44 protein-coding genes are annotated in these 50,694 nt (G+C 37.8%); 28 read left to right on the top strand and 16 right to left on the bottom strand.

Features of this window, described 5'->3' with window-relative positions:
* Positions 1 to 276: 276 nt before the first annotated feature.
* The 14 genes from ltrA to HMPREF9943_RS09850 all read left to right on the top strand — a co-directional run bounded on the left by ltrA (position 277) and on the right by HMPREF9943_RS09850 (position 16,206).
* The gene (ltrA, locus tag HMPREF9943_RS05035; protein ID WP_004802691.1) at positions 277 to 2,136 is read left to right on the top strand and encodes a group II intron reverse transcriptase/maturase; all 1,860 of its coding nucleotides are present in this window, start codon (positions 277 to 279) and stop codon (positions 2,134 to 2,136) included.
* A gap of 104 nt (positions 2,137 to 2,240) precedes the next feature.
* On the top strand, positions 2,241 to 2,387 hold the full coding sequence (locus tag HMPREF9943_RS09860) for a Maff2 family mobile element protein (protein WP_081602229.1): 147 nt from the start codon (positions 2,241 to 2,243) through the stop codon (positions 2,385 to 2,387).
* Between the two features lie 11 nt (positions 2,388 to 2,398).
* Positions 2,399 to 3,268, top strand: a complete 870-nt coding sequence (locus HMPREF9943_RS05030) for a VirB6/TrbL-like conjugal transfer protein, CD1112 family (protein ID WP_004802689.1) — start codon at positions 2,399 to 2,401, stop codon at positions 3,266 to 3,268.
* 18 nt (positions 3,269 to 3,286) lie between these two features.
* The gene (locus HMPREF9943_RS05025; RefSeq protein ID WP_081602228.1) at positions 3,287 to 3,832 is read left to right on the top strand and encodes an MT-A70 family methyltransferase; all 546 of its coding nucleotides are present in this window, start codon (positions 3,287 to 3,289) and stop codon (positions 3,830 to 3,832) included.
* Between the two features lie 16 nt (positions 3,833 to 3,848).
* Positions 3,849 to 4,244: a PrgI family protein gene (locus HMPREF9943_RS05020; protein ID WP_004802685.1), complete on the top strand. Its 396-nt coding sequence runs from the start codon at positions 3,849 to 3,851 to the stop codon at positions 4,242 to 4,244.
* Complete coding sequence (locus HMPREF9943_RS05015) at positions 4,201 to 6,606, top strand: VirB4-like conjugal transfer ATPase, CD1110 family (RefSeq protein ID WP_004802681.1); 2,406 nt, start codon at positions 4,201 to 4,203, stop codon at positions 6,604 to 6,606. The genes HMPREF9943_RS05020 and HMPREF9943_RS05015 overlap by 44 nt, the downstream gene beginning before the upstream one ends.
* Positions 6,603 to 7,520 (top strand): DNA (cytosine-5-)-methyltransferase, encoded by a 918-nt coding sequence (gene dcm, locus HMPREF9943_RS05010; RefSeq protein WP_004802679.1) that lies wholly within the window; start codon positions 6,603 to 6,605, stop codon positions 7,518 to 7,520. Before HMPREF9943_RS05015 ends, dcm begins: the two co-directional genes overlap by 4 nt.
* Positions 7,517 to 9,424 carry a CHAP domain-containing protein gene (locus HMPREF9943_RS05005; RefSeq protein WP_004802677.1) on the top strand — a complete coding sequence of 636 codons (1,908 nt, stop codon included), beginning with the start codon at positions 7,517 to 7,519 and terminating at the stop codon, positions 9,422 to 9,424. The genes dcm and HMPREF9943_RS05005 overlap by 4 nt, the downstream gene beginning before the upstream one ends.
* Before the next feature lie 26 nt (positions 9,425 to 9,450).
* Positions 9,451 to 9,702, top strand: coding sequence for a DUF4315 family protein (locus HMPREF9943_RS05000; RefSeq protein ID WP_004802674.1), 252 nt, complete (start codon positions 9,451 to 9,453; stop codon positions 9,700 to 9,702).
* Positions 9,692 to 10,360, top strand: coding sequence for a DUF4366 domain-containing protein (locus tag HMPREF9943_RS04995; RefSeq protein ID WP_004802673.1), 669 nt, complete (start codon positions 9,692 to 9,694; stop codon positions 10,358 to 10,360). The genes HMPREF9943_RS05000 and HMPREF9943_RS04995 overlap by 11 nt, the downstream gene beginning before the upstream one ends.
* Positions 10,361 to 10,554: 194 nt before the next feature.
* A complete protein-coding gene (locus HMPREF9943_RS04990; RefSeq protein ID WP_004802669.1) occupies positions 10,555 to 12,636 on the top strand; it encodes a DNA topoisomerase 3 in 2,082 nt (693 codons plus the stop codon).
* Between the two features lie 120 nt (positions 12,637 to 12,756).
* Positions 12,757 to 15,636, top strand: a complete 2,880-nt coding sequence (locus HMPREF9943_RS04985; RefSeq protein ID WP_004802668.1) for a YodL domain-containing protein — start codon at positions 12,757 to 12,759, stop codon at positions 15,634 to 15,636.
* 1 nt (position 15,637) lies between these two features.
* Positions 15,638 to 15,844, top strand: coding sequence for a transposon-transfer assisting family protein (locus HMPREF9943_RS04980; RefSeq protein ID WP_004802666.1), 207 nt, complete (start codon positions 15,638 to 15,640; stop codon positions 15,842 to 15,844).
* The gene (locus HMPREF9943_RS09850; RefSeq protein WP_004802663.1) at positions 15,841 to 16,206 is read left to right on the top strand and encodes a cysteine-rich VLP domain-containing protein; all 366 of its coding nucleotides are present in this window, start codon (positions 15,841 to 15,843) and stop codon (positions 16,204 to 16,206) included. Before HMPREF9943_RS04980 ends, HMPREF9943_RS09850 begins: the two co-directional genes overlap by 4 nt.
* Before the next feature lie 188 nt (positions 16,207 to 16,394).
* On the opposite strand, the gene HMPREF9943_RS04975 is transcribed toward HMPREF9943_RS09850, so the two are convergent.
* The 3 genes from HMPREF9943_RS04975 to HMPREF9943_RS04965 all read right to left on the bottom strand — a co-directional run bounded on the left by HMPREF9943_RS04975 (position 16,395) and on the right by HMPREF9943_RS04965 (position 18,475).
* Positions 16,395 to 16,727, bottom strand: coding sequence for a DUF6050 family protein (locus HMPREF9943_RS04975; RefSeq protein WP_004802662.1), 333 nt, complete (start codon positions 16,725 to 16,727; stop codon positions 16,395 to 16,397).
* Between the two features lie 114 nt (positions 16,728 to 16,841).
* Positions 16,842 to 18,185, bottom strand: a complete 1,344-nt coding sequence (locus HMPREF9943_RS04970) for a relaxase/mobilization nuclease domain-containing protein (protein ID WP_004802660.1) — start codon at positions 18,183 to 18,185, stop codon at positions 16,842 to 16,844.
* Positions 18,146 to 18,475, bottom strand: a complete 330-nt coding sequence (locus tag HMPREF9943_RS04965; RefSeq protein ID WP_004802658.1) for a plasmid mobilization protein — start codon at positions 18,473 to 18,475, stop codon at positions 18,146 to 18,148. Before HMPREF9943_RS04965 ends, HMPREF9943_RS04970 begins: the two co-directional genes overlap by 40 nt.
* A 263-nt stretch (positions 18,476 to 18,738) precedes the next feature.
* Here HMPREF9943_RS04965 and HMPREF9943_RS04960 point away from each other — a divergent pair, with 263 nt between their 5' ends.
* The 11 genes from HMPREF9943_RS04960 (at position 18,739) to HMPREF9943_RS04915 (ending at position 29,468) form a co-directional block, all read left to right on the top strand.
* Positions 18,739 to 19,350 carry a TetR/AcrR family transcriptional regulator gene (locus HMPREF9943_RS04960; RefSeq protein ID WP_004802657.1) on the top strand — a complete coding sequence of 204 codons (612 nt, stop codon included), beginning with the start codon at positions 18,739 to 18,741 and terminating at the stop codon, positions 19,348 to 19,350.
* A 127-nt stretch (positions 19,351 to 19,477) separates the two neighbouring features.
* Positions 19,478 to 20,071, top strand: coding sequence for an MptD family putative ECF transporter S component (locus HMPREF9943_RS04955; protein ID WP_004802655.1), 594 nt, complete (start codon positions 19,478 to 19,480; stop codon positions 20,069 to 20,071).
* 2 nt (positions 20,072 to 20,073) lie between these two features.
* Positions 20,074 to 20,760, top strand: coding sequence for an energy-coupling factor transporter transmembrane component T family protein (locus HMPREF9943_RS04950; protein ID WP_004802654.1), 687 nt, complete (start codon positions 20,074 to 20,076; stop codon positions 20,758 to 20,760).
* A gap of 9 nt (positions 20,761 to 20,769) precedes the next feature.
* Positions 20,770 to 22,185, top strand: coding sequence for an ABC transporter ATP-binding protein (locus HMPREF9943_RS04945; protein ID WP_004802652.1), 1,416 nt, complete (start codon positions 20,770 to 20,772; stop codon positions 22,183 to 22,185).
* Between the two features lie 3 nt (positions 22,186 to 22,188).
* Positions 22,189 to 23,895: an ABC transporter ATP-binding protein gene (locus HMPREF9943_RS04940; RefSeq protein ID WP_004802649.1), complete on the top strand. Its 1,707-nt coding sequence runs from the start codon at positions 22,189 to 22,191 to the stop codon at positions 23,893 to 23,895.
* A gap of 1 nt (position 23,896) precedes the next feature.
* A complete protein-coding gene (locus tag HMPREF9943_RS04935; protein ID WP_004802645.1) occupies positions 23,897 to 25,639 on the top strand; it encodes an ABC transporter ATP-binding protein in 1,743 nt (580 codons plus the stop codon).
* A gap of 113 nt (positions 25,640 to 25,752) precedes the next feature.
* Complete coding sequence (locus tag HMPREF9943_RS09845) at positions 25,753 to 25,953, top strand: cysteine-rich KTR domain-containing protein (RefSeq protein WP_081602226.1); 201 nt, start codon at positions 25,753 to 25,755, stop codon at positions 25,951 to 25,953.
* A 455-nt stretch (positions 25,954 to 26,408) separates the two neighbouring features.
* Positions 26,409 to 26,852, top strand: a complete 444-nt coding sequence (locus HMPREF9943_RS04930; RefSeq protein ID WP_004802642.1) for an RNA polymerase sigma factor — start codon at positions 26,409 to 26,411, stop codon at positions 26,850 to 26,852.
* Complete coding sequence (locus HMPREF9943_RS04925; protein ID WP_004802641.1) at positions 26,833 to 27,084, top strand: helix-turn-helix domain-containing protein; 252 nt, start codon at positions 26,833 to 26,835, stop codon at positions 27,082 to 27,084. The genes HMPREF9943_RS04930 and HMPREF9943_RS04925 overlap by 20 nt, the downstream gene beginning before the upstream one ends.
* Before the next feature lie 449 nt (positions 27,085 to 27,533).
* Positions 27,534 to 27,704 carry a transposon-encoded TnpW family protein gene (locus tag HMPREF9943_RS04920; RefSeq protein WP_241431582.1) on the top strand — a complete coding sequence of 57 codons (171 nt, stop codon included), beginning with the start codon at positions 27,534 to 27,536 and terminating at the stop codon, positions 27,702 to 27,704.
* Between the two features lie 90 nt (positions 27,705 to 27,794).
* The gene (locus tag HMPREF9943_RS04915; RefSeq protein WP_004802639.1) at positions 27,795 to 29,468 is read left to right on the top strand and encodes a recombinase family protein; all 1,674 of its coding nucleotides are present in this window, start codon (positions 27,795 to 27,797) and stop codon (positions 29,466 to 29,468) included.
* A 43-nt stretch (positions 29,469 to 29,511) separates the two neighbouring features.
* Here HMPREF9943_RS04915 and HMPREF9943_RS04910 read toward each other — a convergent pair whose 3' ends face one another.
* The 11 genes from HMPREF9943_RS04910 to HMPREF9943_RS04860 form a co-directional block, all read right to left on the bottom strand.
* The gene (locus tag HMPREF9943_RS04910) at positions 29,512 to 29,703 is read right to left on the bottom strand and encodes a recombinase family protein (protein WP_004802635.1); all 192 of its coding nucleotides are present in this window, start codon (positions 29,701 to 29,703) and stop codon (positions 29,512 to 29,514) included.
* 1 nt (position 29,704) lies between these two features.
* Positions 29,705 to 31,387, bottom strand: a complete 1,683-nt coding sequence (locus HMPREF9943_RS04905) for a recombinase family protein (RefSeq protein ID WP_004802633.1) — start codon at positions 31,385 to 31,387, stop codon at positions 29,705 to 29,707.
* A complete protein-coding gene (locus HMPREF9943_RS04900) occupies positions 31,388 to 33,058 on the bottom strand; it encodes a recombinase family protein (protein WP_004802630.1) in 1,671 nt (556 codons plus the stop codon).
* Positions 33,059 to 33,199: 141 nt separating this feature from the next.
* Complete coding sequence (locus tag HMPREF9943_RS04895; protein ID WP_004802629.1) at positions 33,200 to 33,430, bottom strand: DUF6870 family protein; 231 nt, start codon at positions 33,428 to 33,430, stop codon at positions 33,200 to 33,202.
* A gap of 463 nt (positions 33,431 to 33,893) precedes the next feature.
* Complete coding sequence (locus HMPREF9943_RS04890) at positions 33,894 to 34,304, bottom strand: sigma-70 RNA polymerase sigma factor region 4 domain-containing protein (RefSeq protein WP_004802627.1); 411 nt, start codon at positions 34,302 to 34,304, stop codon at positions 33,894 to 33,896.
* A gap of 398 nt (positions 34,305 to 34,702) precedes the next feature.
* Positions 34,703 to 36,427 carry an ABC transporter ATP-binding protein gene (locus HMPREF9943_RS04885; RefSeq protein WP_004802625.1) on the bottom strand — a complete coding sequence of 575 codons (1,725 nt, stop codon included), beginning with the start codon at positions 36,425 to 36,427 and terminating at the stop codon, positions 34,703 to 34,705.
* Complete coding sequence (locus HMPREF9943_RS04880) at positions 36,427 to 38,169, bottom strand: ABC transporter ATP-binding protein (protein WP_004802624.1); 1,743 nt, start codon at positions 38,167 to 38,169, stop codon at positions 36,427 to 36,429. The genes HMPREF9943_RS04885 and HMPREF9943_RS04880 overlap by 1 nt, the downstream gene beginning before the upstream one ends.
* A gap of 16 nt (positions 38,170 to 38,185) precedes the next feature.
* The gene (locus HMPREF9943_RS04875) at positions 38,186 to 38,797 is read right to left on the bottom strand and encodes a TetR/AcrR family transcriptional regulator (protein ID WP_004802621.1); all 612 of its coding nucleotides are present in this window, start codon (positions 38,795 to 38,797) and stop codon (positions 38,186 to 38,188) included.
* A 167-nt stretch (positions 38,798 to 38,964) separates the two neighbouring features.
* Positions 38,965 to 40,449, bottom strand: coding sequence for an ABC transporter ATP-binding protein (locus HMPREF9943_RS04870; RefSeq protein WP_004802618.1), 1,485 nt, complete (start codon positions 40,447 to 40,449; stop codon positions 38,965 to 38,967).
* Positions 40,446 to 41,189, bottom strand: a complete 744-nt coding sequence (locus HMPREF9943_RS04865; protein WP_004802617.1) for an energy-coupling factor transporter transmembrane component T — start codon at positions 41,187 to 41,189, stop codon at positions 40,446 to 40,448. Before HMPREF9943_RS04865 ends, HMPREF9943_RS04870 begins: the two co-directional genes overlap by 4 nt.
* Positions 41,189 to 41,800, bottom strand: coding sequence for an MptD family putative ECF transporter S component (locus HMPREF9943_RS04860; protein WP_004802615.1), 612 nt, complete (start codon positions 41,798 to 41,800; stop codon positions 41,189 to 41,191). The genes HMPREF9943_RS04865 and HMPREF9943_RS04860 overlap by 1 nt, the downstream gene beginning before the upstream one ends.
* Before the next feature lie 264 nt (positions 41,801 to 42,064).
* On the opposite strand from HMPREF9943_RS04860, the gene HMPREF9943_RS04855 reads away from it, so the two are divergent.
* The 3 genes from HMPREF9943_RS04855 to HMPREF9943_RS04845 all read left to right on the top strand — a co-directional run bounded on the left by HMPREF9943_RS04855 (position 42,065) and on the right by HMPREF9943_RS04845 (position 45,020).
* Positions 42,065 to 43,057, top strand: coding sequence for a helix-turn-helix domain-containing protein (locus HMPREF9943_RS04855; RefSeq protein WP_004802614.1), 993 nt, complete (start codon positions 42,065 to 42,067; stop codon positions 43,055 to 43,057).
* A 272-nt stretch (positions 43,058 to 43,329) separates the two neighbouring features.
* On the top strand, positions 43,330 to 43,686 hold the full coding sequence (locus HMPREF9943_RS04850) for a plasmid mobilization protein (protein WP_000013381.1): 357 nt from the start codon (positions 43,330 to 43,332) through the stop codon (positions 43,684 to 43,686).
* Between the two features lie 2 nt (positions 43,687 to 43,688).
* Positions 43,689 to 45,020, top strand: a complete 1,332-nt coding sequence (locus tag HMPREF9943_RS04845) for a relaxase/mobilization nuclease domain-containing protein (RefSeq protein WP_004802606.1) — start codon at positions 43,689 to 43,691, stop codon at positions 45,018 to 45,020.
* A 67-nt stretch (positions 45,021 to 45,087) separates the two neighbouring features.
* Here HMPREF9943_RS04845 and HMPREF9943_RS04840 read toward each other — a convergent pair whose 3' ends face one another.
* Both HMPREF9943_RS04840 and HMPREF9943_RS04835 read right to left on the bottom strand, forming a co-directional pair.
* Positions 45,088 to 45,765, bottom strand: coding sequence for a hypothetical protein (locus HMPREF9943_RS04840; RefSeq protein WP_004832508.1), 678 nt, complete (start codon positions 45,763 to 45,765; stop codon positions 45,088 to 45,090).
* 24 nt (positions 45,766 to 45,789) lie between these two features.
* Positions 45,790 to 50,694, bottom strand: a 4,905-nt coding sequence (locus tag HMPREF9943_RS04835; RefSeq protein ID WP_004802602.1) for a helicase-related protein, incomplete at its 5' end; no start/stop codon positions are given.

The following is a 50,694-nucleotide window of genomic DNA, read 5'->3' as shown; positions in this document are numbered from 1 at the left end:
CTAAACGTATTCAAAGATAAGATTGTCGGAACGTGGTAAGCCGGGAACATGGAAGCAGTCTAATGCTAATGAAGTGTTGAATGGGAAAATGACTGTAAAAACAGCATATAACCATTCTTTATCTCGGGGAAAGTGGTGGCACAGTACCTATGAAGCGAAAATAATAAGTTCGTGGAGGGATAGCCACCAGTCACAGGAAAGTACAAGAACTGAAATTAAGACAAACATAGCTTCGAGTATGACAAAGAAAATCAAATCCGAAAGGAGATGGTGACTGTGTCCACTTCGAAACAAACACTGAAACAAAGCAAAATCCGTTATACGGAATACTATGACTTGCAAAAAGTCCTTGATGATTTATATGAAGATAGTAGTAAGAATAAAATATTTTCAAATTTAATGGAGTTGATAACTTCAAGAGAAAATATAAAACTTGCCTATCGCAGTATCAAAGGGAACAAAGGCAGTCATACAGCCGGAGTAGATGGCAGAACAATAAAACATCTATCAAGGCTAAATGAAGAAAAATACATTTCTCTCATACAAAAACAGTTTCATTGGTATAAACCACGCCCTGTAAAGAGAGTGGAAATGCGAAAGTCTAACGGGAAAATCAGACCTTTAGGAATACCGACTATTGTAGACAGAATTGTACAACAATGTATCTTGCAAATATTAGAGCCGATATGCGAAGCCAAGTTTCATGACAGCTCCTATGGGTTTCGACCTAACAGGAGTACGGAACACGCTATCGCAGAATGTGCAAGACTAATGCAGATACAGCACTTACACTATGTAGTTGATATTGATATACAAGGATTTTTTGATAACGTATATCATGCAAAGCTCATAAGGCAGCTTTGGAATTTGGGAATCCAAGACAAAAAGTTACTTTGTATCATTAAGGAAATGCTGAAAGCAGATATTGTTATGCCCGATAAAGAGGTAATTACACCAACAAAGGGAACACCACAAGGCGGAATATTATCACCGCTACTATCTAATGTAGTCTTGAACGAATTAGATTGGTGGGTTTCTTCTCAATGGCTGACAATACCCACGCATTATCCATATAAACAGAGAACGAACAGTCAAGGAACAGAGATAAAAAGTCATACCTACAGAGCTTTAAGAACAAGCAACCTAAAAGAAATATATATTGTAAGGTATGCTGATGATTTTAAGATATTTTGCCGTAATTACTACGATGCAAAAAGAACTTATCAGGCAGTTACAAAATGGTTGCAAGACAGATTAAAACTAAATGTGAGTGAAGAAAAATCTAAAATAACAAATCTAAAACAAAGGTATTCGGAGTTCTTAGGCTTCAAGCTTAAGGTTAAACCAAAAGGCAAAAAGTTTGTTGTACAGTCGCATATAAATGATAAGGCACTGAAAAAGGCAAAAGAAAATATTTCTAAATGTGTTGCGGATATAAAAAGACCTGCAAATGAAAAGGAACAGTACAAAGCAATAGCTAAGTATAATGCTACTGTTTCAGGCTTGCATAATTATTATCAAATAGCAACAAATGTGAGTTTGGACTTTGCTAAAATAGCCTTTCACATTAAAAAGCAGATGAACAACAGACTGGATATTAAAACCAGTGGAACACTAAACAAAGGATTTATCAAAGAAAAATATGGAAAAAGTAAACAGCTTCGCTTCCTTAATGGACATCCGTTAATTCCAGTTGGATATATCAGGACAAAGGACGCAAAACACAAGAAAAAGGTTGTAAATAAATACACTGTAAAGGGCAGAGCTTTCATTCATAAAAATCTACAAATTGATGTAGATACACTTGTCTGGCTGATGAAGCACCCTGTGCTTGATAAAAGCATAGAATTTGCAGACAACAGAATTTCGCTCTTTGCAGCTCAATATGGCAGATGTGGAGTAACAGGAATAAAACTTACACCAAACGATATACATTGCCATCACAAGATACCGCTTGAACAAGGCGGTACAGACAGTTACAGCAACTTAATTCTTGTTACGGAGGCAGTTCATATACTCATCCATGCAACAAAAGAAGATACAATCCAAAAATATATAAAAGAGCTTGGCTTAACGCTCAAGCAGATTGAGAAATGTAATAAGCTTAGAAAAATGGCAGGATTGCCACTAATTTAGAGAAAAAATAATTTGTTACGAAGTGTGTAAGTCTTAGTTAAAACGTGAAAATCTTTCTTGTGATGGAACGCCGTGTGCGGTGAAAGTCGCATGCACGGTGTGAAGTGGGGGAAAATCCGGAGATAACATCAAAGGATTACCTATCACTATCGGGCGCTAAATCACAGGGAATCAAGCAGCTTATGGCAGGAGGAGGCGTTGCCCTTATCGGTACAACACTTGTTCCGCTTCTTCGCGGACTGTTCGGATAAGGAGGTAACACGTGCAGAGCATACTTGATGCAATCGATGAATGGATCAAGGAAATTTTAATTGGATCCATTCAGGAAAATCTTGAAGCTCTGTTCGGAGATGTCAACGAAAAGGTAGGAACCATAGCGGCAGAGGTAGGCAAGACCCCGCAGGGCTGGAACGGCAGCGTATTTTCCATGATAAAAACCTTGTCGGAAAATGTGATCGTCCCCATTGCGGGGCTTGTCATTACCTATGTTCTTTGCTACGAGCTGATCAGCATGATTATTGATAAAAATAATCTGCACGAGTTGGACACCTTTATGTTTTTTAAGTGGTTTTTCAAGGCGTGGGTAGCGGTATTTATCGTTACCCATACCTTTGATATTACCATGGCGGTATTCGATGTGGCGCAGCACGTTGTATCGGGCGCATCCGGCGTTATCAGCTCGGACACAAGCATTGATGTGGCATCCTCTCTTACCGCACTACAAGGAAAGCTGAAGGATATGGAAATACCGGAGCTTTTACGGCTTTCCATAGAAACCGGACTTGTGAGCATTTCGATGAAAATCATGTCCGTTTTTATTACCGTTGTCATCTACGGCAGAATGATAGAGATCTATTTAGTCTGCTCCGTCGCCCCGATTCCATTTGCCACTATGACAAATAAAGAATGGGGACAGATCGGAAACAACTATCTGAAAAGCTTATTCGCACTCGGTTTTCAGGGCTTTTTAATCATGGTATGCGTCGGAATATATGCTGTCTTGGTAAAGGCTATGACCGTATCGGACAACCTGCATACCGCGATATTTTCTCTTGCGGCATATACCGTGCTGCTTTGCTTTATGCTCTTAAAATCAAGTGCCATTTCAAAATCAATTTTTGGAGCGCATTAGCCCTAATACAAAGGAGGTATCAAAACAATCAGTAAAAAATACAGCATTATCTATGCCGATCCGCCATGGAAATACGAAAGAAGCAAAGTACAGGGCGCGGCGGAAAATCACTATCCCACCATGAGCATAGAGGAGCTTTGTACGCTTCCCGTTTCTGAAATCGCGGAAAAGGACTGCGTACTTTTTTTATGGGCTACTTTCCCGCAGCTTAAAGAAGCCCTGCAGCTAATTAAGGCATGGGGCTTTCAGTATAAGACGGTCGCTTTTGTATGGCTGAAAACAAATAAAAAGGCTGGAACATGGTTTTACGGGCTTGGCTTTTGGACGAGAGGAAATGCGGAAATCTGCCTACTTGCAACGAAAGGTCATCCCAAAAGACAGGCGAAAAATGTTCATCAGCTTATCATAAGCCCCATTGAAGCACACAGCAAAAAGCCGGATATAGCAAGAGAAAAAATCACAGCCCTTATGGGAGATCTCCCTAAAATAGAGCTTTTTGCAAGGAAGGAAAGTCCCGGATGGGATATATGGGGAAACGAAGTAAAAAGCAATATTACGCTTTAACGGAAAGGAGGCTTTTATGGCGTATGTACCCGTACCAAAAGACTTAACAAAGGTTAAAACAAAGGTCGCCTTTAACCTTACAAAAAGGCAGATCCTTTGCTTTACGGCAGCCTTAATTTTAGGGCTGCCTGTTTTCTTTCTCCTAAAGGGAAGCGCAGGAACAAGTCTTGCGGCTTTTTTCATGATTTTAATCATGCTTCCCTTTTTTCTCTTTGCCATGTACGAAAAGCACGGACAGCCCCTTGAGGTAGTCCTAAAGCATATCGTGCAGACAAAGTTTATCCGAAAGAAAGAGCGTCCATACAGGACGAGAAACTATTATACCCTTTTAATAAAGCAGAGAAAACTTGAAAAGGAGGTATTTCATATTGTTAAAGGACAAAACAAAGGAAAAAAACAGCGTAAAAAATAAAAGAAAGCTCACAAGAAGCGAGAAAAAGCAGATTGCAGAACTTATCCGAAAAGCAAAGCCGGAAAAGAAAGCTTCTTCCGCACAGGAGAGCATCCCCTATCTTTCCATGCACCCGGACGGGATATGCAGAGTAACAGAAAACAGATACAGCAAGTGCATTTCCTTTTCCGACATCAATTATCAGCTTGCAGGTGCGGATGAAAAAACCGCCATCTTTGAAAACTGGTGTGACTTTCTGAACTACTTTGATTCTTCTGTGGATGTGCAGCTTTCCTTTATCAATCAGGGAAGCCACGGAGAAGCAAAGAACGCAATCGAAATTCCGGCAAAAGAGGATGCCTTTGACGCCATAAGAAGTGAGTATCAGACAATGCTTTCCGATCAGCTTTCCAAAGGAAACAACGGTCTTGTAAAACTGAAATTCGTAACATTCAGCGTAGAAGCGGAAAATATGAGCGCGGCAAAGGCAAGGCTTAACCGCATTGAAACGGATATGTTAAACAATTTCAAGGTGCTTGGCGTAAGCGCTCATTCCATGAACGGATATGAAAGGCTGGAAATCATGCACGGCATTTTTCACCCGGAGGGAGAACCCTTTTTCTTCTCTTGGGACTATCTTGTGCCGTCAGGATTATCGACAAAGGATTTTATCGCGCCGTCCTCTTTTTACTTCGGAGAAGGCAGAACCTTTCGCATAGGAAAAAAGCTTGGCGCGGTAAGCTTTCTTGAAATCTTAGCCCCGGAATTAAACGACCGCATCCTGTCCGACCTTTTGGATTTGGAAACGGGAATGATTGTAAACCTGCATATCAAAAGCATCGATCAGGCGGAAGCAATCAAAACCATAAAAAGAAAAATCACCGACCTTGACAAGATGAAGATTGACGAGCAGAAAAAAGCAGTACGCTCCGGCTATGACATGGACATCATCCCGTCCGACCTTGCCACATACGGAGGCGAGGCAAAAAATCTCTTACAGGATTTACAGAGCAGAAACGAGAGAATGTTTCTTGTTACTTTTCTTGTGGTGAATATGGCGGATAGCAAAAGAAAGCTGGACAACGATGTTTTTGCCGCCGCAGGAATTGCACAGAAATATAACTGTGCTTTAACCCGCCTTGACTTTCAGCAGGAAGAAGGCCTGATGTCAAGCATCCCGCTTGGAATAAATGAAATTGAAATTCAAAGAGGGCTTACTACCTCAAGCACCGCTGTATTCATTCCCTTTATCACGCAGGAGCTTTTTCAGGGAGGAGAAGCGCTTTACTACGGACTTAACGCTCTTAGTAACAACATGATTTTATGTGACAGAAAGCAGCTGAAAAACCCCAACGGTCTGATTCTTGGAACGCCCGGTTCCGGTAAATCCTTTGCGGCAAAGCGTGAAATTACAAACGCCTTTTTAATCACAGATGATGACATCTATATCTCCGATCCCGAAGCCGAGTATGCCCCTTTGGTAAACAGCCTTTTAGGACAGGTCATCCGCATTTCTCCCACAAGTAAAGAATATATCAATCCGATGGATATAAACTTAAATTACAGCGAGGATGATAACCCTCTTGCCTTAAAATCGGACTTTATCCTTTCCCTTTGTGAGCTTGTAGTCGGAGGAAAGGAAGGACTTGCACCTGTGGAAAAAACGGTCATAGACCGTGCGGTAAGAACGGTTTACAGGGACTTTCTTGCAGACCCTCTGCCGGAAAGGATGCCTGTTTTGGGAGATTTATATGAGGAGCTTTTAAGACAGCCGGAACCGGAGGCGGAAAGAGTTGCGGCAGCCCTTGAGCTTTATGTAACAGGTTCTCTTAATGTATTTAACCACCGAACCAATGTAGAGCTTAATAACCGCCTTGTCTGCTTTGATATAAAGAGCCTTGGAAAGCAGTTAAAAAAGCTTGGAATGCTCATTGTGCAGGATCAGATATGGAACCGCGTTACCATAAACAGAGCAAAAAAGAAAGCAACCCGCTACTACATGGACGAATTTCATCTTCTGCTTCGTGAGGAACAGACCGCCGCATACAGCGTTGAAATCTGGAAGCGTTTCAGAAAATGGTCAGGAATCCCGACAGGGATCACGCAGAATGTCAAGGATCTCTTATCCAGCCGCGAGGTAGAAAATATCTTTGAAAACAGTGACTTTGTGCTGATGCTTAATCAGGCGGTAAGCGACAGAACTATCCTTGCAAAGCAGCTTAATATTTCTCCTCAGCAGATGAAATATGTAACCCATACGGAATCCGGCGAAGGACTTCTCTTTTACGGAAATGTGATTCTGCCATTTGTAGATCATTTCCCGAAAGATACAAAGCTTTACAAGGTTATGACGACAAAGCCGGAGGAAGTGAGCGGCGAATGAAGAAACTAACCCATTTCAGCCTGTTTACCGGAATCGGAGGAATCGACCTTGCGGCGGAAGCCGCAGGCTTTTCTACCCTTTGTCAATGTGAATGGGCGGACTTTCCGAATGCCGTATTAAAAAAGCATTGGCCGGATGTTCCGCGTTTTCAGGATATTACCACAGTTACAAAGGAGGCATTTATTGAAAAAACAGGACAAGACAGTGTTACCCTCATATCCGGGGGCTTCCCATGTCAGCCCTTTTCCGCCATCGGAGCAAAAAAGGGCTTTACAGACCCCCGTTATCTCTGGCCGGAAATGTGCAGAGTTATTAAAGAGCTGCACCCCCATTTCGTGCTTGGCGAAAATGTTGCTAACTTCATCAATATGGGGCTCAACAAAACGATTTTTGACTTGGAGAAAGCGGGATATGCCGTTTGGACATTCGTACTTCCTGCTTGTAGCGTCGGCGCGTGGCATGAACGCAAGCGAACTTTTATCGTGGGGGCAGATGTTTCCTACGCCCCTTGCTTCCGACACGGGAACGCGTCCGAAAGTGCCGCAGGTAGTCCTATCTCCTGCGGGCTCCTTTCGCAGAAAGAAGAAAACGGGGCACTGGTCAGCGAATCTTTCAGAAGCAATCTATTATCTGGAAAAGGATGCAGCACCCAATCTTCGCTTCAATCCGGAGTGGGCGGAGTGGCTGATGGGATTCCCGCGAGCATGGACGGAAATTTCCTCTGGATAACGGAGCCCACGGACATACCGAGGCTTACGGAAGATAAGAAAGACAGAGTAAAGCGCTTAAAGGCTCTTGGTAATGCCGTTGTTCCCGCACAGGTTTACCCGATACTCAAATACATTGCAGATATTGAGCTTGGACGCTGCAAAAGCACTTGCGTCTTTTCAGGAAAGGAAGGTGGTGCAATTTGAAAGAACCTCTAAAACCCCGCGATAAATTCAGGCAAAAAATGAGCCGGGACGGACTTTTAAGAGAAAACATGACAACCGGAGAAACGGAAAACATATCAGCGAAAGCAAAAGAGAATCCACAGCCGGATAATGTGATAAATGAGGATGTTACTTCGGAAAAAATCCCGAAAAGAAAATCCTCAAGGCTTACCTTTACCGAGGAAGAAAGAGCCGTTCCGGAGCTTCAAAGATATATTAAAAAATCCGATCAGGCGGCGGATCGTCTTGATAAGGCAATGGATAAAATCCCAAAGAAAAAGGCTCTTTCCTTTGACCGTGAATTTGATGAAAGATCAGGCAAAGGAAAATCAAGGCTTCACTTTGAAGAAAAGGAAAAGCCTATCGGAAAAGGAAAAGGCAGAAACCCTCTTTCTCCTGCCCTTGATGAAGCCGGCGCCTTTGTGCATAAGAAAATCCATGAAACGGAGCATGACAATGCAGGCATTGAAGCAGCCCACAAAAACGAAAAAGCCGCAGAAACACTTGGAAGATTCAGCGTAAGAAAGGCAAGAGAAAATTACAGAAATCAAAAGCTAAAGCCCTACCGCAAGGCAAGAAAAGCGGAAAAAGCCGCTGAAAAGGCAAATGCAAGGTATTTCTATAAGAAAGCCATGTATGAAAACCCGAATCTGTCATCTGCAAACCCCGTTAGCCGTATGTGGCAGAAAAGGAAGATAAAGAAGAAGTATGCGGCGGAGCTTCGCAAGAAAGGTAAGGACGCGGCAAAGGCGGCAAGGAAATCCGCGGAAAAGACAAAACAGGCAGGCTCATTTGTTATAAGGCATAGACGGGGAGTTGCAATTTTGATAGCTCTGCTTCTCATATTCGTTCTGATTTTTACCGGCTTATCTTCCTGTTCCTCTCTTTTATCGGGAGGCTTTAACGGAATTTTAGGCACAAGCTATACATCCGAGGACAGCGATCTTGTGGCGGTGGAAAATGCCTATGCCGCTATGGAAAATGAACTTCAGGGGAAAATAGATAGTGTAGAAAAGGATTATCCCGGCTATGACGAGTATAAATACGAGCTTGACGGCATCGGGCACAACCCCCATGAGCTTGCTTCCATCCTTACGGCAAAACATCAAAGCTATACCCTTTCCAAAGTGCAAGCGGACTTACAGAAGATTTTCACAAAGCAGTATTCTTTGACATTAAAAGAAGAAATCGAGGTGCGCTACAAAACAGAAACCCATACCGATCCGGACACTGGAGAAACCACGGAGGAAGAAATCCCGTACAACTATTACATTCTTCACGTAAGACTGAAAACAACGCCGCTTTCAGATATTGCAAGAGAAATCCTAAATGAAGAACAGCTTAAAATGTACCGCGTCTATCTTGAAACCAGCGGAAACAAACCTCTTGTATTCGGCGGAGGCTCCCCTGATGGAAGCGCATCGGAGGATTTAAGCGGCGTTCATTTTGTAAACGGCACCCGCCCCGGAAATCCGGAGCTTGTAAATCTTGCAAAAAAGCAGGTCGGAAATGTAGGCGGCTATCCTTATTGGAGCTGGTACGGCTTTAACGGACGTGTGGAATGGTGCGCCTGCTTTGTATCTTGGTGCTACAACAAGGCAGGAAAAAGCGAACCGCGTTTTGCAGGCTGTCAGTCGCAGGGAGTCCCTTGGTTTACCTCTCATGGTCAATGGGGAAACCGAGGTTATAAAAATATCGCACCGGGCGATGCCATTTTCTTTGACTGGGACGGCGACGGTGGCGCGGATCATGTGGGAATTGTTATCGGAACGGACGGAAGCCGAGTTTATACCGTTGAGGGAAATTCGGGTGATGCCTGCAAAATAAAGAGCTATGACTTAAATTCCGGCTATATCAAAGGCTACGGTCTTATGAACTGGGATTAAGCAAAAATGAAAGGAGAAAAACATTTATGACAAACAAGAAAGTCCTGAAAATCGAAAAGGAAATTCAAAAGATCCGTGAGAAAATCACGGAGCAGCAAGGCAAGCTAAAAGAGCTTGAAATGCAGAAAACGGAGGCGGAAAACCTTGAAATCGTGCAGATGGTAAGGTCGCTTCACATGACCCCTGCCGAGCTTTCCGTATTTTTGGCAAAGGGCGTGATCCCTGATGCACCAGCAGATGAAAATGAGTTTATGGAGGATATAGAAAATGAAGAATAAAATTTTGATGAGAATAACGACAGCTCTCTTTGCCGCCCTGATCATTATGGGCGGCTTTTCTATTCCCGCTTATGCAAACGGCGGCGGTGAAGCTACCAATGACAGCAATGTAAAAACAGAGGAAAAGAAAGAAGAAAAAACGCCCCTTACCCCGGACGGCAACATGAGCCTTGTGGATAATGTCAAGGGAGATGCCACAAAGGACAAGGAATTTATCATTGTAAAAAGCAAGGGAGGAAATTACTTCTATATCGTAATCGACCATGCGGCGCAGGGAGAAAACACGGTTCATTTCTTAAATCAGGTGGATGAAAAAGACCTGCTTTCCATTATTGATGAAAAGGACAGCCTGAGTGCAAAGCCGGAGCTTCCAAAGCAGGAGGAGAAGAAAGAGCCGGAGACGGAAAAAGAAAAGCCGGAAGAAAAACCGGAAAAAAAGAACCCTGCCGGAATGATTGTGTTATCTCTTATTCTCATTCTTGGACTTGCAGGCGGTGCTTTCTATTATTTCAAGATTCTAAAGCCGAAGCAGAATGTAAAGGGTACAACAGAGCTTGACGAATTTGATTTTGAGGACTATGAGGACGATTTCACGGATGAAGATAACGAGGACGGCGAGGAAGCTTTAGAAGAAGCAGAGCCGGATGAAACAGTATGACATGGTTTACAGACAGTATCTATGAACGACTTATGACAGAAAAACCGAAATGTGGGCGGCCCGAAAAAGAGCTGCCTGCTTCCTTTTTCTCAAAATGTGAGGGCTGCCCTTACAGGGGAACGTCCCCATGCATCGGGTACTGTATCAGGAAAATAAAAGAAAAAAGCGAACCGGAGCTTTAGAAAGGATCAGATATGAAACTTATTATATGTGAAAAACCGAGTGTCGGAATAGCGATTGCGTCCGCACTTGGAATCGAAACGAAAAAAGACGGATATATGGAAAGCGAGGACTTTCTTGTGTCTTGGTGCATCGGACACCTTGCAGAGCTTTCCGAGCCGTCCTGTTACGGAAAGTGCTATGAAAAGTGGAACCTTGAAGCCTTACCCATCCTGCCTGAAACATGGCAGCTTACTATCTCAAAGGATAAGGAAAAGCAGTTTTCAGTATTAAAGGCACTTCTTTTTAAGAGCGATGTTACCGAGGTGATAAACGCCTGCGACGCCGGACGAGAAGGAGAACTCATTTTCCGCTTTGTTATGGAAAAAGCAGGCTGCAAAAAGCCGGTAAAAAGACTTTGGATTTCTTCAATGGAAGAAAGTGCGATCCGAAAAGGTTTTGAAAGCTTAAAAGACGGAGCGGACTATGACAGCCTTTACAGATCGGCTCTTTGCAGAGCAAAGGCGGACTGGCTTGTCGGAATCAACGCAACCCGCCTCTTTTCCCTTTTATATAGCCATACTCTAAATGTGGGACGCGTGCAGAGCCCGACCCTAAAAATGCTGGTGGATCGAAGCGAGGCGATTATGAGTTTCAAGAAAGAAAAGTATTACCATGTCCGCCTTGCTTTAGGAGATGCGGAAGCCGTCAGCGAAAAATTTTCAGATAAGGAAGCGGCAGAAAAAATAGCAAAGACTTGCAAAGGAAAAACGGCAGTCTGCACTTCTCTTACCTCTGAAAAAAAGGAAGCACTGCCGCCGAAGCTCTTTGATCTTACCGCACTTCAAAAGGAAGCAAACCGCATTTTCGGTTACACCGCAAAGCAGACCCTTGACCTTGCACAAAGCCTTTATGAAAAGAAGCTTCTAACCTATCCGAGAACGGACAGCAATTATCTGACAGACGATATGAAAGAGACGGCGGAGGCGGTTATCCGTACTCTTTTATCAAAGTTTTCCTTTATACAGGGCGTAAAACTTATTCCGGAAATTACAGGACTTCTTAACAGCAAGAAGGTGTCGGATCATCATGCCGTGATTCCTACAATGGAGCTTGGAAAAACGGAACTTTCCATGCTTCCTGAAAGTGAGCGAAACATTCTCTTTCTTGCAGGTGCAAGGCTTCTTATGGCTTGTGCTTCTTCCCATATTTATGAAACGGCGACGGCTACATTTAGCTGCGAAGATTATACCTTTACGGCAAAAGGAAAAACGGTTTTATCTTCCGGCTGGAAAGAAATTGAAGACCTCTTTCTTATGAGCCTGAAAGAAAAGCAGAATAAAGAAGATGAAAAAGAGCTTCCGGCATTTTGTGAGGGAGAAAGCTTTGAAAGCTTTCCTGTAAAGATTACGGAGCATGACACACTTCCCCCAAAGGCATACACGGAAAGTACGCTTCTATCTTCCATGGAGCGCGCAGGAAACAAGGAAACCACAGAGGATGCGGAGCGTAAAGGCTTAGGTACTCCCGCCACCCGTGCAAGTATCATCGAAAAAATCATAAAGGCAGGCTTTGTTACGAGAAAGGGAAAGCAGCTTATCCCGACCAAAGATGGAATAAACCTTATCTCCGTGCTTCCCGAAACGCTTACCTCTCCGCTTCTTACAGCCGAGTGGGAAAACGAGCTTTCAAGGATTGCAAAAGGAGAAGCGGATGCGGACAGCTTTATGAAAAAGATTGAAGCACTTACAAAAGAGCTTATAAAAAATGCGGACGCTGAAAAAGTAAAAGCAAAACTTTTCAAGCAGGAAAAAACCGTAATCGGCTTATGCCCGCGCTGTCAAAATCCCGTTTATGAGGGAAAGAAAAACTATTATTGCAGTAACAGAGATTGCAACTTTTCCATGTGGAAGAATGACCGCTTCTTTGAGGATAGGAAGATCACTTTTACACCAAAGATAGCAGTTGCACTACTCAAAGATAAAACAGTAAAGGTAAAGAATATCTACTCTCACAAAACAGGTAAAACCTATGACGGTAATGTGGTTCTTTCAGATACCAAAGATAAGTATGTGAACTACCGTATTGAGATAGAGAGGAAGAAAGAAGAAGAATAGCAAGCATAGGAAAGGGGTACCCTTTCCGTGAAAAATCTCCGTTTTCCGCAGTTGCGGCAGCGGAGATTTATATTTTCCGGGATAGTCCCAGACCCTTAGAAATCGAAAGGAGAAAAATTTATGCCATATATGGAACAAACGGAAGAAATAAAAGAAGTTACGCCCATTGTCCTGACCTCTGAAAATCAAAAGGACAGATTAAAAGAAATCACGGATCGTTTGGAGCAGGGAATATTAGAAGTTTTTGAAAGCGAAAGGTACAAGGAATATCTTCGCGTCATGTCAAAATTTCATCATTACAGCTTTAACAATACGATGCTGATTGCCCTGCAAAAGCCCGACGCTTCCCTGATTGCAGGCTTTAGCGCGTGGAAAAATACGCACGGAAGAACGGTCAAAAAGGGAGAAAAAGGAATCCGCATTATCGCTCCTGCACCCTTTAAGGTAAAGCAGGAAATGGAGAAGCTTGATCCGAAAACCAATATGCCACTTGTCGGAGCGGACGGAAATGCAATTATCGAAGAAAAGGAAATCACCATCCCTGCCTACAAGGTGGTATCGGTGTTTGATGTATCACAGACGGAGGGAAAAGAGCTACCCTCTATCGGAGTAGATGAGCTGACAGGCGATGTGTCGCAGTATGAGGATTTTTTTACAGCACTGAAAAAGGCTTCTCCCGTTCCGATTGCTCTTGAACATATCGAGGGAAGCGCTCACGGCTACTATCACCTTGCGGAAAAAAGAATTGCGATTGACGATAACATGAGCGAGCTGCAAACCTTAAAGACCGCCATTCACGAAATCGCCCACGCAAAGCTGCACGACATTGACTTAAATGCACCGAAAGAGGAAAAGGAAAATCGCCCGAACCAGCGTACCCGTGAGGTTGAAGCAGAAAGCATCGCCTATACCGTATGCCAGCACTACGGGCTTGATACTTCCGATTATTCTTTCGGGTATGTTGCAGGCTGGAGCAGCGGAAAAGAACTGTCCGAGTTAAAGGGCTCCCTTGAAACCATCCGTCTTGCCGCATCGGAGCTGATCGACAGCATAGACGGGCATTTTAAGGAGCTTCAAAGGGCAAGAGAAAATGAGCTTTCAGAAAAAGAAACAGAATTGCCTTTGCAGGAAGAAAAACAGGAAACAGCTTACCTGCTTGAAAACGGAAACTATCTTTATATTCAAACCTGCGAAACAGGCTATGACTATACTCTGTATCAACCGGACTTTACAGACCTTGACGGTGGGCAGCTTGATAATCCGGAAATCTCTATTGAAAAAGCCCGTGATGAAATCCTAAAAATGCACGAGCTTTCAGGGCAAGGCTTAACGGAACTTTCCATAGATGATTTTGAGAAAATGCAGGAAGAAGCTTCACAGGAAAAGGAATCTGAAATACAGGTAAGGTACTACCCAATCAATGAAGCCGCAGCAAAAAGGGCAAAGGAAATGAACAGCTTTTCCGACTACACGGCGGGAAGTGCAACCCTTGAATACAAAAGCCTTGTGGATCAGGCGGCGGAAATTGCCGAAAATCAGAAAAAGAGAGTTGATCCGTCCTTTCACGGTAAAATCGACGCCCTGCTTGATACCTATTCAAGAAAGCTTGCCGAAAATATGAATAGCGGATTTGCGATTGATGCCCGCGTTCCCTCTGTACTGATTGCGGGAGGCTCTAATTTCCCTGTGCGAAAAAAGGAAAAGCAAAACGCTGCCCGTGATAAGAACTACAAAGAATGGAAAGACATTCAGGGACTTCTTGAAAAAATCAGAAGCACCGGAATGGGCGGAATCAGTGCAGACGATCCGGATGCTGTAAAGAAATTAAATGCAAAGCTTGAAAAGCTGACAAAGGCGCAGGAAACCATGAAGGCGGTCAACGCCTATTACCGAAAGCATAAAACCCTTGAGAGCTGTCCGGACCTTGACAGCGAAGCTACCCAAAAGCTAAAGGCAAGAATGGAAATCAGAGGCGTTCAGGATAAGCCCTATCCGACTTGGGCACTTTCCAATAACAATGCGGAAATCAGAAGAATTAAAGACCGTATTCAAAGCCTTTCCGTAAATAAGGAAGAGCTTTACACAGGCTGGGAGTTTGCAGGAGGAAAAGCCGAAATCAATGTAAAGGATAACCGCCTGCAGCTTTTCTTTGACGATAAACCGGACGGCAAAATCAGAGATGAATTAAAGGCAAACGGTTTTCGCTGGTCGCCGAAAGCTTCTGCGTGGCAAAGACAGCTTAATTCCAATGCAATCTATGCGGCGGATGCTGTCAGCAGCATAAAGCCCCTTTCGGGAGAACGCGTAATAGAGCTTCAAAGAAATTTCAGAAAGGAAGAAAGAAAAGAAGCACAGCCGGAATATATCTATAAGGCACAGGAGGAAGTTGCTGAAAAAGATACCTTTCAGATCTATCAGCTAAAGAGAGGAGAAAATACAAGAGAGCTTCAATTTGAATCCTACGACCGCTTAAAAGAATCGGGGCAGACACTTAATCCGGATCATTATGTCAAGGTTTATGAGGCAGAGCTTACAAAAGGACTTTCTCTTGAAGATATTTACACCCGCTTTAATATTGATCATCCAAAGGATTTTTACGGACATAGCCTTTCCGTTTCCGATGTGGTCGTGCTTCATAAGGACGGAAAGGACAGCGCCCACTATGTTGACCGTTTCGGTTACAAGGATGCAACGGAATTTCTGAAACCGCAAAATTACTTAAAGCATGTGGAGGATATAGTAGAGCAAAACGACAATAATTTTGACGGGATTATCAACAATACTCCGAATGCGCCTACCGTAAGTGAGCTTGAACAAAAGATAAAGGCGGGAGAAGCTATTTCCCTTACCGAGCTTGCAAAGGCGGTTAAGGTGGAAAATCGCAACACTTCTGAACCGGAGAAAAAGCCGTCTATCAGGGAGCAGCTAAAGGAAGCAAAGAAACAGTCTGAACAGAAAAAACATAACACGAAAATAAAAAATCATGAATTGGAGGTATAGCATGAATCCTTTTACAGTTGAAGAAATGAATTTGTTAAGCATTTACAGAGGCGAAACCAAGGAGGAAGTAACGGAGAAGATTGCATTTGCACTTTCCTTTATGGATCCTGATATGCGGGAGCTTGCAAAGCGCACGGTCAAAAAGGTAAACAGCCTGTCCGATCAGGAATTTGCCGCGCTTTCCATTGATTCCGCCGATGAAATATGAGAAAATCAAAACCGCTTTCATCGAAGCAGGTAAAGCGTGTCAATCGCCTTGTAAAAAAAGAATGCTGTAACTTTGATAACGGAAACTGCATTTTACTTGATGATGGAGAAGCCTGCCCTTGCCTGCAGCTTATATCCTGTTCGCTTCTTTGCAGGTGGTTTTCCGATGCCGTGCTTCCTCTTGACAGAGAGCTTTTTGCAGAGCTTTACGCACCGGAGGAAAAACGCCGCTGCACCGTATGCGGAGCGCCATTCGCGTCAAAATCCAACAATGCGAAATATTGCCCTGATTGCAGAAAGAAAATCACAAGAAAGCAAGCGGCAGAGCGTATGAGAAAAAAGCGAAGCCTTGTTACGAAATAGAGGGTGCAAATGCCTTGTATAACCTTACTTTTTAGAAGCATTTCAGCTTATGGCAGGGATTTAACCTCAAATCCTTAAAAATAGGGTTTAACTGCGTAACGCAAGGAACAATTTCAAGAGAAAAACGGACGCGGCAGCCATGTATTTGTGGCCGCTGCGTCCGCTGTTTTTTTATGTCTGAAATTCCGTTATTCTTTTACAAGCCTGTATATCGTAAGTGGAATATACCATGCCGCAACGAGAAGCTGCCAGATAATCACAATACAGCCGATCAGTCCGCCGGCTATGATATTGACAGCAAATATTCCCACCGTTGCAGTAAAGTCATGGTTTATCGGAATCAGCCACAGAAACATTCTTCTGATACCGAAAGGAACGCCGCAAAACAGCCATACATAAAAATAGTTTGTTTCTCCGTTTTGCGTAAAGATGCTTTTTCCCCAATAAAAGAGAAATGCTGTCAGCAGAACAGGCACTATTACTTTATTAAAAAAATCTTTCCATATTTCTCTGCGCGTCATTCTATCAGCTCCTTTTCTTCCGGGAACTGTTTTCTGTCCTCAATATTGTGTATTTCCCGTTTCTTTAGTTAGTCATATCATACCATGAATTTTACCCATCATCCAAAAGAGGAATTATTCAAGGTTCTTTTTATGCTCCTTGCCTGTATTTTCTCTTTGTAAAATCGTATCAACATTCTGTTTGATCTTCTGATATTCCTTGACTTTCTTTTTTAATTTTCCATAGTCGGAATATATGGCATCTTTCTTCTTTTGCAGATCAGAATATTCTTTCTGCAAAGTGGTAAGATTCGGAAGCTTTTTAATGCCTGCATCCTTTAGTGCCTTTCCGGAAGCTTCATAAAGTATCAAAATGCTTTCATGTTTACGCCTGTATGCGTCCTTATCTTTTGCCTTGATATATCCTCTGTAAATATCATTTGTCTTTTGATAGGTTGAGATATTTTTTATCAGAACAGCCATATCGGACAGCTTCTTTTCCGCCTGCTTCAAGTTAGTTGCCGTCTGTTCGCTGTCGAGGACGATTTCATCTATTCGACTGATTAAATCCTCATACTGCTTAATGTTATTTTCCGTAAGGAAATTCATTGTCTTTGCAGCCTGTTTCAGATTATGGATTTTTGCCCAATGCTCATAGCTTGCCGATTGCTGTGCCTTGATATTATTTTCAATATCAATCAGTAGAGATATTCCTTGTTCCTGCTTCAGTGTCTTGACATTATGGCTTCTTATTCCTGCAATGCGTTTTCGGATTGCTTCTTCCGTATAATCAATACCGAGAGTTTTCAGCCTTGTAAATCGCTCCTGTCCGGGTGCACAGCAGGATGTATATTTCCCGCGTTTGATTTCATAACCGGAAGCTTGAAGCTTCTCTAAAAGCTCTTCAAAATCCTTTACCTGAGGAATCAGAAGATCAACCGTTTCTTTCAGCTTTCCTTTCCAGCTTCTACCTTTCTTTGTCGTTTGGTACTCAATATAGCTTTTTCCTTTTCGTCCTTTTTCCGGAGTGATGACCGACAGACCGTTTTTATAGCATAAGCGGTCGCTGATATTTCTAATCCCGTAGTAGCTTCTTTTGTTGGAATTATATTTGTGATAATCCACGAAATTGACGGCACAGAAAATAATGTGATTATGGACGTGCCCTTTATCAATATGGGTGGTTAGGACATATTCATACTGTCCTTTTGTTACGGCATCCGCAAGCTGCTTTCCAATCTCATGGGCTTTTTCAAAGCTGACCTCTCCCGGCTCAAAGGACTGTATCAGGTGATGAGCTAAATTATTTCCTTTATCAAGTGCCTGTGAAAGCGTAAAGGCAAATTCTATATCTGCGGTTTCATAGCTGCATCCGAAAGAAGATACAAGCATTTTGTCATCAGTTTTATCGGGGTTTTGGATATATTCAAGTGCTTTTTTCAGTGTGCTTTTAATAGGCTTAATCTTTGTAACCGCCATATCTCTTTTAAGGCTCCTTTGATTTCCTCTATATCTTCCTGATACACATTTCCCGTAGTATTGGCTCTTTTTGCAATCTGATTGATGTTGACCCCGATTTTTTGAAGTTCCGCCGTCATTTTCTTTATATCGCTGTGATCAATCTGAATGATATATCCGTCTATCGCCATTTTCCGAAGGTACGCTTCCATATTTCTTGTAGGCACCTGTTTCATTCTTTCTTCAATCAAGCTGCGTTCTTTTTCTGTAACACGAAACTTAATTTGCACATTTCTTTTCCTATTATTCATCGGTGAATTTCCTTTCTGCGTTCATAGAGGGTTTGGGACACTTCCCAGCAAGCAAAATCTCTATCGCCGGAACTGCGGAAAATAGAGATTTTTTACGGAAAGGGTACCCCTTTCCTATGCTTGCTGTTCTACTTATCCCTTAATCTCTACAACAACGGAAATTCATTTTTGCCAAAGAATGAAAAAAAATTGCATCTTGACAGAGGTAGTTAGTATATGTTAACTTATAGTAAACGATGTTATCTTAAATGGAGTGTATATGAGTGAGAAATAAAGAAGCTACAATTAAAAGAATATTGCAAAGTGCAAGTGTCGAGTTTAAGAAATATGGGTTTGAACAAGCTTCTGTACGAACTATTGCTAAAAACGCCGGTGTCACCCCCGGTGCAATATATAAGCACTTTGAATCGAAGGAAGATATTTTTAGAGCTATCGTAAATCCCACACTTGAACATTTATATAAAAGAAATAGAGAGTTAACAAATCAAGCAATAAAAGAAATCAAATTAAATGGGTTGGAAGGCTTTGAAAAGAAATCCGGTAATAGCAATGAGGAATTGTTAGGATTTATCTATCAAAATGCTTCCGTGTTTAATCTTTTGTTTAATTGTTCTCAAGGTACGGAGTTTGAATCAATTCGTAATGATTTGGTAAATCTTGAAGTTCAAGGAGCAAAAAAGCTCATTGCAGTTCTTAAAGAAAAAGGTATTGCAGTAAATGAGTTAAAAGATGATGAACTCCATATACTTTACACAATGGTATGTACTCCATTATTTGAAATAATTACACATCAATATACTTATAATGAGTCATTAAATTTTATTGATATGATGGAGGCAGCAATGAATTTTGGATGGGAGAGGATTATTAAATGAAAACATAATTAAACTAAGTAATTAAATGAAGAAACTGTCGAAATCGGGTTAAACCCGATTTTCTGCATTTTTAGAGAAAGTAAACGAATTAAAGAAATTTTTACTAAAGAAAGATGGAGGTACTCAAATGAGTGAAACAAAATTAAGAACAAAAGACTTGGTTAATATCGGTATTTTTTCTGTGCTTTACATGGTGCTGTCAATCATAGTGATGGCTTCTGCAATTTTATCACCCATTATTTGGATTCTGTGGCCTGCAATAACAGGAATAATATGTAATTTTATTTATATGTTATTGGTCGCTAAAGTTCCAAAACCGGGAACAGCATTTATTCTGATAACCATAACAGGGATTATATATTTTGCTACTGGTGAATGCACTTGGGTGATTATTGTAACCTGTATTATTGCAGGTATTTTAGCAGAAATTTCAAGAAAAATTTTTGGTTATAAGAATCCTAAGGGGGAAATCGTATCTTCAGGATGGATTTGTGTTGGACTTATTGGTTCTATACTACCGATGTGGCTATTTCAAGAATCATATATGCAGTCAATCGTTAAAATGGGAATGAATCCAGAATATGTAAACAAATTGCAAACCTTAATTTCAATTCCGACACTTCTTGTAATGATAGCTACTGCATTTATTGGTGGTGTAATTGGTGCATATATCGGGAAAGCTATATTTAAGAAACGCTTTGAGAAAGCTGGAATTATATAAACATGGAAGGTATCGTAAAAGGAATTATAAAATTAAATCCGCTAACCGAAATTATATTTTTAGTTTCGGTTAGCGTTGTTAGCTTTACAAATGACAATCTAACAATAGACATAATCATTCTTTTAATAGTAGCAATAGCAGCATCTCTTTTAGGGTTGGTAAAAACATCAACGAAAGCATTATTGTTATTTGCCTTGTTGCAAGGTATAAAACACATCATATTACCAAGTTTGCCAGACATTATTTCAGCTAATTTTGGTTTGCTGGTTATCCATGCACCAAAACTAATCCCTATTTTTTTAGTTGGTCAAATTCTTGTGAAGACTAATCCCATAAGAAGTATTATGTATGCATTGAAAAGATTGCATCTGCCGGACAGCTTGATAATACCATTAGCGATAAGCATTAGATATTTTCCTACTTTAAGAGAAGAATATAACCTGATCTCAGATGCAGTGAAAATTCGGGGAGTAACGGGATTAAAAAAGATAGAGTTAGGATTAGTTCCGTTGATCGTCACAGCTTCCAATACGGCAGATGAATTAGCACAGGCCATTACGGTTAGAGGTATAGAAAATCCTGCAAGAAAAATATTTGTAGATAATGTGAGTTTTGGACTTTGGGATGGAGTAATAGTTGCATTGTGCATTCTAATGCTCTTTATTGTAAAGCTCAAATTATTTTTATAGAGGTGAACCATGATTAGTATAAATGGGGTTTCATATTCTTATAAGAGAAGTGAAGAAGAACAACTAAATACGACCTCAATGGAGATTGGTAAGGGTGAGGTTATCCTGTTATGTGGAAAAAGCGGGAGTGGAAAAACCACAGTAACAAAATTGATTAACGGACTGATTCCCCACTTTTTAGATGGGAACTTATCAGGAAATATTTATATAAATGGGATAACTACAAGAGAAATGAAGATTTATGAAATCTCGGAGCAAGTAGGATCAATTTTTCAGAATCCAAAAACACAGTTTTTTAATTTAGATTCAGACAGTGAACTCATATTTGGATTAGAAAACATGGGAAAAACACCCGATAAGATTATGGCACAAATTTCTAAGGCCGTATCTGATTTAGAAATTGAAACATTAAAAAACAGAAATGTTTTTAAGATGTCGGGTGGAGAAAAACAATTATTGGCTATTGCATCCGTATATGCTACTAATCCTGAGATTTATGTGTTTGATGAACCATCTGCAAATATTGACGATTATGGAATTGAAAAAATAAGAGAAATGCTTATAAAGTTAAAGTCTAAAGGCAAGACAATTATTATCTCTGAACATAGGTTGTATTATTTAATGGACTTAATTGATAAGGCGATTTATTTACAAGATGGAAAAATAGAGCATAGCTTTTCAAATGTGGAATTTTCTTTGATTGACAATATAACAAGAAAGAAAATGGGACTTAGAACTTTCGTGAGGAAAGAAAATGATGATTTTACAATTCCTGTTAAATATTCTGAATCTGATGATTTTATAATATCAAATTTACGATATGAAAATGAGAAATTAAATATTTTGGACAACATAAATATTTCTGCTAACAAAGGAGATATTATTGCAATAACTGGCAATAATGGTCAAGGAAAGACAACGCTAATGCGAATTTTATGCGGATTATTGAAAGAAAAAGAAGGAGCAATTCGCTATAAAGGTAGGCACGTTAAATATAAAAAGCGAAGAACTCTTTGCTATATGGTTATGCAAGATGTAATTCATCAGTTGTTTTCGGAGTCCGTGCTTGGTGAATTTAGTTTGCTTGATTCAGAAATAGATGAAAAGAAAATAAATGATATTCTAACAAAATTAGAGCTGATTAAATTAAAAAATCGCCATCCTATGTGCTTGTCTGGAGGTCAAATGCAGAGATTGGCCGTGGCAGTCGGAATGTTAGTTGATAGAGAAATTATTATTTTAGATGAACCAACAAGCGGACTTGACTATTTGAATATGTTGGAAATAAGCAAAGTTATTAGAGAATTTTCAAAAGATAAAATAGTGCTCATTGTAACGCATGATAAAGAATTGATTGACAGTGTCTGTAATAAATTACTTGAAATCCGTAATGGCACGGTAAATAAATTTTATGAAAGAAGGTAGGAAATGTTAAAGAAACATAAGAGCAAAGTATTTGCATCTGTTCTGATTGCAATAATCGGAGTCGGCTTCGGAGTAATACCTTATTTTTCTGTTGCATCTATTATCAATAACCTTGTCGATAATAATACTGATATTTACAATTATCTGCCCTATATTTTTGCCATATTGGTAGGCTTTTTAGGCAGTGTATTGTTCCATGAGGTATCTACGATTATCTCTCACAATCTTGCATATAGAATTATTGAGGATAAAAGAAAACTATTAGCTGATAAATTAAGCAGGCTTTCAATGGGAGATGTTGAGAAAAAAAGCAGCGGTCAATGGTCACAGTTTATGGTAGAAACTCTTGATAAAATGGAAAAACCTATTGCCCATGTTATTCCTGAGGTAATTGCTAATATTATTATACCTATTGTATTGATTGTTATTATTTTTGTTCTTGATTGGAGAATAGGAATAGCTAACCTGCTTACTATTCCATTAGGCTTGCTTTTTTCTATGTTAATGATGCGAGGGTACGAGGCAAAGTCCAAAAGATATCAAGAAGCATCTAAAGCTATGAATACTACAATGGTTGAATATGTAAATGGGATTAAGGTAATCAAGGCTTTCAATAAGTCGGCTTCGTCCTTTGGAAAATTCAAAGAAACTGTTAATGAAAATAAGAAAGCAATGCTTGACTGGTATTTGAGTGTTTGTTTTTCGATGACCGCAACGATGGAAACTATCCCGGCAACCATGATCTTTGTTTTGCCGGCTTCTATATATTTTTTTATGAATGGAAGCATAGAAATAGGAACTCTGGTTATTTGTGTACTACTATCTTATGCATCATATAAACCATTGATAAAAGCTATGAGTCACTTGGAAACAATAACAAATATAAAAACCATTTTGGAAGAAATAAACAAGGTGATGAATCTTCCCGACTTGAAAAGAGGGGAAAGAACTAAAAATATATATTCCTATGATGTGGAATTTAGAAATGTAACATTTGCCTATGATGAGTCAAAAAATGTATTAAACGGGATTTCGTTTAAGGCTAATGAGAATGAATTAACCGCAATAGTCGGAGGGTCGGGAGGTGGTAAATCCACCATTGCAAAGCTGCTTGCAGGATTTTGGAATGTAAATAGCGGAGAAATTTTAATTGGAAAAAATGATTTGAATGATATGCCGTTAAAACAAAATATGGAACTTGTAACCTATGTATCTCAAGAGAATTTTCTTTTTAATAAAACGATTTTGGAAAATTTGAAGATAGCTAAGGAAGATGCAAGTATGAGTGAGATTCAGAAGGCGTGTGAAAAAGCAAGCTGCCATGATTTCATCATGAGCCTTCCGAATGGATATGAAACCATTGTTGGAGAAAGTGGTGCAAATCTTTCCGGTGGAGAAAAACAGCGTATCGCTATTGCAAGAAGCTTCTTAAAAAATAGCCCGATTGTATTACTTGATGAAGCAACGGCATATTCTGATCCTGATAATGAATCGGTTATTCAGGAATCTATCAATAATCTTATTGAAAACAAGACTGTAATTATGATAGCTCACAGATTATCTACAATCGTTAATGCGAATAAAATCATCGTTGTAGATAACGGAAGTATTATAGAACAAGGTTCTCATAAAGAATTGCTTGAATTGAATGGCAAATACAAAGAAATGTGGGATATATATACAGAATCTAAAGAAATTGAGGTGATCTAAATTGAGAGAATTGATAAAAACTTTGTATGAAGTTTCGGGCTCATATTCAAATAAAATAACAAGAATGCTCATTTTTGATGTGTTTAAGGGTGTGTTTGAAGGTATTTCTTTAGGTGCAATTTTGTTTTGCTTGACTAAAATTTGCGAAAATGTATTCACAGGTCAGAGCGTTTTAATAAGGGATGTGTATATTGTTTTTGCTATTGCAGCCACAAGTATGGTCGGTAAAATTATATTCGGATATTTAGCTGATAAGAACAAATATATTGCTTCGTACAGTTTAGGTGCTGAAAACAGGCTATATATTGGGGATCGGCTGAAAAATGTGAATATGGGGTATTTCAATACAAATTCTTTGGGAAATGTAGCAGGAGGTCTTTCAACGGTTATAGGAGAACTTGAAACAATCGGTGTTCCGATTATTGAGCAAATACTTGTAGGGACAATACAAACGCTTATAATGGTTATTTTTGTTCTGCCTTATGATTTTATAACTGCTGTAATTATATTACTGACTTTAATTGTTGGGGTTATAGTTAATTTAATTACACAAAAAAAGACTGATCAGCTAACAGAGAAATTATTGGGGCTTAAATTGGATTTAAGTGAAAAAATGCTTGAATATGTCAGAGGAATAGGAGTAACCAAAGCATTTGGGAAAGATAAAAATACAGTTAAGGAATTAAATAAAAGTATTGCAGAAAGTCGTAAAGGGTTCCTATCAGTAGAAAAAATATTAGTTCCGACACAGTTCTTATTCCTATTAGTATTCAAAATAGGTATCTGCGTGATAATTTTGAGTTCTCTCATAAGATATTTTTCAGGAAATATGGAAGCAACCAAGGCTATTATCTTAATTGTTATGAGCTTTGTTGTCTTTTCAGGATTTGAATTGGCGGGAAGCATGCAGAGTATTAAGGGGGTTGCCGTACAAAATCTTAACAGTGTTATAAATTTGAGAAACCTGCCTGTGATTGAAGATGGTAAAAAAACGGAAGTAGATAAAGCAGAAATATCAATGAAGAACATTTCATTTTCGTATGGGAAAGAAAATCTTTTCAACAATTTAAGTATGGTTGTTCCTGATGGAAAAACTACTGCCCTTGTTGGATTTTCAGGAAGTGGTAAAACAACATTGTGCAATTTAATGTCAAGATTTTGGGATGTAAATTCTGGTGAAGTAAAAATTGGGAATCTAAATATAAAGGAATATAAGTACGATGAGTTACTTTCAAATTTTAGCTTTGTTTTCCAAGATGTATACCTTTTTGATGATACCGTGAGAAATAATATCAAATTTGGAAATCCGAACGCAACAGACGAAGAAATGATAGACATTTCAAAAAAAGCTCAGTGCCATGATTTTATCATGAAATTACCACAGGGCTATGACACTGTTTTACAAGAAGGGGGTTCGAATTTGTCCGGCGGAGAGCGTCAGAGACTGTCTATTGCAAGAGCTATGTTAAAACGCAGTAAATTTGTGATTCTTGATGAAGCGACTTCAAGTGTAGATCCGGAAAACGAAAAACAATTATTGATTGCTTTGAAGAATTTATTAAAAGGAAAGACAACAATTATAATCGCTCATAAACTCACTACTGTGAAAAGTGCAGATCAGATAGTAGTTTTGAAAAACGGAGTAATAGAACAAGTAGGAACACATACCGAACTTGCGTCTAAACAAGGTATATATAAAGAATTTCTTGAAACAAGGAAACGATCCGATGAGTGGGCAATTTAATGGGAAATAGTTTTGAAAAGAAAATTTAGTATAAAGCAAGTGTTGGATAACATCCAAGATAACGCGATTACTTGTGATAATAAATCATATTATAGAATAGGCTGTTGTATGAAATGAATTATATAAACGATGAAAGACAATGGTTACTCTGCCCTGTTTGCAAGAATAAAACACGGCTGCAAGTTAGAGAAGATACGGAGTTGAAAAACTTTCCGCTGTTCTGTCCAAAGTGCAAACAGGAAACGCTAATCAATGTAAAACAATTTAATGTATCAGTCATCAAAGAGCCAGATGCAAAGACACAGAGCCGGTGATTCACAGTTTATGAAACTGTAATTGCCGGCTCATTTTATTAAGGAGAAGCCCGCTTATGCAAAAGTTGCAATACACAAGCTATATATGACCGCCGTTTTTATCCTGTTTGAATAAAGAAGCGGAGGCTTAAAATCAATTATAGGTTATGAAAAACGGCGGTATCAAAGGAGGTATCGCCGTGTTCATTCTTCGTTATCTTAAAAGCTTGTTAAAAGGGATATATTCTATTTCCGGGTTTCCGTGCCTTTACGGATGACTGCTTAAATCATATCCATATAGTTATCTTTTCATGTCCGATCCCGGCTGCCCTATGCAGTCGGGATTTTTTGTGCTTGCAAAAACTTTTTTCTAAAAATATTCGCTTTTCTTTGGCAGTTTTGGGCTCTGCGTTGTTGAGGGTTTACGAAAGGGGAAATTCTACCCGCTTTCGCGGCTGCGAAAGGAGGTGAATACCATGAATGAACCTGAAAGAACCGAATGGCAGATACGCTGCGCATTTAACGGCTTCTGCAAGCGGACATTGAAGAACGAAAGTATCAATGCCCATAAGGAGATTAGGAAGCGGCAGGCACACGAAATTAACTTTTCTGATCTGACATCGAAAGAGGAAAACCAGCTTTATACCTGTGAAGATTTCTTTGCGGAGGATAAAGAAGAACAGACCTTTTTCGCAGGCGGAAAAGCATTAGGTGCAAAGCTGATCGCTGATGCGATTCACAGCTTGCCGGAAGAAAAACGCAGAGCCGTTCTACTCTACTACTTCTTTGATATGAGCGATGCGGAAATCGCGGCACTCTATCAGATTCCAAGAAGCACAGTGCAGTATCGGAGAACCAGCTCATTTGAGCTATTAAAACGCTATTTGGAGGAACACGCTTATGACTACCCGGACTGGTAAAACAACCGATGATGAACGCGGCTTGTTGCCTTATCCGGTAATCATAGCCGCAACCAAAGGAGAGCCGCAGGCAATGAATATTGTCTGCCAGCATTACGCAGGCTATATCGCACACCTTTCTATGAGAAAACTCCGTGATGAACGAGGAAATACCTATTACGGCATAGACGAGGATATACGAGATCGCCTTCGCTCAAAGCTCATGCAGGCTGTCCTGATTTTCAAGATTTAAGAATGTAACGATCTGCGTTTCCCTTTCCGCAGATAAGGCAGAAAGAAGCTGCCGCCTGTACTTTGACAAACATACCCGCAAGATAACGGCGGCGTATCATAGGGCAAACCGGACACTTTCCTTTTGTGCTTTAGCTGTGCGGAGAATACGCCATGACACTTCCCTACACGGAAGCCGAGCGAGAAATATTCTACCGCAAAGCAAGCGTAGCACCTTGCAAGCCATGACAGCACAAAATATATAATGATACTCCCTTACAGCCACAGTCCGAGCGTTAGAAGCGTTGCAGGCAATGGGTAGGGCTGGATGAGAACCATGCAGGGGTGAAATTCCCGTGAGGCTAATGCTTATAGCCATCCGATTAAAGCCCATTTTATCAATTAACTCTGAATAATGGACAAACCATTATTCAGAGACTGATTTAACATCAGATGAAAGGGGTTGATCTTTTGAATGAAAAGAAACTTGCCGTCACAAAGACGGAGCATAAGATAGGCAAGACGACCTACATTATATGTTCGTCGTTCAGCGATAAAGCAACGGATAACCTTGATAAAAAAATTGAAAAGCTGATCCGAAAAGATATTGAAGAGAACGCCCGAAATCATGGTGTTCTTTAATATTTAAGCCATGATATAAGCAGCGGTTTATGGTATAATATTATTAGTACACATACCATGCTTGTCTGCTGATAGAAAGGAGGCTACTTTATGATAGCAGACAAGATAACTGCCTTATATTGTCGATTAAGTCAAGAGGATGTACAAACCGGTGAGAGTGAATCCATACAAAATCAAAAATTGATTTTACAGAAGTATGCGGATGAACACCATTTTTTCAATACTCGATTTTTCATTGACGATGGTTTTTCCGGAGTGAGCTTTGAACGCAAGGGACTTCAAGCTATGTTACAAGAGGTAGAAGCCGGAAATGTGTCAACCGTCATCACCAAAGATCTTTCCCGTCTGGGGCGTAACTATTTGAAAACCGGCGAACTGATTGAGATTGTGTTCCCGGAATATGAAGTACGCTATATTGCCATAAATGATGGTGTGGATACTGCAAGAGAGGACAACGAGTTCACTCCTTTGCGGAATTGGTTTAACGAATTTTATGCCCGCGATACCTCAAAGAAAATCCGTGCCGTGAAACAGGCAAAAGCTCAAAAGGGAGAGCGCGTCAACGGAGAAGTACCTTACGGATACGTTGCTGATCCAAATAACCGAAATCATCTCCTGCCCGATCCTGAAACGACACATGTAGTAAAACAAATTTTTGCTATGTATATAAGAGGCGACCGTATCTGCGAAATACAGAATTGGCTGAAAGAAAACAAAATTCTGACCGTCGCCGAACTACGCTATCGGCGTACAGGGAAATGCCGTCACCCGCGCCCGCATCCGACTTGCATCTATAACTGGCCGGATAAGACGCTGTATGATATTCTCTCCCGAAAGGAATATCTGGGACATACTATCACGGGAAAGAGCTATAAGGTGTCATACAAGTCAAAAAAGACAAAGAAAAACCCTGAAGAAAAGCAATATTTTTTCCCAAATACCCATGAAGCATTGATTGACGAAGAAACCTTCGATCTCGCACAAAAGCGGATTGCTACAAAACACCGACCAAACAAAATAAATGAGATTGATTTGTTTTCTGGGCTTCTCTTTTGCGGAGATTGCGGCTACAAGATGTATCTACAACAGGGAGCCGGAACGCCGGAGCGAAAACACGCCTACACTTGCGGTAAATACCGTAACCGTATCAGGACAGGCGAAATTTGCACCACCCACTATATTCGCAAGAGTGTCCTAAAAGAGCTTGTCCTTGCCGACCTGCAAAGGGTATTATCTTATGTCAAAACTCACGAAAAGGAATTTATCCGGCATGCCAATGAATATAACGCAAAGTCCATGCAAAAGGCATTGTCTCGGCAGAAAAAGGATCTGGAAAAAGCAACCGTAAGAATGAACGAGTTGAACATCCTGTTCCGCAAGCTATATGAGGATAACGCTTTGGGGAAACTTTCGGACGAGCAGTTTGTGTTTCTGACTTCCGGTTATGATGAGGAAAAAGAAACATTAACCCGCCGGATTGCGGAGCTGTCACAGGAGATCGATAAGGTTACCGAGCGCAGCGTAGACGTAAGAAAATTTGTTGCCATTGTGCGCAAGTACACGGCAATTCAAGAACTGACTTACGAGAATGTCCATGAATTTATTGACCGCATCCTAATCCACGAGCTGGACAAGGAAACAAATACGCGGAAAATTGAAATCATGTATAGCTTTGTGGGTCGAGTAGAAACGGGCGATCAGCCCACGGAAAGCATCTCCTATTTCAGACAGATAGGAGCAAACGTCAAGAGCTATGCAATTTGACGCAAAAAATAAGCGGGACAACGCACCCCTTGAAAAAGTTACGTTATCCCACTTCAACAAAATTTGTTCCGGTATAGCCATCATCAATATGTTCTCTTATCTTCACTCCAGTAAATTCTTCTCTTGAACTGATATAGTCTTTTAAGATTTCTCTTTGGGAAGTAATGCTGTTACTTTCGTCTTTTAAGTCGTCATCTTCTAAGGAAAGTCTTAAATAAAAATCTACTGTATTCATATCAGCTCCTCCTTGTCTTTCTACCGAGTTTTTCAGTAATCACAGGAGTTTCTTCAAAATTAAATTTGATTTCTATTGTGTTATCTTTCCCTATAAAGATCTTATCAATGATGCTATCTACAAAGTCTTTATCCCATTTCTTTGTTTTACCTTTAAAAAGTGCTGTAAGGTGCTTATGCCTTTCTTCAAGTTCAAATACTTCTTTTTCAAAGATAGCAACTTGTCTTTCTTTTAGGCTTTCGAGTTCTGCTTTCTTTTTACCCAGAAGTCCTTTTTCCCTTTCAAAGTCTTCTTTACTCCACTTGCCCAAAACATATTTTTCATAATACTCACTTTGAAGTCTGCTAAAGCCTAAAATTTTTCTTTCAATTTCAGTTATTTCTTTTTCCTTTTTCTTATCCATCTCTATTTTAAGATTGTCATAAGCATTCAGATAAGCCTTATAACTTTTACTGTTATTTAAAAGAATAGCATCAAAGGCTGCTTTAACAGTTTTTTCAAGAGTAGCCTCTGTAATAGATGTTCCGCATTTTTCTGTTGTAAATTCTCTGAACCGATTACAGCTAAAATAAAATACAGTTTTATTACCGCTTTTTTGCCTGTGTACGCTCATTTTTCTCTTACAAATCCCACAATAGAGTTTTCCTCTAAATACTGTATCATCCTTAGCATTCTTATTTTCTTTTCCACTATTTTTAATGGAATTAGATTTTGAGGAAATTTTCTCCTGTACCTTTTCAAATGTATCAAGCGAGATAATTGCTTCATGGGCATCTTCTGTTATTGTCCAATGTTCTTCGTCAAGCCTTTCTCTCTTTTTACCTTCAAATAAATGCTTTTGATTTCTGCCTTGAATGAGTGTTCCTGTATATACACGATTTTTAAGCACTTGTAATATTGTTGTCGGCATCCACGCTCTTATAAGCTCATTTTCATCAGCTTTAGCTTTTCCAAACTTCCTATAATCAGTTGCTATATATACTTTCTTTTCAAACAGTAACTTTGAAATATCAAGTGTACTAAATCCCTTCAAATACGCATCAAAAATTTCTTTTACGATGGAAGCTGTATTTTCATCAACATATAACCGTCTTACTCCATCTTCATCTTTTCTTGCTGTATAGCCATAAGGAGCCGCACCACAGATGAATCCGCCTTGTTTGATCCTCATCTGATGAGAGCTTGATACTTTCTTTGAAATGTCTTTTGCATAAGTTTCATTTACAATATTCTTCAAGATTACCTCAAGAGATTTATTGGGATCTTCCATGTGAAAGGTATCCAGATTGTCATTAACCGCAATAAATCTTACTCCAAGAAACGGAAATATCTTTTCAATGAAGTTTCCAAGCTCCGTATAATTTCTTCCGAAGCGGGATAGGTCTTTTACAATAATGCAGTTGACTTTTCCCGTCCTTACTTCCCCCATAAGTTTTTCAAAGTCAGGTCTTTCAAATTCTGTCCCTGTCTTTGCGATGTCTTTATATATTCCAACCAATTTATGCCCATCATTTTTCTTTATATAACTTTCACAAAGAGCAATTTGATTTTCAATGGAATCACTCGGCTTTTCTTTTTTATCTCTTGATATTCTTGTGTAAATCGCTGTTTGAAAACTGTTTCCGCTTTCTTTGCTTAACAGAGCTTCTTCCGCTTTTGCCCGCCTGTTCGCTGTCCTTGCCATCTACACCACCTCCTTCATCAGCTCGGAGGATTGCTTTGTGTAGTCGCTTAACTTATCCAGTATATCTGTAGTTTCATCATAGTTAAAATGGATTTCTATCTTTTTTTCTTCCAAAACATAGATTTTATCGACAAGTCTTACAAGAAGCCCTCTTTCTAAGGTGCTTATATTCCTGTACTTTTTAATATCTGACAGGAAGTTTTTGTTTCCCAAACTCTTTTGATAGAGTCTTGAAATTTCTTTATTCTGCTTTTCTAAAATCAGTTCGCTTTCTACGATACGGTTTGTATAAAACTCTCTCATACCGTAAAATTCTTCTTCAGAAATGATTCCTTCTTTTAAGTCCTGATACAGAGCCGATTTTAAAAGTTCAAACTTTGCCTTGCTTTTCTTGGTATATTCCTGTCTTTTATCTATTTTCTGAAAAAGCTCATAAGATACTTCCATTTCTCTTATCTCTTCTGAAATGCTTTCATACTTCCCAAGAGAGTTGATATAATGGCGAATCATCTCAAGTACGCTTAGCTTTAATTCTTCCTGTTTGATTGAATGCCTGCTGCACTCTTTTCCTTTGTTGTACTGGGAGCAGATATAGTAAATAGTGGGAGTTTTCCCTCTCTTATCGACTTTCTTTGTCATTTGAGCATTACAGTCCTTGCAAAATAAAAGACCTGAAAACAAATCCGCTTTCTCCCCAACATTTTTTGCCTTTATATCACATTTCAAAAGTTTTTGGGCAATTTCAAAGTCATAAATATCAATAATAGCTTCATGATTGTCCTCGATTTCAATCCAATCGCTTCTATCCTTGGAAACCACCTTATCCAGCTTATAGTTTATCTTTTCCCGTTTTCCCTGTTGCAGTGTTCCGATATAGATTTCATTGGTTAAAATACGATTAACTGCCGGCGTATCCCATTTGGCAACCGCCTTTGTGCTGAAGCCTGTCTTATACCTTATTCCTTTTGCCTTTTTATGCTCCATCGGTGATGGGATTCCATTATCGTTTAAGTGTTTGGCAATAGAGTAGGAGCTGTACCCTTCAAGCTTCATTGAGAAGATTTTCCGCACCACATATTCCGCTTCTTTATCAATTACTATTTTGTGCTTATCTTCCTTATCTTTTTCATAGCCGTAAGGAGCATAGTTTGATATAAACTGTCCCTGTTTTCTCTTTACCTTGCAGACACTTCTGACCTTTGCGGAAGTATCCCTACAATAATTGTCATTGATGAAGCTTTTAAACGGAATGACCAAGTTCTTTTCCGTTTCACTGGCTGTATAGCTGTCATAATTATCATTTAGGGCAATAAATCTTATATCAAGAGAGGGAAACACTCTTTGCAGGTATCTTCCGCTATCAATATAATCTCTGCCAAATCTGGATAAGTCTTTTACAACAATGCAGTTAATTCTCCCTGTGATGACATCTTCCATCATTTTCTTAAATGCCGGTCTTTCAAAGTTTATCCCTGAATATCCGTCATCGACATATTCTTCTATCAGCTCCATATCCTCATTTTTATCAATGAAGTCATTAATCTGAAGTCTTTGGTTGGAAATGCTGTTGCTTTCCACCTTAAAGCCTTTATCATATTTTTCATCATCTTGTGATAATCTAAGATACATGGCAACTTTGAGAACATCTGTATCTAAATTGTTTTTAGACATAACAAAACCTCCAAACTTTCATATTCTTTTTTAAGGAGAAATATGATAACTTGGAGTCTTTCAGCTCTTATGAAGTTGTATCCCTGTTTGATTCGTATTATACCATAGATTTGTAAAAAAGTCTGCCCCTTTTATCATATTTTAATCAAGAAGCATTGCTTTCTTTTTTAGGTAAGACAAAAAGCAATCCTCCAAACTTCTTCCATTCTCTGCATAGCTACATTTAACAATGACATTTCCGACTTTCATAAAGTACATGGAAAGCGGCTCTGCATTTTTCTTATCTTTTATATTTTCAATATCAGGGACAATTTTCCTGTCTATCTCTTCCGCTGACATGTTTTTATATCTTGCTAATTCTTCTGCATTCATAAAAAACTCCTTTCCCTGTTGTTTTCTTTTTTAAGTTTTATGACATTGGTAGGTGTCTTGGCTGACAACATAGGAATCTCACCTCCGCCCCTTATTCAAGACGAGCCGGCATAAACTGTTGAAGTATCATTATCACTGCCTGTATCAACGAACAGACTGCCACATCTGTTTTTTATGTAATCTTATTTGTCGCTCGCTTCCTTGTTTCCTTGATTTTCTCAGTATTCATTGAACCAAAATATTTTTTAGCAGAAAGGTCTTGGCGTAAGTCATAATTCTCCACAAGCAGATAAAGTCCTACCTTGGTCTATTCAGTTGTCAAAGAACAAAATATTTGAAAGGGATTTTTCTTTCTATTTTCCAATTTGCCTTAACCGGCATTCTCTTCTTCAAGAAAGTAAAAGAGGTCAAACTCCCCTTCACTTTATATAAGGAAAATTTGACCCCTTTGGTTACCGAAATTCTAAATTTCTTCGATAAATTTCTTCAGCTTCTCTAAGATTTTATTTCTTTTCTTAATCAAAGCCGGGTGTGTGATACTTTTTAGCTTTGCTACCGAACGAACGGTTTCGTCCTGAAAGTACAAACGCTCTATAATGTCCCTTTCTTCTGCATTTAACCTTGATATGGCATTTCTGACTGCTTCAATCATCATCTGTGTTTCGGCAATCTTTTCGACATCAACACTTTCATCAATGATGTTCTCTGCAAAATGTCCATCCTGATCCAAGGACGAAAAAAAGAGCAAGTGGTTTTTTCTGTCCACCTGCTCTAAATACTTTTCATGTTCTCTTTCCCGCCAGTAGACTTTGTATATCTCCTCACTGACTTTTACCTTTTGTCCGTTTACATATAGATAAAATTCTTTTTTCATTTCGAAGTCCTCCGTTTCTTTTGACTGACTGTTTTTCAGACAAAAAAAGGAGGACTTCTACATCCGGGCATAAGAAGTCCTCTAAAACGAACACAACTCGTTCTTTTTTGAAATGTATTTAATTGTTTAAGAGAGTATGCGTAAGCACAGACAACTACAAGGATTATAGAAAAAAGGAGTATTTTTATTCCATTTCAATTCTACAAGGTAACTTATACACTTGTTCATCTCCCTTTCCCTCCGTTCATTATAGATAAATATAAGCATCATAAGCACTCCATAAATAAGTGGATAAAGACCAATAACTATCATTGTTATTACTGCCGGAATAGATAACTGAAAGAATAAATCTATCGGTCTTTTGCTATTAATTGTTCTTTCATATTTAACTATTTCTCCTAATACGAATACATTTCAGTCAAATCAGATTTTTCAATCATATTTCTATATAACTGTGATTCATTATAAATTTCATCATGTGTACCATTTGACACAACTTTGCCCTCATCAAGCAAAATTATCTGGTTTACATTTTGAATAGATTTTAATCTATGTGAAATAATGACAACCGTTTTATTCTTTATAAGTTTATTTAATCCTTCTTGAATTTTTGCTTCATTTTCTACATCCAATGAAGCTGCAATTTCGTCAAGAAGAATAATTGGTGCATCTTTCAAAATGGCTCTTGCAATTGAAATTCTCTGTCTTTCACCTCCTGATAATTTTGCCCCATTTTCTCCCACAATTGTTTGTATGCCCTCAGGAAGCCTGTCTGTAATTTCTTGACAACCAGCAATTTTTGCTACTTCTCTTACTTCATCGTCCGTTGCATTCGTATTTCCTATGCGTATATTTTCCATAATAGAAGTGTTAAACAGCACAACATCTTGAAATACGACTGAAATTTTTTTAAATAAGCACTCAGTATCTACTGTTTTAATATCATGACCCCCAATTAAAATCCGACCGCTATCATAATCGTAAAGTCTTGACATCAATTTTAATAATGTTGATTTTCCACAACCTGATGGTCCAATAAGTGCAGTAATTTGGTTCTGTTTTGCTGTAAAAGTAACATTATTGATAACTTTCTTATTTTTCCCTGAATATGAGAAATCCACATTTTGAAAACTAATATCATAATTATCAAAATCTACATTATTTCCAATTTGGACTTTAGTATTTCTTAACTCTTTAATTCTATTAATTCTTGCATCAAGATAAAAAATTTCTCCAAGATACATATAAATACCTTCTAAACCTTCAGAGATTTTAGTTGCTGCAATAATATATCCAACTAAATATAACAAAGGCACCTCATTACTTATAAACATATGGAGTCCAACAACGCTTGTAATACCTATAGATAACTTTGTGATCCATCCAGCCAAGCTTACTGGGAAAGCTTGAACAATTTCTGCACTCATTTGAATTTTTTCAGATTCTTCAAGTTTTTTAGAAATGTTTTCTATTGTATTTTCCTTTAATCCATAACTCTTTATTTCTTGACTCATTTCAATTGATGATTGAAATTCTTCTGAAATCCCTCTTAATTTTTCGTAATGATTTCCTCTCACCTTTATTTGGCTTTTTTTTGATAAATATAAAATACCTGCTGAAATAATCAGTGGAAGTAACACACAAATTCCAAGTTTAAAATCTCCTATTAACATCATCACGCCTATCACAATGAAAAAGTAAACATAGCCAATTGTATGACCTATTGCGTGAGCTAAAGCATGTTCAATTGCCGCAACATCTGCCATAACTGTCTGTGAAAGATCAGAGATATCATGTTTTGAAAAATAATCTAATGGCAATTTTTTTAGTATATCCGCTATTTCGATTCTTAAATTGGCAGATTCTTTATAAGTTTCGTTGTATGTGGTTTTATAATTCATATTTGTTGCCACATAAACAAGTATTATGATTATCCCAATTCCTAAAACATAAGTTTCAAGTCCATGCCCTTTATTTTCTAAAATAGATTGCACAAAAAACATCATTAAAATCATTGGAAGCATATAAATAGCATAATATGCAAATGAAGACCATACGGATTTTTCCAGACCTTTTGCTCCGGCTTCAGTTAATTGAAATTTCTTTTGTAAATATTTTCTCATTACATTACCCTCCAATCATTTGCTTTTTCATACAAGTTTTGAAGTTCTCTATATCTTCCATTTAAATTCATTAGATTTGTATCATTACCTCGCTCAATAACTTTGCCATTTTCAATGAACAATATCTCATCAACATTTCTAATTGAAGATAATCTGTGAGCAATCATAATGGTTGTTTTCCCTTTCATTAAATTTGAAAAAGCTTGTTGAAGTTCATACTCGTTTTCGGGATCTGCGGCAGCTGAAGCTTCATCGAGTATAATAATCTTAGATTTTTTCAAAATAGCTCTTGCAATGGCAACCCTTTGTACTTCACCACCTGATAAATGCACTCCCTTTGAGCCTATAATGGTATTCTCCTTTTCAGGAAATTTTGCCAAAATACTTTCGCACTTTGCCAAATGCAGAGCATTCATAATTTCTTCTCTTGTCGCATTTTGGTCACCCATTTTTACATTTTCATAAATAGAGGTTTTAAATAATTTTGAGTTTTGAAATACAAATGAAATATTTTGAAGTAATGTTTCCTCGCTATATTCTCGTATATCATAACCACCAATTTTTATACTGCCACTATTTAAAGAATAAAAACCTGATATCAATTTCGCTATCGTTGACTTCCCTGACCCAGATGGTCCAACTAAAGCAAAAGTTTTTCCCTCATCTAACTTAAAGCTCAAATTTTCTATAATATATTTTTCATCATATTTAAAGAAAACCCTATCAAACTCAATATCATAATGTTTAAATTCTTTTCTTTCACCATGTTCTAATTTTTCATTCTTCATTCCATCTATCAAATTCTCTAAACGATCTATTACCTGTCCGGCATTAAAGTTATTTTGTGAAGCAAACATAACTTTCATAAATGATGAAAATATAACCCCAGAAAAACAAGTAAAGAAGATTACTTTTGCAAGAATCATCCCAGCTTGTTCTCCTTTTGTTATAAAATACATACTGCAAGGAATACATATCAAATAATAGGTATTAAATAACGTTTGAAATGACACATACGGCTTTCTGCAACTTAAGGAATATTCATAAGTGTTTTTTGAGTATTGGAGAATTGCATCCAATAAACTTTTATAGGAACGAACGGTTATCCCAAAAATCTTCAATACTTGCATTCCTCTAACATATTCAATTATCTCTGAACTCATTTTCTCCAGAGAATTAGAATATGCCATCATAAATTCTTCTCCACCATACATTGATTTGTATTGAAAAATACCTACTACAATTGTTATAGCCAACAAAATACCAAGTCTATAATCAACAGCAAAGGTCATAATAAACATTAAAATTGGCAACATTCCTGCAACAACATTATCAGGAATCAAATGTGCCACTGTAGAATGTGTTTCTCCAGCATTATCGTCAATAATCTTTCTTACTTTCCCTGACGGATTCGTATCAAAGAAAGCAAAAGAAGCATTGATTAGATTTTTTAACCCAGTTTTTCTGATATTTGTTTCTAATCTAAAACCAAGCATATGTGATACCATCAATGCCACAAAGTAAATAACTCCATACGATACCATATAGATTACAATCAATTTACTATCTTTTAGAGCCGCACTATAATCTTTGGTAACTAATAATTCGCAAAACAAATCCCACAAATACCAGTAAGAAGCCATTAAACATATTGTGGAAATAGCAGCTAATAGCATTGAACCATATGCGAATGTTTTTCTTTCAGGAACATACTTAAATAATTTTTTGTATAATTTAAACATTTTTCTTCTCCAAATCTTATATTCTCAGCAAATCTTTCCATCCAGCATAGAAAAATTTTTTAACGTGTTGAATGTAAATATTAGCTTCATTTAAATTCATATTTTGGGAAAGAGGTACTAAAATTCCCTTTATATATGAACTGACTAATATATGAACAAGTTCATACAAAATAAATTCATCTACATCACTTTTATTGTTAGTTCTAATAAATTGCATTGTTGCATCCGTAATTATTTTAGAAATCTCATCAAAATAGAACTCATATTTTGTTCCACCTGATAAATTCAAAATCATTAAAAAATCTTCCTTGTATTCATATATTAATCCAATGAATCCATCTTCATTCTCCCAATTTCTAAAGACACAATTTATTTGTTCTTCTTTGGGTAATTTTTTGTAAGCGCTATGTTCTTTGTCAAGAAATTCTTTGAGTCTATTTGCAGGTTTTTCAACTAAGCTATTAAATAAATCTTCTTTAGTACTAAATCTCTTGTATAACGCTCCAGTAGTTATGCCTGCATTTTTACAAATTACATTTAAAGAGGATTTTTCAAACCCATTCCGTTTAAATTCTTTTTTTGCATTTTCCAACAATCTAGGAGTAATGCTAATATCTTGGTTCGCCATAAAATTCCCCCTTGTACATTGATAATAGTACTATCAATTATGTTATTTTTTTGCAAGAGGCATCTTAGTACCTCTTGCATAAGCAAAATCAAAACAAACAATAAAGTTGCTGATTTATTTTGTCCATTATTTTAAAAAAGAAGCTAAAGCTTAATCCATCATTTCATCTACATGTAAACCTGATTCCAAAATTCTTGAAGTGTCTCCTGTATTGCCATATCATCTATATTTCCAATACATTTTACTTCTCCACATTCAAGAAATAGAATATAATCACAGCATCTTGAAACAAGCTCCGAATCATGCGTAATCACAAATTGCGTTCGTCCCGCCGCCTTCATACGCTTTATAGCATCTGCCACCTCAATCATATGAATATAATCAAGTCCACTAGTCGGTTCATCATATATGAGAAATCTTTTATCAGATGCAAGCGCACTAGCCATTGCAACACGTTGTTTTTGCCCTCCAGACAAAGACATGGGATGAGAGTCTTTAAATTCTTCCAGCCCTAACTCTTTCAGAATTATATTTGTTTTTTTCTCCTGTTCTTCATGGGACAATCCTAACCTCTCCATAGATAATCTGACTTCTTCAAATACACTTTCGGTAAAAAGCTGCTGATTTACATCCTGCATAACAATATAAGTACTTTCGATTCGATTTTTTCTTTTAAAACTTTCTCCATTTAGAAAGATATCCCCTTTCGACCTCTTTTCCAAACCACAGAAAGCACGTCCGAAAGTAGATTTACCTGCTCCATTGTTTCCAACAATGCCGATAATAGACTTTTCCGGAAGGTTTATATAAGGAATAGAAAATGCAGGTTTATCTTCTCCTTTGTAAGTATAACTAAAATCAACGAACTCTATTTTTCCAGCATTATCCGTTTCTCTATTCTCTTTTTGAAATTCAGGCTTACTTCTAAGCCCCATAATTTTTAATTGTTCTTTACTGATTTTCTTAAATTGTTCTATTGTGTAATCATTTATAATTCGTCCATTTTTTATATATATTACACGATCAGCCAAATCCATCAGCCATTCCAAACGATGTTCCGCAATTATCACCGTTTTTCTATCCTGCTTCCATTTTTTAATAATCTTTCGCAACTGTGCGATAATATGTGTGTCTAAATTGGAAGTAGGCTCGTCCATAACGACTATTGGAGGATTAGGTGCTGTAGCGGAGGCACAAGCAACCCTCTGTTTTTCCCCTCCAGATAGAGAAAAAAGACTTTTCCCTAACAATGTAGTAATATCAAGAGCTTCAACAATATTTTCAAAACGTTCAAAAATAAGTTGTTTTTCCATTCCAAGATTTTCACATGTGAATACTACTTCTGTATCTGTTTTAACTGTATAAAACTGGGCTTTGGGATTCTGAAATACTGATCCTACATAATACGCTAACTGATACAGTTCACATTCAGCTACATTGTTTCCACAAACAAAAACTTCACCTGACATTTCCCCTTCATAAAAATGCGGAACTAGACCATTTATCATTCTTGTAAGAGTTGTTTTCCCACAACCAGATTCACCACAAAGCACGACAACTTGACCTTCTGGAATATTTAAACTCACATCCCGCATACCAGCATCTCTCTGCCCATTTTTATATAAAAAACTTGCATTTTTGAATTTAATCATATAGCCACCTTTTGTTTATACATCACAATAAAATAAAGAGTATAAAAGATAATCAAACTGCCGAAAACAAGATAATCTCTCCACTTAAACCCAATATTACTTACATTGGTTCTTTCATTAGGTGCTGCAAGTCCCCTTGTAAGTGCAGAGGCAGCCAAATCATTTCCTATAGATACGATACTTGTTAAAAATGGAACCATCCTAAACTCTAACATCATAAGAGGATTGCGAAAAGAATCTATCCCTCGCAATTTCATAGCATCTCGCACATTGATATATTCTTCTCTAATAGTAGGAAAAAAGCGAAATGTTACTGAAATAGGAACTGTTAGTTTTTTCGTAACGTGCATTCTATCCATAGCTGCAATAAACTCCCCTACAGACGTTGTAGAAAACATAAAATATGCCATCATATATCCCGGAATAATTTCTACGGAAAATGCAATTATCCCCGTAAATAAGATATTAAACCAAGTTGGTAAATACGGTGCAAGAAGGTTGGGAACAAATAGTGCAAAAAGGTACAAAACAAAAAAATATACTACTGCCCGTAACTTCTTTAAAACAACCAAAAAAACAAATGGCAAAAGAGAAAGTATTGTGTGAAAAATTTTTAAATAGCCAATGGGGGAGCCACTAAGCAAAGTAGTTGATACAAGAAGGCACATTAATATCTTTGTACGTGGATCAAGATATAGTTTATCTGCTGTCGCATTTTTCTGATATAATTCAGAAATCATTATATCAACCCACTTCTTTCAAAATGTTTCCTCAAAACTTTACGACCAATCAGCCCGCCAAGAAAACCACCAACAAAGCATGAGACAATTAAAAGAGGGAATAACCACCAGTTACTATGAAACCATCCATAAACAGAATACATAAATGTTTCTCCATAGCTAGCTGCCTTATTCTTTAACCATTCCTGACTCGCTGTGAGCCAATGTACATAATTTCCTGCAATACATATACTCGATACTGCATACGCAAGAACGCAACCCATACTCTTTTGATATTTAGAAACTTTTAAAATAAGTTCCCCAATAGCTCCTGTTATGATTGCCCAAATCAAGAGATCATATCCCATTCCCGTTAAAATCATGGCTATTCCAATTACAGTCTGCAAAATCATTAGCATTCCAAATTTTCTTATTTTTGTAAAATAAAGCATCATTGGAATACCTTCTATAAATGGGACAACAAAAGTGAGAAGTAAAAAACCAATTGGAATCAGTCCCAAAGTGCATGCGACTGCAATAATAATAACCACATAAATCGCTGAAAAAATCCCAGCATTGATTAAATCTTTACCATTTAATCTGTTTGGATTCGAACCTTTCTTATCTGTCATGTAATACATCCTCCTTAATTTTTTATATTTACGCTTGATACTCAAGAAACATCATTTAGTATTTTATCCAATACATATTATTAATTTATAAACTCATTTTACTTGATTTTCCTTGTGGTTCAGCATATAATATATACAAAAAGTTAGACCTAGCTAACTAATATATTTAGTATAATATTCAAAGTTATCCTTTGCAATATCTCCAAATTTTGTTTGGACATTATACTAAAAATTTTGGACATTTTATAAAAAGGAGCGCCGCAAATGTATGCTGATAAATTTTATTCCGGTTTATTTTCTCAACTAAATCTAAATCCTGATAAATCTGGTATCAAACCCAGTGGTGGTTTTACCATGGTGCCAAAAGATAGTACTGGCGAAGGATATCTATGGACATACCCTGTAAATGCATTTTGTTCTATAAATATTTACCATCTTTGTTTTTATAATGAAATGCATTACAGATATTATCACCCTAAAATGTTGGTACTTTCCCAAAGTTCATTTTATGTTGCAAGAGCAATAAAAAAAAATTCTTGTAATCAAAAAAATCAACTTATTGGTTATTACCTTGATAATGGCGAGCATGAATATACAATTCCTGCTGGGATTTGGTTAGACAGTGTTGGAGTTTCAATTTTCCCTGAATATTACGAAGAATACCTTCCAAAAATATTTCATCAAGACTTTTCTTCACTTTCAGAAATAGTCCCTCGAATTGGTACAGACCTATTTATACCAAAAATCTCAACAATACTTGATGATATTGCCACATACACACCAACATCAGAAATCTCGGAATTATTCTATGAGGCTAAAATATTAGAAATAATCGCAGCATTTTTATCTTGGAAAAGCAATGCTGTTCACAATGTTATAGACAAAGAAGATTCAGAAGCACTTCATCGTCTTGGTCACTATTTAGAACAAAACTTTTCCAATCCAACGAACATTCAAATGTATGCACGCATGTGCAATATGAGCAAATCTAAACTGTCGGAAATGTTTCATTCTATATATGGATGCACCATTGTAGAATTTATTATGAACTACAGGATAGATAAAGCAAAAAGATTATTATTAGAAAATGATTTATCTATTCAACAGATTGCTACAACCGTAGGCTATTCTCATCAAAGCAGTTTTACCTATATTTTCAAACAACATGTGGGATGCACGCCACGTGAATATAGAAAAGATAATTCTAATTTTCACAGCATTAGTTCTACAATTTCAACTTCTAAAAACCATTTATGATATTAACAGTTCTGTAACCTCAATCATTATCTGTATTTTGGCAATCTTTATATAGAATAGCCCACGATTATTTGTTATAATATAGTTACAAATTCAAAACTTGCTTAACGCTGTTCTTATACTATTAGTATATGAGCAAGCACAGTAAGTGTACGGACACTTACGGAAAATTGACGAAGCAGCCCTTGGGGATCTGCTTCTTTTTTTATCAATTTTTAGCTTGTTAGGGAGAACCCTAAGACCCCGAAATACATTCAAAGGAGGAACTAACTATGGCAAATAGAATAAGAAACGAAAGACTTGAAATTAAACTAACTGAAGAAGAAAAGGCTCTTTTTGAAGAGAAAAAAAGACTTGCGAAGTGTAGAAACATGAGCCATTTCATCCGCAAATGCGTTTTGGAAAAGGAAATTTATCAAGTGGATTTAGAGCCTTTCAGAGATTTACAAGGCTTACTTTCTAATGCCACAAACAACATCAATCAGATTGCAAAGCGAGTAAATTCGACAGGTGTAATCTACAAAGAGGACATAGGTGATATAAAAAAAGAGATTGAACATTTCTCAAAAGAGCTGTGGCAAATTCATTCACTACTTCTGAAGAGAACATCTGAAACGGAAGGTGAATAATAATGGCTATTACAAAAATACACCCAATAAAATCGACTCTTAATCTTGCTATCGACTACATTGTAAATGGAGATAAAACAGATGAGCAGATTTTAGTCAGCACTCATAAATGCCATCAGGAAACTGCCCATACACAATTTTTAAGGACACGAAATGATGCAGGAACAAAGGGAAATGTTCTTGCAAGGCATCTTATTCAATCCTTTTTACCGGGAGAAACTACGCCTGAAATAGCACACCAGATTGGCATGGAGCTGTGTAAAAAGATATTAAAAAATGAGTATGAATTTGTCTTATCTACTCACATAGACAAAGGACATATTCATAATCACATCATATTCAACAATGTAAATATGGTAACGGGTAGATGCTACCAGTCTAATAAGAAAAGCTATCATCAAATCCGTTATCAGAGCGACAAGCTATGCAAAGAAAACAACCTATCTGTGATTGATGAGTTCTACGAGAGCTATAAGAGAAAGTACAAAACAAAGGGTAAGTCATGGTATGAAAATGAGCAATCTAAGAAAGGTACTTCTTGGAAAAGTAAACTTCAATTTGACATTGATCGTTTGATAAAACAGTCTAAGGATTGGGAAGAATTTTTAAAGAAGATGGCTGATCTTGGCTATGAAATCAAATACGGTAAGCACATTGCTTTTAAGCCAAAAAATAAGGCAAGATTTACAAGGACTAAAACAATCGGAGAAGATTATACCGAAGAAAGATTAAAAGAACGAATTGCAAAAAGAGAGTTTATCAAGACTCCCGCCGTCAAAAAACGCATCGGCAATGTTATTGACATGAACTCCAATGCAAAGGTAAAGGAAAGCAAAGGCTACGAATATTGGGCAACCAAACATAACCTTCATACAATGGCTGAGTCTGTTATTTATATCAGAGAACATGGCATTAAATCCGTTAAACAGCTTGACGAGTATATTCAAAAAGCAGCAGATGAAAGGCAAAATATACAAGAGAAAATCAAGGCTATTGATAAGGAAATGCAGAAGCTTTCCACCACTATGGAGCAAGTTCATACCGTTAAAAAATACAGAGCGTGCTACAAGGAATATACTGCTAATCCGTCTGACAAGGCATTTTTTGAAGAATATAAAGCTCAGATTACCCTATATGAAAATGCTCTCTCAGAGCTTAAAAAATCTTATTCCAAGCTCCCAAATTCAAAGGATATTTTAGCTGAGTTTGATAAATTACAAGAAAAAAAGAATAGCCTTATGCAAGAGTATTCTTCCTCAAAATCCACTATGGACGAGCTTTATAAGATACGAAAAAATTACGGAATTTATATGGATAAGGAGATGGAGAGATAATCTTTATCTCCTTTTTTCGCAAATAAAAAAGAGTCGGTGCAGTCCCAAGACCACACCGACCATAAGTTTATCTCTCAGCTTCTTTTGATGTTTCTTTCTTTTCTTTAGGCTTTTCCTTATCTTCAGCCTGATATTTTTTGATAGCTCCAAGTACAGACTCTTTCTTTTCTTCTTGCCCTTTCATCTGTTCTTTTGCCTTTAACAGTTTTGAAGAAAGTACCCTGATGTTGGTATGTTCTTTACCGTTGTCATCAACAGAAGTTCTGATTTGTCCAAAAAGCTTAACAAAATCTCCCTGCTTAAAGTCCTTTGGAATATCACTCTTTTCTCCGTATGCAGAGCAATTATGATATACTTTATCTCCTTCATCATTTTTTGAAACAACGGAGAAATTCGCCACCTTAAAGGTTTCTCCGTTCTTATTCTCCCTTTCAACTATATCGACCTTTCCTACAATATTTCCAACGATATTGACAAGGTTATCTTTTTCTGTCTGTACATAAGGCAGGTCTTTTATCTGCCCCTGTTCTCTTAATTCTTCAATCATATAGTCAAATTCCTCATGTAGCAAATTAACGGTGTCATTGTCCATATAAGCGTCATATAGCTTGTCCAAAGCACTTTCATCATTGATGCCTTTTTCCATGCTTATAATCGCCTTTACAAAGTCCTTGTGGTTATCATTTACCATATCTTCTATTTGATTTCTCATTGCTTTGTAATCCATGTTTTTATCTCCTTTCATGGCAAAAGGGAGATTGCCCTCCCCTTATCTTAAAATTTCCTGTTCTTTTGTTTTTTGCTTTTCTTCTGTTTTACTTTCATTTTGATAGGCTCTTATCTGATCTAAAATAGACGGCTTATCCTCTGATTTTTGTGTGTTTTCTTCTTTGATATGAAAATTGTCCTCCACATCATAGGTTGACTCAAAATAATCACTGTCCTTAAAGTCATTATCATATCTATCCGGAATACCGTCATTATCGAGGTCTTTTGCAAGTGGATCATAGAAGTTTCCTTCATCATCAATATCGAGTCCCATTGCTGCTCTTAAATCTTCGGAATCAACATAAACTAAATCACTAAAAGAGGACATTTCTATTTCATTTTTCATATTCTTTAGAGCTTCTTTTTCTCTCTTATTTTCGTAATCAAAGCTCTCTGTTTTGATTGGCGTGTCATCAATATACTGAGTCCATGTCTTATCCTCTAAATTCAGTTCATACTGAATACCATGCCTTTCATCGGGTGTATTGGTATAGGCGATGCCTATATGCTTCAAATCAGGGTACAAGGTATTAAATTCATCATAGCTATGATTTTCTTCGTACTCTCTATTACAGAAGTCAATGATTGCTCTTTTTATATCTTCTATAAGCGGATTATCATTTCTCTTTTCTTCCACTTCTCCCATATCAAGGAGCTTATTCAGTTCTGCAAGTCTTAATACCTTACCTTTCAGCTCATCGGCTTTTTCAAAAGGCTTTTTTAATTCTTCTTTGGCATTTTCCAGTTGTTCCTTTGTGCTGATAAGTTTTTCTTCAAGTCTATTTAATTTCTCAGGCATTTTCTCAATGGCATTATCCAGTCTTATGATATTACCGTCTGCACTTGTGCCAAGCTCTCCTGAATGCTTTGCAGCACCATTTAAGCTGAAATTATGCTCATTGGTAAAGAAGTTATAACTGACCTCTAAATCCATATTTCTATACTTGCCTATCATCTTACTTTCATTGATTTTTACGGTCTTGATAGCTTCAAGTAGCTTTTCTCCTGCAATCTTTTTATCAAATATTCTCTCGTCTTTTATGGTAATCGAAGTAAACTTTTCCTCACCCTCTGCTTTAGGTTCTACATTTGCCATATCTTTCTTTACAGCTTCAATGAGTTTTTCCGTCCTTGCGATTTCTTCCGGATAGTTTTTTGCGACCTTATCCTCTAACCTGTAACGATTGGACTTGAAGTTTGCTTCCAGCATTTTAAGTTTTGTAACTTCATTATCCAGATCCATCTTTTCCTTGATTTTTGGATCACCTGTTGCAAGAGCCTTTATCTCAGCGTAGTTAAGGGAGCTTTCGTCCACATCTTCCGCAACACGAACGGGAGTTTTTGAAGTCATAATCTGTGAAATGAATTTCTGCTTATTTTCTATGGTCTGCCAAAGGTACGCATCAAAGGTATTCTCCGTTACATAACGATAGATATTAACCTCTTTATTTTCATTTCCCTGTCTTACAATTCTTCCTGCTCTCTGCTCTAAATCAGCAGGACGCCAAGGCACGTCCAAATCATGAAGTGCAATTAGCTTGTTTTGCACATTCGTACCTGCGCCCATTTTTTGTGTTGATCCCATGAGGATACGAATTTCTCCCTTACGCACTTTTGCAAAGAGTTCATCTTTCTGCTTGTCTGAGTTCGCTTCGTGAATAAAGGCTATTTCTTGTTTCGGAATTCCCATTGCAACAAGTTTTTCTCTAATATCATCATAGATATTAAACTCTCCATCGCCTTTCGGTGTGGACATATCGGAAAATAGAAGCTGTGTTGACCTATCATCTTTAGTCTTATCCCAAATGGCAAACACATTTTTCACGCAGACATTGACCTTGCTGTCAGGATTATCGGGTAGTAGAGGATTGATTAAACGCTGGTCTAAGGCAAGTTTCTTACCGTCATTGGTGATTTTCAGCATATTATCCTCATCAGGCTCTACCGCTTTGTTTCTGACATCATCAGCTCTTTCAGATAGGCTCTTTAGGATTTCCTTTTGTTCTTCACTTGGCAAAGTCTTAATAACTTCATAGTGTGCTTCAGGTGTTGGAAGATTGAGCATATCCGCTGTTTGAATGTCAGCCACTTCTTTAAACATACTCATTAGCTCAGGCAGATTATAAAACTTTGAAAATCTTGTCTTAACTCTATACCCCGTTCCCTCCGGAGAAAGCTCAAAAGCAGACTGCGTTTCTCCAAAAGTAGAAGCCCAAGAGTCAAAATGCTCCAAGTGATTTTTCTTTAGGTTTTCATACTGAAGATAACGCTGCATGGTATAAAGCTCTGTCATAGAGTTACTTACAGGCGTTCCTGTAGCAAAAACTATCCCTTTACCATTTGTCATTTCATCCATATATCTACACTTCATAAACATATCGGAGGACTTAAATGCTTCACTTTGACCGATACCTGCTACATTCCTCATTTTTGTGTAGAGATAGAGATTTTTGTAATTGTGTGCTTCGTCGATAAATAGCTTATCTACGCCGAGTTCTTCAAAGGTAATAACATCATCTTTCTTAAAATCATCATTTAATTTTTCAAGTCTTGTTTCAAGTTTCTTCTTGGTCTTTTCAAGCTGTTTTACTGTAAAGTTCTGATTTCTATCATGCTTATATTCCTCCACATAGTTAATGATTTCATCAATCTGATCCTGAATATGTTTCTCCTGATATTCCTTACTCATAGGAATTTTTTCAAACTGCGTATGCCCGATGACAACGGCATCATACTCTCCTGTGGCAATTTTACCGATAAATCTTTTTCTGTTTTTCGGCTCAAAATCTTTCTTATCTGCCACCATAATATTAGCTGACGGATATAGCTGCATAAACTCTCTGCCGATTTGCCCTGTCAAGTGATTCGGAACGACAAAAAGAGATTTACTGCACATTCCAAGTCTTTTACTTTCCATTGCGGAAGCTACCATTTCAAAAGTCTTACCACTTCCCACTACATGGGCAAGCAGCGTATTTCCTCCGTACAGACTTCTTGCAATAGCATTTCTTTGATGAGATCTTAAATCAATTTCTGTGGTCATTCCCTCAAAAGAAAGGTTACTTCCGTCATATTCTCTGTTACGGATGGAGTTAAAACGCTCATTATATAGCTTTACAAGCCTGTTTCTTCTTTCCTGATCACTAAATATCCAATTCTTAAATTCTTCTTTTAGAAGCTCCTGCTTCTGTCCTGCAAGAAGCGTTTCTTTTTTATTTAGCACAGAAGTTTTTGAGCCGTCCGAATTTACAATCTGGTCAAATACCTTTGTTTCTTTTAAATTTAGGGCATCTTCAATCAGCTTATAGGCATTTACCCTTGATGTACCGTAGGTCATTTCAGCAAGGTCATTTCCTCTGTCCTTGCTTTTTCCCTCAATATTCCATTCGCTTGTGAGATTTGAAAATTTAACCTTAATATCCCATCTTGCCCAGCCCGGAGTTTTCAGTGTTTCAAAGATAAACTTTTCAATATCTTTTATCGGTATCCAAGTTGCTCCAAGACGAACATTTATCTCACTTGCTTCAAGCTCCTTTGGTAAAACTTTGGTAAGCTCTGCCTTTTGGTATTCCAATCGGTTCATCTCATAGCTTATCAGTTCTTTTTCTTTGCCATCTTCCGCATATCCAAGATGAGGTAGTTCTCTTTCTGTTTGTCTAATTTTTGATAGATAACTGTCAACAATCGCAATCTTATCTCTGATATTTCCTGATAGGTACTCGTCTTTTGTTACATAACCATATTTATATGAATTGCTGCCATTTGCACAGGCAAAAGGTAAATCCCCATCTTCGAGGTTAAAGGATAACGGTCTATAAAAGTTTTGTTCTTCTCTAATATTTAAGTAGATTTCTCCCCTTAATTCTTCTATCAACGTTGGTCTGTCTTTTCCTGTAAGACTTCCCATATAGTCAAAGTCCACATAACCTTTTTCAGACATAGATAGCACAAGAGCTTCAAGAGAAGTATCTACATGGTCGATTATCTTTGCCTTTGTGATGGTTCTCTTACTGAAAATATCGCCCTTTGCCTTAAAATTTTCTTCTTCATCAAGGATTTCTATGGAGGAAACAAGTGGGAAATTGCTATCCTCTTTTAAGGCTCTGGTATTGCTTAAATTATTTATAAAGCCATGCTTCTTTGAAAAGTTGTCATAGACTTCATTGAGCTTTTCTTGAGCTTTCTTTACCTCATCATCGGAATAGTCCTCTTTCTGCTTGTAGATAACATCTTTAAGGGCAGTATTCAGTTCAAGATAGTCCTTAATCTTTTCCTTATTTTTCTCCGTTACTTCTTTCTTTACGAAAAGTGAGTTTTCTCTGTAATAGACTTCACCATCAATAACGGTATAGGAAAAGTTTTTGACATCATCCGTTGCAGGAACTGAAGTAATTTCATCATCTAAAAGCTCTATTTCTTCATAAGTTGATCCTTTGGATATTTCTTCACTTGCTTTTGTCAGAAGCTCTTTTAAGTCGGCATTTTCTTTCGGCAGGCACGCAAGTGTGTTTCCAAATCTTCCTGAAACTTCACGCATTGTGCCGAGTACCTGTTCAGGATGATCGACAAAGTATTTATTATATACAAACCCCTTTTCATCTTCAGCAAGGTGAATCCAGTCCTCATCCCTTTCTCTGATACTGTCCCTTTTCTTTAGGAAGATAATATCTGAAGTTACTTCTGTTCCGGCCACACCCTTAAAGGTGTCGTTCGGAAGTCTGATTGCCCCTAAAAACTCGGCTCTTGCTGCAAGATACCTTCTTACGCTTTCATCTTTTTTATCCATTGTTCCACTTGATGTGATAAAGGCGATAATGCCGCCGTTACGAACCTTATCAATGGACTTAGCAAAGAAATAGTCGTGGATAAGGAAGTTGTTTTTGTTATACTCCCTGTCATTTACCTT

The sequence above is a fragment of the Eggerthia catenaformis OT 569 = DSM 20559 genome (assembly GCF_000340375.1).
GTDB classification, from domain to species: Bacteria; Bacillota_I; Bacilli_A; order Erysipelotrichales; family Coprobacillaceae; genus Eggerthia; species Eggerthia catenaformis.
This window is presented reverse-complemented; position numbering and strand designations above follow the sequence as displayed.

Excerpts from the sequence above, each read along its gene's own strand:
- HMPREF9943_RS05000 (WP_004802674.1), top strand. The coding sequence starts at position 9,451 with ATGACAAACAAGAAAGTCCTGAAAATCGAAAAGGAAATTCAAAAGATC.
- HMPREF9943_RS04980 (WP_004802666.1), top strand. The coding sequence starts at position 15,638 with ATGAATCCTTTTACAGTTGAAGAAATGAATTTGTTAAGCATTTACAGA.
- HMPREF9943_RS09850 (WP_004802663.1), top strand. The coding sequence starts at position 15,841 with ATGAGAAAATCAAAACCGCTTTCATCGAAGCAGGTAAAGCGTGTCAAT.
- HMPREF9943_RS04940 (WP_004802649.1), top strand. The coding sequence starts at position 22,189 with ATGTTAAAGAAACATAAGAGCAAAGTATTTGCATCTGTTCTGATTGCA.
- HMPREF9943_RS04990 (WP_004802669.1), top strand. The coding sequence starts at position 10,555 with ATGAAACTTATTATATGTGAAAAACCGAGTGTCGGAATAGCGATTGCG.
- HMPREF9943_RS04925 (WP_004802641.1), top strand. The coding sequence starts at position 26,833 with ATGACTACCCGGACTGGTAAAACAACCGATGATGAACGCGGCTTGTTG.
- HMPREF9943_RS04875 (WP_004802621.1), bottom strand. The coding sequence starts at position 38,797 with ATGGCGAACCAAGATATTAGCATTACTCCTAGATTGTTGGAAAATGCA.
- HMPREF9943_RS04885 (WP_004802625.1), bottom strand. The coding sequence starts at position 36,427 with ATGAGAAAATATTTACAAAAGAAATTTCAATTAACTGAAGCCGGAGCA.
- HMPREF9943_RS04880 (WP_004802624.1), bottom strand. The coding sequence starts at position 38,169 with ATGTTTAAATTATACAAAAAATTATTTAAGTATGTTCCTGAAAGAAAA.
- HMPREF9943_RS04870 (WP_004802618.1), bottom strand. The coding sequence starts at position 40,449 with ATGATTAAATTCAAAAATGCAAGTTTTTTATATAAAAATGGGCAGAGA.
- HMPREF9943_RS05020 (WP_004802685.1), top strand. The coding sequence starts at position 3,849 with ATGGCGTATGTACCCGTACCAAAAGACTTAACAAAGGTTAAAACAAAG.
- HMPREF9943_RS04840 (WP_004832508.1), bottom strand. The coding sequence starts at position 45,765 with ATGAAAGGAGATAAAAACATGGATTACAAAGCAATGAGAAATCAAATA.
- dcm (WP_004802679.1), top strand. The coding sequence starts at position 6,603 with ATGAAGAAACTAACCCATTTCAGCCTGTTTACCGGAATCGGAGGAATC.
- HMPREF9943_RS04965 (WP_004802658.1), bottom strand. The coding sequence starts at position 18,475 with ATGAATAATAGGAAAAGAAATGTGCAAATTAAGTTTCGTGTTACAGAA.
- HMPREF9943_RS04930 (WP_004802642.1), top strand. The coding sequence starts at position 26,409 with ATGAATGAACCTGAAAGAACCGAATGGCAGATACGCTGCGCATTTAAC.
- HMPREF9943_RS04950 (WP_004802654.1), top strand. The coding sequence starts at position 20,074 with ATGGAAGGTATCGTAAAAGGAATTATAAAATTAAATCCGCTAACCGAA.
- HMPREF9943_RS04865 (WP_004802617.1), bottom strand. The coding sequence starts at position 41,189 with ATGATTTCTGAATTATATCAGAAAAATGCGACAGCAGATAAACTATAT.
- HMPREF9943_RS04910 (WP_004802635.1), bottom strand. The coding sequence starts at position 29,703 with ATGAATACAGTAGATTTTTATTTAAGACTTTCCTTAGAAGATGACGAC.
- HMPREF9943_RS04890 (WP_004802627.1), bottom strand. The coding sequence starts at position 34,304 with ATGAAAAAAGAATTTTATCTATATGTAAACGGACAAAAGGTAAAAGTC.
- HMPREF9943_RS04860 (WP_004802615.1), bottom strand. The coding sequence starts at position 41,800 with ATGACAGATAAGAAAGGTTCGAATCCAAACAGATTAAATGGTAAAGAT.
- HMPREF9943_RS04845 (WP_004802606.1), top strand. The coding sequence starts at position 43,689 with ATGGCTATTACAAAAATACACCCAATAAAATCGACTCTTAATCTTGCT.
- HMPREF9943_RS04850 (WP_000013381.1), top strand. The coding sequence starts at position 43,330 with ATGGCAAATAGAATAAGAAACGAAAGACTTGAAATTAAACTAACTGAA.
- HMPREF9943_RS04855 (WP_004802614.1), top strand. The coding sequence starts at position 42,065 with ATGTATGCTGATAAATTTTATTCCGGTTTATTTTCTCAACTAAATCTA.
- HMPREF9943_RS04970 (WP_004802660.1), bottom strand. The coding sequence starts at position 18,185 with ATGGCGGTTACAAAGATTAAGCCTATTAAAAGCACACTGAAAAAAGCA.
- HMPREF9943_RS04995 (WP_004802673.1), top strand. The coding sequence starts at position 9,692 with ATGAAGAATAAAATTTTGATGAGAATAACGACAGCTCTCTTTGCCGCC.
- HMPREF9943_RS04915 (WP_004802639.1), top strand. The coding sequence starts at position 27,795 with ATGATAGCAGACAAGATAACTGCCTTATATTGTCGATTAAGTCAAGAG.
- HMPREF9943_RS04945 (WP_004802652.1), top strand. The coding sequence starts at position 20,770 with ATGATTAGTATAAATGGGGTTTCATATTCTTATAAGAGAAGTGAAGAA.
- HMPREF9943_RS04955 (WP_004802655.1), top strand. The coding sequence starts at position 19,478 with ATGAGTGAAACAAAATTAAGAACAAAAGACTTGGTTAATATCGGTATT.
- HMPREF9943_RS04975 (WP_004802662.1), bottom strand. The coding sequence starts at position 16,727 with ATGACGCGCAGAGAAATATGGAAAGATTTTTTTAATAAAGTAATAGTG.
- HMPREF9943_RS04900 (WP_004802630.1), bottom strand. The coding sequence starts at position 33,058 with ATGTCTAAAAACAATTTAGATACAGATGTTCTCAAAGTTGCCATGTAT.
- HMPREF9943_RS09845 (WP_081602226.1), top strand. The coding sequence starts at position 25,753 with ATGAATTATATAAACGATGAAAGACAATGGTTACTCTGCCCTGTTTGC.
- HMPREF9943_RS04895 (WP_004802629.1), bottom strand. The coding sequence starts at position 33,430 with ATGAATGCAGAAGAATTAGCAAGATATAAAAACATGTCAGCGGAAGAG.
- HMPREF9943_RS04905 (WP_004802633.1), bottom strand. The coding sequence starts at position 31,387 with ATGGCAAGGACAGCGAACAGGCGGGCAAAAGCGGAAGAAGCTCTGTTA.
- HMPREF9943_RS04985 (WP_004802668.1), top strand. The coding sequence starts at position 12,757 with ATGCCATATATGGAACAAACGGAAGAAATAAAAGAAGTTACGCCCATT.